Here is a 57,671-nt window from a genome sequence, read left to right as displayed (position 1 = left end):
GCTATAGAGAGCCGCCGCACCATTTCCCTTTCTCGCTTTATTTATGCGCTGGGTATCCGCCGGATTGGCGCCAGCAATGCCCGCCTGCTGGCACGCCATTACGGCACGTATGAAAACTGGTTCAGCCAAATGCAGGCTGCCGCCATTATCGGGTCTGATGCTCGGCTGGAACTGGGCTCCATTACCGGCATAGGCACAGCCACGGCGGAAGATCTGGTGGCCTTTGTGGCAGAAGAACATAACCTGCAAACGTTAGCAGATTTGCGCGCCAACTTAACCATAACAGAAGAAACTGTGGCATCCGAAGGCGCATTGGCTGGCAAAACCATTGTGTTTACCGGCACCCTGCACACCATGACACGACCAGAAGCCAAAGCAACGGCAGAACGGATGGGTGCCAAGGTTTCGGATTCTGTATCCAAAAAGACAGATCTGGTTGTTCTGGGGGAAAAAGCTGGCTCAAAGGCTAAAAAGGCTGCGGAACTTGGCCTCCAGACCATGGATGAGGCTGAATGGAACGCTTTTTGCTCTGAGCAGGAATAACGGGGCGTTGCACACGTTTTTTTGTATTCTGATACAAAAGAGAGATTGCCCACCCAGCAAAACTGCGCCATGCTACCTTCCAACGAAGGGATGGATTACCAAAGTCGTCCAAAACCAAGAATAAAAATAGCACGCAGGCCAGCCTATCGCCCCGTTATCTCCTTTTCCTCCCCTCGGTCGGGGCTTTTGGCTTTACTGTATGCAGGAATGAAGTGAACGGCACATGACCAAGTGGATCTACAGTTTCGGCGCAGGCCAGAGCGAAGGCAACGCCGGGATGCGCAATCTCCTCGGCGGTAAGGGAGCCAATCTGGCAGAAATGGCCAATATCGGCCTGCCCGTCCCCCCCGGATTTACCATTACCACTGAAGTCTGCACGGCGTTCTACGAAAACGGACGGAAATACCCGGCTGAGCTGGAATCCCAGCTTGAAGAAGCCATGGGTCTGGTTGAAAAAGCCATGGGCCTGCGCTTTGGCGATGCCAATGCCCCCCTGCTTGTTTCTGTCCGTTCTGGCGCACGTGTTTCCATGCCCGGCATGATGGATACAGTTCTCAATCTGGGGCTGAATGACAGCACCGTTGAAGGGCTTGTAAAATCATCCGGTGATGCCCGGTTTGCATGGGATAGCTACCGCCGCTTCATTCAGATGTACGGCTCTGTTGTGCTGGGTGTTGCCCACCACCGCTTTGAAGATCTGCTTGAGCAGATCAAACGTGCCATCGGCAAAGATGACGATACGTCTCTGAGCGCTGAAGAATGGCAGGAAGTCGTTAAAGGCTACAAACAGATTGTTCTGCAGGAAACCGGCACCGCCTTTCCTGAAAGCCCGAAGGAACAGCTTTGGGGCGCCATTGGAGCCGTGTTTGGCTCATGGATGAACCCACGCGCCAACACTTACCGCAAGCTGCATGATATTCCGGCAAGCTGGGGCACGGCTGTTAACGTGCAGTCCATGGTGTTCGGCAACATGGGTGATGATTGTGCCACCGGTGTCTGCTTCACGCGTGACCCTTCCACCGGTGAAAACATTTTCTACGGTGAATACCTGATTAACGCGCAGGGTGAAGACGTTGTGGCCGGTATCCGCACACCGCAGCCCATGGCTGCATCCCGTGCGGCTGAAGGCCAGGTGCCTATGGAAAAGGCCCTGCCCAATGCGTATCAGGAACTGCTGAAAGTGCGCGATCTGCTGGAACGCCACTACCGCGATATGCAGGACATCGAGTTCACGGTGCAGGCCAATAAGCTGTACCTGCTCCAGACTCGTTCGGGCAAACGCACAGCCGCCGCTGCTTTGCGCATTGCCATTGATATGGCCAAGGAAAACCTGATCACGCAGGAAGAAGCCGTTAACCGCGTGCCGCCTGCATCTCTTGATCAACTCCTGCACCCTGTGCTGGACCCCAAGGCAGAACGTCAGCTTCTAACCCGCGGCCTTCCCGCTTCTCCGGGTGCAGCAACGGGCGTGATCGCATTCTCTGCCGAGGACGTGGAAGACCGTGCTGCTAAGGGTGAAGATGTTATTCTGGTACGGGTTGAAACCTCTCCGGAAGACGTGCACGGCATGCACGCTGCCCGCGGTGTGCTGACAACACGCGGCGGCATGACATCTCACGCAGCCGTGGTGGCCCGTGGCATGGGCCGCGTGTGCGTAGCCGGTGCTGGCAGCATTACTGTGGATTACAAAGCCCAGACCATGACAGTGGATGGTCATACGCTCAAAGCAGGTGACTGGCTAACGCTGGATGGTGGCACGGGTGCTGTTTACAAAGGCCGTGTTCCCACCATTCCGCCAACACTCTCAGGTGACTTTGCAACCCTTATGGGGTGGGCAGATTCCATCCGTCGCCTTGGTGTGCGCGCCAATGCTGAAACACCAGAAGATGCGGCAACAGCCCGTCGTTTTGGGGCTGAAGGTATTGGTCTGTGCCGCACAGAGCACATGTTCTTTGGCCCGGATCGGATTGGCCATGTGCGCCAGATGATCATGGCAGATGACAAAGCCACACGCGCCAAGGCCATTAACGCGCTTCTGCCCTTCCAGAGGAGTGATTTTACAGAACTGTTCCGCATTATGGCGGGGCTGCCTGTTACCATTCGTCTGCTTGATCCGCCGCTGCACGAATTCCTGCCGCATGGTGAAGCAGAGCTGGAAGAAATTGCCAAAGCGCTTGGGCAGGATGTTGAAACCCTGCGGGCCCGCCGTTCTGCACTATCTGAAGCCAACCCAATGCTGGGCCACCGTGGCTGCCGTCTGGGTATTACATACCCCGAAATCTACGCCATGCAGGTGCGTGCCATTGCAGAAGCGGCTCTTGATATCGCCAAGGAAACAGGCAAGCCTGTTGCCCCGGAAATCATGATTCCGCTGATTGGCACAAAAGCTGAGCTGGATCTGGTGCGTAAAACCTGTGAAACCGCCATTGCTGACGTTCTTGCTGAACGCAAAGCAGAACTGTCTTACAAGATCGGCACCATGATTGAGCTGCCACGCGCAGCCATTACGGCAGACCAGATTGCACAGAGTGCAGACTTCTTCTCCTTCGGCACAAACGATCTGACACAGACCACCCTTGGCCTTTCCCGCGATGATGCTGGCTCCTTCCTGCCAGAATACGTGGAAAAAGGGTTGCTGCCGCAGGATCCGTTTGTTTCGATCGACCGCGAAGGCGTTGGCGCACTGGTGCGTATGGGTGTTGAAAAAGGCCGCGCCACCAAGCCTGACATCAAACTGGGCATTTGTGGTGAACACGGGGGCGATCCGCTTTCCATCTCCTTCTTTGAGGAAGTTGGACTGGATTACGTTTCCTGCTCCCCCTTCCGGGTGCCCGTTGCCAGATTGGCCGCAGCACAGGCCGCACTGGCTGCCAAAAATAACAAGGCCGTAAAAGCCTGAACGAAAAGGTGGCCGCCTCTCACCGAGGCGGCCATTTTCAAATCCAGATCATGCAAAAAAAAATCACGCTCCACCTTGTCTCCGAAGCAACGGGCCAGACGCTGGATTCTGTTGCCCGCGCCTGTATTGCGCAGTTTCCCAATACAGAGGTGCATCTGCGCCACTGGAACCTTATTCGCACGCAGCTTCAGCTCCGTCGGGTTTTGCGGCATATCGCGCTAGACCGTGGGCCTGTGATGTCTTCATTAACAGACCCGACCTTGCAAGCTGATATGGAAGCTGGCTGTGCAAGCCTACAGGTAAGACTGTTGGACGTGCTGGATAATGCCCTCCACTTTTTAACGGAAGAAACGGGCGAAGAAGCGACACGTCATCCGGGTGGCCAGTACATCATGGATGAAAACTACTACCAGCGTATTGAAGCCATGCATTATGTGCTGGCGCATGATGATGGGCAGGAAACCAAGGGCCTGAACGAAGCAGATGTTATTCTGGTTGGTGTTTCGCGCGTTTCCAAAACACCTACATGCTTCTATCTGGCAAACCGGGGCCTAAAGGCCGCCAATGTGCCCTTGGTTATGGGCATTGAGCCACCGCAGGATCTGTTCACAACAGATAAACCCGTCATTGGCCTTACAATAGACCCGGAGCGTCTGATTGAAATTCGCCGTAATCGGCTTTCTCAGATGGTGCCATCCAAGGCCAAGATCGATCCGGTAGCAGATTACGCCTATATTGATCTGGAAAAGGTGCAGGAAGAACTGCACTGGGCGCGCCGCTTATGTCGCCGCCATAACTGGCCGGTTATTGATGTCACCCGCCGGTCTATTGAGGAAACATCCGCTGCTATTCTGGATCTGATTTCCGCTGGGTAAAAATACCTTCTTCTTTCTGATATGACCCAGAAAGAAGAAGGAAAACCCTTTTATTCAGCCATTTCTGCTGGGGTCAGGTGTTGGATGCGTATCGCCTGCCCTTGTGCATTATAATAAATAATGCTGCTTCCACGCCGCTGCGCATAACCATCTGGCTTGCCATCCTGTGTCCAGAATAACAGCCGATTGGCATCGGGCTGTTCCTGAACTTTATCGCCTTCTGGTTTGTAGCGATATTTGCTGAAATCCTTGTGGGCACGTGGCAATGGCGGTTTGGTTGCCAACTTGTGCATATCTGCAGGGCGATGCGTTTCTGCATCGTCATCATCGCCCATTCCTTCTTCTGCCATGGCAGAAGGCATATTCAGAACAGGCAGAGCAACTGCGCAAATACCTGCCACAACTAACCACTTCTTACGCAACACAGGCATCATGCTGCTGCTTTCCTTTTTCTGCTTCACTGCCAACAGATATATGGTCTGGCAGCAGTGAAAGGCCATTGTTCCCATATATTGGAACAAAACGATCCTACACCCAACAGAGCAAGCCTGTTTTTCACCATCCTGTCATGCCCTTTTACCAAAGAAACATCCTTAATAAGGCCATAACAGCGATATTCTGCGTATATATCCGCCAGAATACATGTTTGCGGGGCTTTAGGCAGGCTGTATCATCAAGCGTATGACCGAAACGCTTCTCAGCCCCTTTACTCTGGAACGGGATATTAAAAAAAGCCGCTTTCTCGCCAGCGCTACGCCCATAAACAGCATAGAAGAGGCCGAAGCTTTTATCAGCCGTATTGCTGCGGCGGGGCCAGATGCCACACATCATTGCTGGGCATGGCAGTTTGGCCCGCACCGCCGCTGCCATGATGCCGGAGAACCATCGGGCACTGCCGGGCGACCCATTTTACAAGTTGTTGTTGCACAAAAGCTTGATCGGGTTGCCATTGTGGTGTCGCGCTGGTTTGGCGGCATCAAGCTTGGGGCTGGCGGCCTTGTGCGCGCTTATGCGGGCACTGCAGCAGAATGTTTGCGGGAAGCCCCCAAAGAACCGCTGATAGACCGTATCAAGCTGAGCTTTCATTGCCCGTTTTCACTTATTGGGCTGCTGCAGTCTCGTCTACCAGAATGGGGTGTTGATGCTGACACGCCAGAATTTGATGCTCTGGGGGCCCAGTTCGTTCTTACGCTGCCAGCAGAATGGCAGGAAGGTATCACCCAACGCATCACAGACCTGACAAATGGTCAGGCCCAGATACGCGTGGTGGAAGAAAATTAGCGCGGGATAACCCACCCGTTGCCGGTAGAATCCCCAACCTGCCCAGAACCAAACGGCCCGCTGCTCTGATAGGCAGAACCGTATTTGGAAATATCGGAACCGGTTACCGAGTCACGATGCACCTTGGCCAGATGATCTGGATCTGCGCCGTGCTGGAAATCCATGGATGGTGCATCCTGGTACCCCGGCGGCAGGTTACGATGCCCATGAACAGTCTTCTTTTCAGAAGACTGGCTCTGCTGGCCATTGGAATCGAGGCTGCCAGAACCTTCAGCAAAGGAAACATTATCATCTGGCATCAAGGCCGGATCTGCATAAGCTGCAGAAATACCAGCCATAAGGCCAAAACCAACACATATGCCCGAAAGCACCGTTACAAACGGTTTACGCAGCTGCGCCATTGCGCGTTACCCCGCGAAAAAATGAAAATTTACCCTGCCCGAAAAACCGTTCCAGCCGGGCTGTGCTGGTGCTATATTGCACCAACGTGGCAAAATGCCAAACCAAACGGTCATATGCCCGCCATACATTAAAGGCAGGCGCGCGCATTTGGTATAAAGATCAGATTTGCCTATTGCCGCTGTTTTAGACATAAAGGCTTCCCCTTGGCATCCGTACACGGGTGCAAGGTGCTTTATGTCTCTTTATTCAACCTTTGACCTGACCACCCTTAAACTGACAGGAACCGCGTTATGAGTGCAACGCTCACCCAGCCCAACCCGACGTCTGCGACCTGGATGCCGGATAGCTGGCGTTCGTTTCCCGTAAAGCAGATTCCCAGTTATCCGGATCAGGCCGCACTTAAAACGGTTGAAGACCGGCTGAGTTCCTATCCGCCGCTGGTGTTTGCCGGGGAAGTGCGCACCCTGCGCAACCATCTGGCTCAGGCCGCTGCCGGGCAGGCCTTTGTGCTGCAAGGCGGCGCATGCGCTGAAAGCTTTGGTGAATTTAAAGCCAATATCGTGCGCGATACCTTCCGCGTGCTGTTGCAGATGGCCGTGGTGCTGACATTTGGCGCCAAGGTGCCGGTTGTTAAAATTGGCCGTATGGCTGGCCAGTTCGCTAAGCCGCGCTCTTCCGATACGGAAACCGTAAATGGCGTCACCCTGCCATCTTACCGGGGTGACATTATTAACGGTTCAGACTTCACGCCTGAATCCCGCATCCCTGATCCTGCACGGATGGAAACCGGCTATTTTCAGTCCACCGGTATCCAGAACCTGCTGCGTGCGTTCTCGCACGGTGGATATGCCAACCTGCATCAGGTGCACCGCTGGAATCTGGGCTTTGTGGAGCGCTCTCCCCTTTCCAACCGTTACCGCGTAATGGCGGAACGCATTGGGGAAACGCTGGCATTCATGCAGGCCTGTGGGCTGAACGCCGCATCTGCCCCGCAGATTGATGAAACAGAGTTCTACACCTCTCACGAAGCACTGCTGCTGCCTTATGAGCAGGCTCTGACACGCATCGACTCGACATCTGGTGAATGGTATGACTGCTCCGCCCACTTTGTGTGGATTGGGGATCGCACCCGCCAGCCCGATGGCGCGCATGTGGAGTTCCTGCGTGGTGTGCGTAACCCTATCGGCATTAAGGTTGGCCCCACCACCAGCGTGGAAGACATTAAAAAGCTGACAGAAATTCTGAACCCGAAAAACGAAGCCGGGCGTATTACGCTTATCTCTCGGATGGGTGCAGATAAGATTACAGAAAAACTGCCCCCGCTTATGCGGGCCGTAAAAGCGACCGGGCAGACTGTAACGTGGCTGACGGACCCGATGCACGGCAACACCACATCCACGCAGCAGAAAATCAAAACCCGCTCCTTCGATTCCATCGTGAAGGAAGTAAAAGGGTTCTTTGCTGTCTGTGCGGCAGAAAACGTACCTGCTGGTGGCGTGCATCTGGAAATGACAGGCCAGAACGTAACGGAATGCGTAGGTGGTGCGCATTGCCTGACAGAAGAAGATCTGGGCAATCGTTACGAAACCTTCTGTGACCCGCGCCTGAATGCCGAACAATCCTTGGAACTGGCATTCCTGATTGCGGAAGAACTCAAAAGCGAACGCTAAGGCAAACACGCTTTTATGAACTCAGCCTGAACATTCAGGCTGATCACAGAACCGGGGGGTGGGGTTTACCTTGCCCCCTGTTGTTCCCATCATCCCTGCAGCCCCAATGGCAGAAAGAGCAGATCAGGATGACGCATTCCTTCTCCAAACCTTCAGCTGGCGTCTGTTCCGCCCGCACAGCAGCACCGCTTTCCGATGCGGAAATTCGTGCGCGCATAGATTCCTACTTTAATCGTACCCGCCAGATTGTAAGCCGGTTTGGAGATTGTGAGGTTACATACGCCTTCTTCATCCGTCGTCCGGTTATTTCTGCTCCGGGGCTGATGCTGGAATGGCTGAAAAACGTTATGGCCCAGCGCCAAGCCCCCTACACAGTAGATGTGGTGCACCCAGAAGGTGAATGGGTGGGTGCTGGTGAGCCGCTGGTTTACGTAACAGGCTCCTTTACCCATCTGGCGGATTTAGAAACACTGCTGTTGCAAAAACTCGGTAGCCCATGTGTTGCAGCACACCGCGCTTACCAGATGGCGCTTTCCCTACCTCATACCCGCTTTTTGGCCATGGATGCCCGCCATTGTGCTGGGTATGAAATGCAGGAGCTTATGGCATATGCGGCTTCTGTTGGGGGGCGTGAGGCGCAGGAAAACGGGGCTATAGGGTTTGTAGGCACAGCCAATGATGCCGTAGCACCCTTTTTTGGGGGCACACATGGCGCAGGCACCATGCCTCATGCCTTAATTGGCTATGCGGGCTCTACCGTGCGTGCGGCTGAAATGTTCCATGCAGAATTCCCGCATACTGACCTTGTGGTGCTGGTAGATTACTTTGGGCAGGAAATTACGGACGCACTGGCCGTTTGCAATCGCTTCCCCAAACTGGCGGCAGAAGGCAAGCTGGCTGTCAGGCTAGATACACATGGTGGCCGCTTTATGCAGGGGTTAAACCCGCAGGAATCCTATGCGGTGGTCAACCGTCATGCGCCAGAGGCACTGCGCCGTTATCGGTCTGATAAAGAACTGCGTTACCTGATTGGCACAGGTGTTTCTGCCGCAGCCATTTGGAAAATGCGTGAAGAGCTGGACCACGCAGGCTTTCCGCACGTTAAAATTATTGCCTCATCTGGCTTCGGCGTAACCAAATGCGCCTGTATGGCGGATGCACACGCCCCTATTGATGTTGTTGGCACAGGCTCCTTTATTCCTGAACTGTGGAACGAAACCTATGCCACAGCCGATATTGTCTCCTACAACGGCGTTGAACGGGTAAAAATCGGGCGGGAATTCCTTCTTCCCTCCTTCCGCAAAACCACCAAAGGCGAACAGGCATGACCGAAAAAACCGATACCGAAGACAAAACATGGAAAGTTCGCATTCTGGATCTTTCTGGCGGTGCGGAAGATAACATTGTGGAAGATGTTGGCGTTTTTCATGATCTGGCCCACGCCAACGCATTTGCCCGCGCCTATGTGCGCGACAGTGTAGAACGCTGCCGCACCCCCGGCGCCAGCGCCAAAGATGTGCTGACAACGTGGTTCAGCTTTGGTGAAGATGCCGTTGTGCTGGATGCAGGTGAAGATGGCTGGCATTCCGCCAATGAGCTGGATGATTTTACGGCCCACCGCGCAACGCCGATGGAACGAGACTGGCGCGCGCTGGACCCGCGCCGGCTGGTTGAAGATAACGAAGACCTGACAGACCTTTACGGCACGACAGACGATGCCGATAATGGCGGCCACCAGCACTAACACAGCATAACGCTGTGGCTGGTCTTTCCTGTTCATTCGCGCCATAAGCTTCTGTCATGAAACTCCGTTTTGCTCCCAGCCCTACCGGCCTCCTGCATGTTGGCAATGCCCGTCAGGCACTTGCCAATGCCCTTTACGCCCGCCGCCACGGTGGCCAATTCCAACTCCGTATTGATGATACGGACATCGGCCGCTCCCGCGAGGAGCTGGTAGAAGCTATCCAGAAAGATCTGCACTGGATGGGCATTCAGTGGGATGAAACCTTCCGGCAGACAGAACGGCTGGACCGCTACGCTGCAGCTATTGAGAAGCTGAAAGCTTCTGGCCACCTTTACCCCTGCTTTGAAAGCGAGCAGGAACTGGCCGCCAAGCGCGAAACACAGATCCGCCAGCGCCGCGCCCCGGTTTATGACCGCGCCATGCTGAAAATGACCCCCCAGCAGCGCGCGCAGGCAGAAGCAAATGGTAAAGTGCCCTACTGGCGCTTCAAGCTGTCCAACACCACCGTGCGCTGGCGCGATATGGTGATGGGCGATTGCCAGGTTAAGCTTCCTTCTGTTTCAGACCCCGTTCTGGTGCGCACAGATGGCACGGTGCTGTACACACTGGCCTCTGTTGTGGATGATCTGGAAACAGGCATTACCCACATTATCCGTGGGGAAGACCATGTAACCAACACGGGCGTGCAGATTGATATTGCCCAAGCCCTTGGCGCACATCCTGACCATTTCCGTTTTGCACATCTGCCGCTGCTGCTTGATGAAAACGGTGGCAAACTTTCCAAACGCTTTGATGCGTGTTCACTGCGCACATTCCGTCAGGACGGCATAGAAGCAACAGCGCTGATCTCCTACCTTGCCCGCCTTGGCTCTTCGGATGATCCGGTGCTGCTCCCGTTTGATGAGCAGGCCAAGATATACGATATTTCCCATATCTCCCGCTCTGCAGCACGGTTTGATACCCGCCAGCTTCTGGCCATGAACCATAAGCTGCTGGCCCAGACAGCCTATGCAGATGTGGCAGACAGATTGCCTAAAGGCGCGACCGAAGCCTTCTGGCTGGCTATTCGTGGGAATATCGAACTGCTTTCAGAAGCACGCCTGTGGCATAATGTAACGGATGGAGACATCATCCCTCCTGTGCAGGAAGGTGAAGATGACTTCCTGAAAGAAGCCGCCAGCCTGTTGCCGCCTGAACCGTGGGATGAAACCACATGGAAGGCATGGACAACCGCTGTGCGTGAAAAAACGGGCCGTTCTGGCAAAGCCCTGTTTCACCCCCTCCGTTTGGCACTAACAGGGGAAGAACAAGGGCCGGAACTGCGGGATCTTCTGCCGTTAATTGGCCGCTCCCGCGCCTTGGCCCGGCTGCTTCCTTCTGCATAAAGAGTAACACACATGCCTCTGCAATCAGCGCCTTCCCTTCCCGCCTTTATACCGGGCAAAACGGATGCGCTGATTGTGGTAGATGTGCAGAACGATTTTCTGCCAGATGGCACCCTGCCTGTGCCCCAAGGCCATATCATTGTGCCTGTTATTAACAGATTGGCACATTTACCTTTTGGGTTGATCGTAACCTCGCAGGACTGGCACCCATCCGATCATGTTTCTTTCAAAACCACTCATCAGAACGGTCTTTGGCCTCCACATTGTGTAGCCAATACACACGGAGCGGCCTTTCCCCAAGATTTACACCTGCCTGAACGCACCCTGCACCTGTTTAAAGGCGCACAATCCGAGCAGGATAGTTACTCTGCTTTTGGGGCTCAAACACAGTCGGGCCAGTTGCTTGATGCTGTTTTAAAACAGCATGGCATCACACGTGTTTTTGTATGTGGCTTGGCATTGGAATACTGCGTGCAGGCCACAGCACTAGATGCACAAAAAGCCGGATATACAACCGTGCTTCTTACAGATGCCACCCAAGGCCTAGAGCCTGACCCTACCCCCGCTTTAATGGCCTGTCAGGCAAAAGGTATTTTGCTGTATTCTGGTTTACAATTACACACACCTTACTTAACGCGCTGATTCATACCCTACGCAAACCAGCCAGAGGTTTTTATGCGTAACAGTCTTTCTCGCCGTCGTTTTGGTCTTTGCTGTGCTGGTATGGGCATTTCTGCTCTGGCTGGGCCACCCATTGTTGCACGTGCAACATCCATTCCCGAACTGATGGAACGCGAACCGCCCATGCTGGAAACCCTTAAATGGGCACCGCATGTGCATAAGGCCATTCAGAACGTTATCAACGCCAACGGGCAATATTCCTCCACCTACAACCCGCAGCGTCGGCCCTACGTGGTGGTGGACTGGAACAACACAGCCATTGTGGGCGATGCGCAGGAAACGCTGTTCCTCTACATGCTGGAACACTTCAGTTTTCTGATGCGTGCAGATGAATTCCGGCATCTCATCCACGTACATGCATTTGCGCACCCCTTGCCTGACCCATTTGTTAATATGGCCGGGCAACCCGTTTCCTTCCCGGTGCTGGTGGATGATCTGATAGAGGATTACCGTGCACTGGCAGCCCGTTATGGGCACATGCCACACCCGCTCCCGCGGGATGTGTTGGCAAAAGATGTCACTCTTCAAGCTTTTCGGGCCAGAATGGCCTTTTGCCAACAGGCTGTTGCCACACTACATGGGCCAGAAGCCGCACAACGCTGGATGATACGACTGGTAGCAGGGCAGACAGCAGCAGACGTTATTGCCCTTAGCCGTGCAGCAAATGAATGGTGCCTTGGGGCTTCCATAACCACACAAACATGGGAATGCCCGGCAGAACGCCCCGGCAAGGCAGGCCCGGTATCTGCCAAAGTTGTGCAAGCCCTGCGCCTTACGCCGGAAATGGCCAACCTGTTCCAGATCTTGCAAGAACACGGGATAGACCCGGTTATCTGCACCTCCGGCATGGAGGATATTACGGCGCTTTTTGCCACATCGGCAGAATATGGATACAACCTGCCGCGTGAACATGTTTTTGGCGCACGTTTGGCTGAGCGTAAAAAAATCCTGCTTTCTACCGAAGTCGCACATTACCCCTTCCCGGCAGATGCGGGAAAAACCGCCATTATTCACAAATACTTTGTCGCAAAACGGCAAATGTCGCCACTCATGATTTTTGCGGGAGAAGATTGCTCAGCGCATATGCTGGAAGCTTTTCCTGACAGCAAGCTGAACTGTCTGATAAACCGCAAACAATCCGCCCCCATGCAGAAATTTTTGCAAAAGGCCGCACAATCTGCCTCAGACACCGCGCCCCGGCAGTTTTACCTGCAAGGGCGTGATGAAAACACAGGGGAATGGCTGCCAGAAGAAGGTAGTATTCTATTGGGGGAAACCAATCCTTCCCTCCCCACCTGATATGATCAGGATTTGGGCTTCCACCAGTTTAGCAATAGGGAATTGCTGACAACAGAAACAGAACTCATTGCCATGGCAGCCCCTGCCAAAACCGGGTCCAGCTTACCAAGGGCTGCCAAAGGCAAACCGAGAATATTGTAAATAAAAGCAAAAAACAGGTTCTGCCATATTTTGGAAACCGTGGCGCGTGAGAGAGAAAGCGCATCCACCAAGGCCATCAGGTTGCTGCGCATTAGCACAACATCTGCCGTTTCCAAGGCAATATCTGCCCCAGCACCTATGGCAAAACCAACATCGGCAGAAGCTAGAGCTGGGGCATCATTAATACCATCGCCCACCATGCCCACGCACTTGCCCTGCTCTTTCAGTTTACGAATTTCAGCCTCTTTGCCATCTGGCAGCACGCCAGCAATAACTGTTTTTATGCCCACCTGCTGGGCCACGGCCTGCGCAACACGGGCGTTGTCCCCCGTAAGCATCACCACATCCAAACCCTGCTGCTGCAAGGCTGCTACTGCTTCTTGCGCTTCTGGGCGGATCTGATCTGCCAGCGCAAACCATGCCAGAACCGTTTGTCCCTGCGCCACACCCACAACCGTGCGCCCCTGCTGTTGCCAGCTTTGGGTAAGATCATGATCGATCGTGCAACCAATGGTAGCCAGATATGCAGGAGAACCCAACGCAATAGGGTGGCCCTGATATTCTGCTCTAACACCCTGCCCTGGCACAGCCTGAAAGCCAGATATTTCTGCCGCAGTAACATCCTGCGCACGTGCATAGTTCACAACCGCACGCGCTAACGGATGTTCGGATTGGCTTTCCAGCGCATATGCCAAGGCAAACGCATCATGTGCAGAAATATGCTCTGCCACCTGAACATCCACAACTGCGGGCTGCCCTTGGGTTAAGGTGCCTGTTTTATCCACCACAAGCGTTGTGAGCTTACGTGTCTGTTCCAGCGCATCTGCATTACGGAACAAAATACCCGCACGTGCGCCCAACCCCGTGCCCACCATAATGGCGGTAGGAGTAGCCAACCCCAAAGAGCACGGGCAGGCAATGACCAGCACGGAAATAGCGTTAACAAGGCTTTGGTCCCATACACCTGTTAGCAACCAGCCTGTGGCAAATGTCAGCACAGCCAGCGCCAGCACCACCGGCACAAAAACAGACGCCACCTTATCTGCCAGCCGCTGCACACTGGCTTTGCTGCCTTGTGCCTGCTCTACCATATGCACAATGCCTGCCAGCACTGTCTGGCTGCCAATACCGGTTACTTTGGCGCGCAGGGCTCCTGTCTGGTTTAATGTGCCTGCAAACACGTTGGCACCCGTTTGCTTGGCAACAGGCACGCTCTCACCCGTCAGCATGGCCTCATTCACATCCGATGCGCCAGAAAGCACCACACCATCTACCGGAATACTCTCACCGGGGCGCACCAGAAACACATTGCCCACTTGTAGCTGCTCTACGGGTTCATCGGTTATCTGACCGGCGCGTTCAACATGTGCTGTTCTGGGCTGAAGCCGCAGCAGGCTTTCCATACCAGCACCTGCGCGCGCCTTGGCGCGGGCCTCCAACAAACGGCCTAGCAATACTAGCGTAATCACCAGTGCGCTGGCCTCAAAATAAACAGGCTGATCTAACCCAAACAGCACCACAACCGCGCTGAAGCCATAGGCAATGCTGGTGCCCAAAACCACCAGCACATCCATGGTGGCGGCACCACTGCGCAATGCGTGCCATGCACCCGCATAAAAGGAGCGGCCACACCAAAACTGCACCACAGTGGCCAAAACAAGCTGCACCCATAGCGGCAACATAACCGCATGGTGTGCGCCTACCATCATACCCACCATTTCCAGCAGAAATGGCAGGCTTAAAACCGCAGCCAGCACAAAACCTGTTAGTGCGGTGCGCCATTCCTTCTGCCGCTGATGCTTGGCTTCTTCCGCTGTTTTCTGTTGGAAGACACTTGCGCCATATCCGGCTTTTTCTACCGCAGCTATCAGCGCCTGCGCGGTAACTATGCCGGGAACAAAAGTAACGTGTGCACGCTCGGTAGCGAGATTAACGTTTGCATGCACAGATGGCAGGGCGTTCAGCACTTTTTCCACCCGTCCGGCACAGCCCGCACAAGAAAGCCCTGTCAGAGCCAGATCCACGCTGGATGTCTGCGCCCCAAACCCGGCTTTGGTAACGGCGTCCAATATATCCGTTACGTTGCTTGCACCGGCACCCAGATCAACCTGTGCCTTGGCCGTTGCAAAATTGACAGAGGCCTGCACACCCTCCAGCCGGTTCAGCACTTTTTCCAGCCGGGCAGCGCATGCGGCGCAGGACATCCCTTCTACCGGGAAACTGATTGTCTGGCTCATTCACCCTACTCCGCCTGTAACTGCCACGCCTGCGCACCGCATCAGAAAACCACTATGATACGACTTCCTGCTTTGCAGGACATTTTCTTGCTCTCATATACACATTGCAGATATGGTGGCGAGATGATGGATCGCATCCTGCCTTTCAGAAAAATTCTGAGCGGCCTGCTTTTTGTAGCAGTGCTGATAGGCTTGCATGCGCTTTTGCCGGGCAAGATATTTGCATCTGCTCATGCCATGACACACTGGCACTCAGGCGTACAATCTGCCGAGTGCCATTCTCATGCTTCCATGAACATGCCGATGGAACATCATGCTGCACCGGCACATGCTGCCCATTGTGCATTGCAAACCCATACACACCATCATCAACAGCATTGTTGCCAGCCAGATTGCTTTACAGCCGGCCTTTCTGCGCTTCTGCCTTATACGCCTGCGCATGATGCTGCATGGCAAATGCCTGCGCATCGGTTACGCAGGAATGTTCTATTCCTGCCAGATTACACAGCGGATCCCCTGCTCAGACCACCCAAACTGCATAACGCCTGATTTTTCATACGTTTTAATCAGTCGGTCTGCGCGTTCCTATATGCGTGCAGCATGATGCAGAATGGACAATACCCATGCATATTCCCCCTGTTTTGAAAGGGAGAAATGTGTCTCGTCGGCAGTTTATAACTGGCGGCAGCGCATTGGCAGCCCTGTATGCCCTTAAGCCACCCAAACAAGCGTTTGCTTCTGCCCTTACATCCGGGATTGTACCCCCAAACGCCAGCAACACGTTTGATCTGACCATCGGCTGGGCGAACGTAAATATTTTAGACAAACCGCAGCGCGTGCCCACCATGAATGGTGGTGTGCCCGGCCCTATCCTGCGGTGGCGTGAAGGCGATGATTTACGCCTGAACATCCATAATACATTGGACGAAACAACCTCCATCCACTGGCATGGCATCCGGTGCCCGGCACATATGGATGGCGTGCCGGGGTTAAGCTTTGTCGGAATTGAACCCGGTGCACGCTTTACCTATCGCTTTCCTGTAAAACAGAGTGGCACATACTGGTATCACAGCCACTCCAACATGCAGGAAGCCATGGGGCTGTATGGGGCCATTGTGATTGACCCCAAGGAGCCAGACCCCAATAGTTATGACCGGGATTACGTTATCCTGCTTTCAGATTGGTCTGATGTGGCGCCCCATACCATCATCAACAAGCTGAAGTTTCAGGATGACTACTATAATTTCCGGCAACGTACGGCTGTCTCGTTTTTTCATGATGTCAAGAAATCCGGCGTTTGGCCGACACTAAAAGACCGCATGCAGTGGGCTGGCATGAACATGTCCGCTACGGATATTTCAGACGTAAGCGGCATTATCTACACCTATCTGATGAACGGCTGCGCTCCTGCTGCCAACTGGACCGGTATTTTTAAACCCGGTGAACGCATCAGACTGCGGTTCATCAACGCTGCCGCCATGACCTTTTACGATATCCGTATTCCCGGTTTACAGATGGATATCATTCAGGCGGATGGAAATAATGTTGAACCCGTGCGGGTAGATGAATTCCGCATTGGTGTGGCTGAAACGTATGATTGCATTGTGCAACCTCAAGGCAACCAAGCCTACACCATTTTTGCCCAAAGTGAGGATAAAACGGGTTATGCCCGCGGCACGCTTGCCCCTCATTCCGGCATGAGCGCACCTGTTCCCCCCATGGATGAACGGCCCGTACGCACCATGGTGGATATGGGTATGGCCATGCACGGAGGGCACGATATGGGCAGCATGAATATGCACGACATGCCCATGCACCAAGCCACAAAAACGCATGCGCCGCCTTTGAATGTAGAAAACCAGAACCGCGCCGCCATGCCGATCAACCGCCTGGCAGACCCCGGTGATGGTTTACAAAACAACGGCCGACGGGTTCTGACATACGCAGACCTGCGCGCCACCCACCCAGCTACAGATCAACGCCCGCCATCGCGCGAGATCACGTTGTATCTTACCGGCAACATGGAGCGTTATATCTGGGGGTTTGATGGCAAAAAGTTCTCGGAAGCCGAGCCTATTCCACTGCGTTTGGGTGAACGGGTGCGCTTTACCCTGATAAATGACACCATGATGGAACACCCCATCCATCTGCATGGTTTGTGGAGCGAACTGGAAAACGGGAACGGCCTGTATAACCCGGTAAAACACACCATTATTGCGCAACCGGGCGGAAAGCTGAGCTATCTGGTTTCTGCCGATACACCGGGCTTATGGGCTTTTCACTGCCACCTGCTTTACCACATGGATTTAGGCATGTTTCGCACGGTGGTGGTGTCATGAAAACATGTTTGAACCGCCAATACATTTCCCGTTTTTTGCTGTGGGGTATGTCCGCTCTGCTTATGGCTCCTGCAATTATGCCCCATGCCAAGGCAGCTTCCATGAACCATGCAGGTATGGAAGGCATGGATGATATGAATATGGGCGACATGGACATGCCTGCCCCAAAACCTAAACCCCAGCAAAGCTCAAACCCGGCCCAGCATTCTGGGCACACCATTGCACCCAACAAAAGCACTAAGGTGGGCACTTCTGCCTACCCACCCGTAACGCCCAGTGCCCAGTGGCCTGCAACGCCGCCACCTGTGCCTAAAGTGCATTACGTACAGCACATCCATCCGGTTATGGACCACAACACATATTTCCATGCTCTCTTGGAGCAGTTTGAAGGCCGATATACACCGGGCAACAGCTTGTTTAGGTATTCTGGCCAAGCGTGGTTTGGCACGGATTACAACAAGCTCTGGGTAAAGTCTGAAGGCGTTCTAGATGGCCACCGTCGTTTTTCAGATGGTGATCATGAGTTTTTCTATGACCGAGCCATTTCCACCTATTTTGATGTACAGGCTGGTATTCGGCTGGATGTAGATAGCGGCCCCACCCGCGCATGGGGTGCGGTGGGCGTACAAGGGCTGGCACTTTACTTTTTTGATGTCTCTGCCACGGCGTATTTCAACAACTCAGGTGTAGCTGGCAAACTGGAAGGCTCTTACGACTTCCTGATTACCAACCGCCTGATTTTACAGCCACAGGCCGAGTTGAACTTCTATTCTCATGCAGACCCGGAACGCGGTGTAAGCCGAGGTTTTTCTGACATAGATGCAGGTTTGCGCCTACGCTATGAGTTCAAACGCCAGATTGCCCCTTATATTGCTGTTACCTATGCCGGGCATTATGGCAGCACCGCCAGCATAGCCAGAAACAACACCCGCATGGCAGAAAATGGGCCAGAGGATTTACGTTTTACCTTTGGCATTCGCTCGTGGTTTTAACATTGCGATAACCCTTAAATAGAAAAAGCCCTGCCACACATTTGGTGGCAGGGCTTTTTGCTACGGCTAACGCCAGAACTGAATTAGTTCTTGGTTTTGTCAACCAGACGGGATTTTGCAATCCACGGCATCATGCCACGCAGTTTTTCACCAACAGCTTCAATCTGGTGGGCATCGTTACGTGCACGTGTGGCCTTGAAGAACACGTTGCCGGACTGGTTTTCCAGCACGAAGTTACGCACGAACGTACCGTTCTGGATGTCCGTCAGGATACCCTTCATGGCTTTCTTGGTTTCCGGCGTAATCACGCGCGGGCCAGATACGTATTCACCATACTCAGCTGTGTTAGAGATGGAGTAGTTCATGTTGGCAATGCCGCCTTCGTAGATCAGATCCACGATCAGCTTCATTTCGTGCAGGCATTCAAAATATGCCATTTCCGGTGCGTAACCACCTTCAACCAGCGTTTCAAAGCCAGCGCGGATCAGTTCAACCAGACCGCCGCACAGAACTGCCTGTTCACCAAACAGATCGGTTTCAACTTCTTCCTTGAAGGAAGTTTCGATCGTGCCAGCACGGCCACCACCAATGGCAGAAGCATAGGACAGAGCAATGTCCAGAGCCTTGCCAGACTTATCCTGCGCAATAGCAACCAGGCAGGGCACGCCGCCGCCACGCTGATATTCGGAACGCACGGTGTGGCCAGGGCCTTTTGGTGCAATCAGGAACACGTCCAGATCAGGACGCGCTTCAATCAGGCGGAAGTGGATGGACAGACCATGAGCAAATGCCAGAGCAGCACCCTGCTTCAGGTTCTTTTCCAGAGATTCTTTGTACAGTGCGCCCTGGCCTTCATCCGGCGTCAGCACCATAACCACGTCTGCCCATGCAGCAGCCTGGTCTGGGGTCATCACGGTGAAGCCAGCAGCCTTGGCTTTTTCAACTGCTGAGGAGCTTTCGCGCAGGCCGATCACGACCTCTTTCACGCCGCTGTCCTTCAGGTTGTTAGCGTGGGCATGGCCCTGGCTACCATAACCAATAATGGCAACCTTTTTGGATTTAATCAGATTCACATCGGCGTCACGGTCGTAATACACGCGCATTGCCATGGTTTTTGCTCCTTTTAACAAGCCGGAATAGCTTTTCCGGCTTTTCTCATACTTCAGATGCTCTGAATTGTCTGCGGCCCGCGGCAAATGGAGGCCACGCCTGTGCGCGACACCTCAGCCAGCCCAAGCGGACGCATCAGCTCGATAAAACTGTCCAGCTTTTCTGTAGAGCCAGTCAGTTCAAACACAAAAGAACTCGCCGTGGTGTCCACCGCCCGTGCACGGAATGCCTGCGCAATCCGCAGGGCCTCCGTGCGTGGTTCGCCAGAGGAAACCACTTTCACCAACGCCATTTCCCGCGCCACATATGGGCCTTCTGCCGTAAGGTCCACAACGCGGGATACGGGCACTACACGCGCAATCTGGGCGCGTATCTGGCGAATGGCGGAAGGTGTGCCGGTTGTCACCACATTCACGCGGGATGTGGTCTGGTTTTCATCAACCGGGGCCACTGTCAGGCTCTGGATATTGTATCCACGGCCAGAAAACAGCTCCACAATACGGGCCAGGGCGCCGCTTTCATTATCCACCAAAAGAGAGATAACGGCAGAACCGGAATTTTCCTGCTGCATTGTCAGTATATCCTGAAATCAGACTGGAAGAAGAAAGAAACCTCTTGGGGAAAGCCCCAACCGGCCTCAGACCAGCATCTGCCCTTCTTTGGTAATCTTGGCTCCGCTTTCTTCCTGATCTGGTCCCAAAATCATTTCATTATGGGCAGCACCAGAAGGAATCATGGGGAAGCAGTTTTCACCTTCCGCCACGCAGATATCCACAATTACCGGCCCATCATGCGCCAGTGCCTGCCGGATAGTATCATCCAACTGGCTCAACTGCGTAACCCGCAGGCCTGTGCCGTGAAAGCTTTCTGCCAGCTTTACAAAATCTGGCAGCGCATCGCTGTAGCTTTCAGAATACCGAGAGCCATGCAGCAGCTCCTGCCACTGGCGCACCATGCCCATATAGTGGTTGTTGATGATGAAGATTTTTACCGGCAGGCGATACTGCGCAATGGTGCCCAGTTCCTGAATGTTCATCAGGGTGGAAGCTTCACCGGCAATATCCATCACCAGTGCATCGGGGTGTGCAATCTGCGCACCAACGGCTGCTGGCAAGCCATAGCCCATGGTGCCCAGACCACCAGATGTGAGCCAGCGGTTGGGATGATCAAACCGGAAGAACTGCGCAGCCCACATCTGATGCTGCCCAACTTCGGTTGAAACATAGGTATCCCGCCCGGTTTCACGCGCCAGTTCGTAAATACGGCGAATAGCCTGCTGGGGCTTGATAACCGCATCTGGCGCCTGATCCTGCGTAAAGCGCAGGCAATCCAGCGCACGCCATGCATCAATCCGGCTCCACCATTCCGCCAGTTCTTTCTGATGGGTGTAGGCGGGTTCTTTTTCCCATTCCTCAATCATCATGGCGATGGTTTCACCCACATCACCAATAATGGCTTCATCTACATGGATGATCTTGTTGATCTGGGCCGGATCAATATCCGCATGGATTTTGAAGGATGTAGGAGAAAACGCATCCACACGCCCGGTCACACGGTCATCAAACCGGCTACCCAGCGCAATCAGCACATCGCAATCATGCGTGGCCAGATTGGCTTCGTAGGTGCCGTGCATCCCCAACATGCCCAAAAACTGGGAATCGGTGCCCGGATAAGCCCCAAGCCCCATCAGCGTAGAGGTGATGGGAAAACCCGTCATCTTCACCAGTTTGCGCAAGGCTTCACTGGCCTGCGGGCCAGAATTGATAATGCCACCACCCGTATAAAACAGCGGGCGCTTGGCATTTTTCATGGCCTTTACGGCGCGGGCCACAGCATCTTTATCCGGCTTGGCCTGTGTTCTTTCCGTACGCGGAGCAATGTCCTGAGCGCCCATGTATGGCGCATCACCCACGGTGATGTTTTTAGGCAGATCGATCAGCACCGGACCGGGGCGGCCAGAACGTGCAATGGCAAAGGCCTCATGCACTGTTGGCGCCAGATCTTCGGGCTTGCGCACCAGATAATTGTATTTGGTAACAGGCCGCGTAATGCCGGTGGTATCTGCTTCCTGAAACGCATCATAGCCAATCAGGCTTGTAGGCACCTGCCCGGACAGACACACCAGCGGGATGGAATCCATCATGGCATCCAGCAAGCCGGTTACGGCGTTTGTAGCGCCCGGACCACTGGTGACCAGCACAACCCCTACCTTGCCGGTAGAACGCGCATAAGCCTCTGCTGCATGAACAGCCGCCTGCTCGTGCCTTACCAGCACGTGGCGAATCTGGTTTTGCTTAAACAGGGCATCATAAATGGGCAGGACCGCCCCGCCCGGGTATCCGAAAATAACCTCCACACCCTGCTCAGCCAGCGCGCGCATAAGGACTTCCGCACCAGAAAGAGCTGGTGTGTTCCGTGCGTCTGATGGTGCCGAAGCAGCTTTGAGTGTCATGTCATCCTCTCTTCCCGGAAATGGGACAGGCCGCATCTTTAGGCCTCGAATCAGGCAGCGTCAATCCCAGAGAGAACGAAAGATACAATTTCTTCGTATTTTCTTTCCGAAAATTGCGCAAAATCAGAAAAAGATGCATCAACTGTGCATTCCAAGCCCTTTTTTGCCAAACTATGGTGCGCAAACCACGTTGCCTGCCGCTTGGTATAACGCCCTGTGGCCCGCACAGCCCGTTGCGTGGCTTCTTGCTCGATTATCTCTCCACGCAGCATGGCAGAAAGCTCTGGCACACCATGTGCGCGCATGGCTGGCAGGGTGGTATCCAGTTTTCGGGCCAGTAAAGCCTGCACCTCTGCCACAGCACCATTGCGCAGCATGGTCTCAAACCTTGCGGCAATGCGTGCCCGCAGTTCCGCGCGTTCAGGATTTAGGCGCACAGCTACAAACCGGCAAGCAGCGGGCGGCAAGCCGGGCTGCTTATGCCACCATGTCAGCCCATGCCCTGTGCCACGCCAGACTTCCCACGCGCGTGAAACACGTTGGGAATCCACAGGCCTCAGGCGGCTGGCTGTTTCAGGGTCCACTTCCATCAGTCGGGCGTGCAAAGCAGGTGCGCCGTACTGTGCCACACTCTGGCGGGCCTCCTGCCGGGCCTCCTCCCCAGTATCCGGGATAATGACCAAGCCATTTGTAAGGGCGTGCAAGTACATGCCTGTGCCGCCACATAAAATGGGCAAACGGTTTTGCGCCCATGCCTGCTGCATGCAGGCCAAAGCCTGCTCTCGCCACCATGCCACACTGCCTTTTTCTTCTGCTGGCAGCACACCATACAGCCGGTGTGTCACAAGCTGTTCGTCCTCCGCACTGGGGCGAGCCGTTAAAATATGGAGGTCCTTATAAACCTGCATGGAATCGGCATTAATAATCTCGCCATTCAATCTGCGGGCCAATGCCAGCGCCAGAGCGGATTTGCCGGAACAGGTTGGCCCGGCCACAATAAGTGCTGCGGGCAGGTTGGCGGAAGCATCCGCAAGTCTGCCCATATGGTGTTCTGCTTGCCTCATGCCTGCATTCCTGCCACACACCCCTTTGCCATGACGAGCCTTGTTCTGACCCTTGTTGCCCAGCGTGAGGCAACCACCCTTGATAGCGCCACCATTGCACTGGTGCGCGACATTCTTGCCACCAATGCAGAAGCCATTGTGCTTTCTGCCGGGGAAGCTGTTGATATTCCTTGCCCGGAAAATGCAGCCACCAAACTGCCAGCCGTGCGGGAAGCGCTGAACACCCTGCCCGTAGATACGGTGCTGACACATACAGCCATGCGCCGCAAAAGACTGCTGGTTTCTGATATGGACAGCACCATTGTTGCCAATGAAACATTGGATGATGTGGCAACCCATGCCGGTATTGGTGAAAAAATAGCCGCTATTACCGCACGCTCCATGAATGGTGAGTTGGATTTTGCAACATCCCTACGTGAACGTGTGGCCCTGTTGGAGGGGCTCCCTGCTTCCTTGCTGGAAAAAGCGTGGAAGGACGTCAAACTGAACTCTGGCGCGCGCGAACTGGTGCAGACCATGCATGCCCACGGCGCTTACACGGCGCTGGTTTCTGGTGGTTTTACCTTTTTTACCTCCAAGGTTGCGGCGCTGTGCGGATTTGATGAAAACCACGCCAACACGCTCCTTTTTGATGCAGAAGATTGCCTGACAGGCGCAACCGGCCAGCCTATTCTGGGCCCAGATGCAAAGCTGAGCCTGCTGGAAAAGCTGACAGCTACGCACAGCCTGCCCACAGAAGCCACGCTGGCTATTGGTGATGGCGCCAATGATCTACCCATGCTGCGTAAGGCCGGGCTAGGTATGGCTTTTTATGCCAAACCGGTTGTGCGCAAGGAAATTGCGGCCCAGATCAACCATACATCCCTCCGCACGGCTCTGTTTGCACAAGGGTATCCCGCTTCTGCATTTATCAGGGACTAAACATTAGATTTGGCATGACGGCGTAAGGAAAAGATTATGCAGTTTGATCCGCGTGATATTTCAACTTACCCCATCGTCCGTACAATCTGCGTGATTGTTGGGTGTGGGCTGGTAGCTTACTGCTTTGTCTTTTACCTCAACCTGCCACCAGATACGCCAGAGCACGTTATGCGCCATGTTGCCGCACTTATTGTGGGCACGCTTATCCTGCTTGGATCTATCTGGATTTAAAATGTGCGGCACAAACGGCGTGGTTAAAAACCAAGCCGTTTGTGCAGTTCCGCAATAATATAGGGCGTATCATCTAACGGTAACGCCAACCACGGGGCCGGAAGGCGCGTTTCTGTATCTTCCAGCACATGCACGCGCCCAGCCAGTTCCAACTCTTCTATAAAATCACTAATCCGGCGTGAACGCCCCGGCAGCGGATAGATGGTAACTGGCGCACACCCGGCAACCGCTTCTGATATCATCGAAACACTGTCAATCGTGACAATCAGATTATCTGCACAGGCAATCAGTCCTTCGTAGGGGTTTTCCCCTTCCCCATTCCAAACATGGCCACCTGCTTTTTCTACAATATCTGTCAGCACCTTCATGGCTGCCGGGCTTGTACGACGAGAGGGGGTGACAACCAAGCTGCCCCCTTCTGCCTTGAGTGTTTCCACCAAAACCTGCCCAAGACGATGGGCTTCTGCCTCCCCAAAATGAAAACGCCCGTTAGAGCCTCCAACCAAAGCGGCAATAAGAGGGCGTGGCAGTTCTGCAAATTGCGGTTTCCATTGCGCGCGCGCCTGTTCCAAGGCTTCGGGCGTAAGCCCGTGCAATGCTGTGCGACCAAGCAACACGTTTGGGCCAGCAATATCATCGTGCCGACAGGCAACAATCAGATCAAACCGCGAGAGATTTTTACGAGGGTTCTGAATTTGCACCACAGGCCGGTGTGAACCGCGCAAACCAGCACCAACTTCTCCACCCTTACCACCAACACTCACCACAACGGAGGAGTGTGCAAAAGCCGGACATTCTTCCAGATCTACCCCGTCGCTCCCGCGTAAAAAGGGCTTACCAATCCAACGCGGCCCACGCAGCATAATACGGGCCAGTTTACTGGGGCATATGGGGTGAAAAGTGCCATTCCACCCTGCACGTGCTACAAGCCCCAGAGCTTGAGACCGCATACCAGCAAAATCTTCCCCCACAACAAAGGCAGCAACGCCCGCCTGCGTTCCGCAAGACGACATATTTGAACCCTCTGGGGTTCCGGCGTAATCTGCACGCGCCATGATGCGTTATTCCTCTGTTGCGCAAGGGAGAGTGCTGAAAAGCACCCCCGTGTCTTTCTCTCCTTGCCGCTGGAACGGAAAGCGTGCAAGGCGTGTTTGCGCATTCCAGATAAGGAGAAAGGCAACACGATGTCCGGCAGTTTCCATGATCTGGGCCTAGATCCAGCATTATGCGCATATGCGCAGCAGGCGGGCATGGCTGCCCCTACTCCAGTGCAAGAGGCTACTATTCCGGCCATTCTGGATGGCAGAGATGTATTGGTGCGTGCACCCACGGGCACCGGCAAAACGGCTGCCTACGCCTTGCCGCTTAGCCAGAAGCTGCTGAAATCTCGCAAGCCACGTTTTGTGCTGGTTCTTGTGCCCACGCGTGAACTGGTTTTGCAGGTGGAAAAGGTTTTTCGCGCCTGTTTAGGCGAAAGCAAAAAAGGCCAGAAGCAAACACCTGTTACCCTCGTGCCGCTGTTTGGCGGCTCTGACCGCGCAGAGCAGGAGCATTTTCTTGCGCAAGCCACGGGCCGACGCATTCTGATTGCAACACCCGGACGCCTGCTGGACTTTGTTTCCAACCGGATTTGCGATCTTTCAGAATGCGGATATCTGGTTCTGGATGAAGGGGACCGTCTGTTTTCTCCCGAATTTCAGGAAGATACAGAAACACTGCTCTCCTATCTGCCGTCCATGCGGCAAACACTGGTGCTTTCTGCTACCCAGCCCGAAAGTCTTAAAAGCACGCTCCTGAACCTGCTGCATAAGCCGGTTGAAATCAGCATTGAACAAGCCCCCCAAAAGCGCGGCCCCATCCGCCAAGCGGCGTTGTTTTTAGATCCCTCTCAGAAGCCAAGCTTTATTAAGGAATTTTTCAGCCGCGCGCCTAAAATGCGCAGCATTGTGTTTGTGCGCACAAAAGCAGAGGCAGATCAGCTTGCCGCTCTGCTTAAAAAAGCCCGGCTTGCCGCCGCCCCTTTGCATGGAGATATTGCGCAGGATAAGCGCACCAGCACGGTTGCCAGTTTTGAATCCGGGCGGCTCTTTATTCTTGTTGCTACAGATGTTGCGGCACGCGGCTTGGATGTGCCTTCTGTAAAGCAGGTTATCAATTACGATGTGCCAGATCAGCCAGAAACCTATTTGCACCGTATCGGGCGCACGGGCCGTGGCGGAGAAAAAGGATCTGCCCTTACACTATGCACAATGGATGACCGTAAAAGCCTCCGGCAAATTGAGGTTGGCGCTCACGTAAAACTGCGGATTATCAACGCCGAGCAGGCTCTTCCCGCACCTAGCCAGCCTCAAACTGCCTCACGCCGTTCAAAATCTGTTCGGCCATAATCTGCCATGCCTGCTCAGCCTCCCGCTTACCTTGCGTATTCGGTGTGGCAGCAGGCTTATCTTTTACAAATGCTGTAAGTGTTGCTGCAATGCTTTGGGCTTCTGGCTTGCAGAACAACACATTGGGTTGCCCGGCAAACTGTTCAGCCAGACCACTCACATCTGTTGAAATCACCCAACGCCCGGCGGCAAGGGCGGCTGCCCCTACACCACTTTGCGTGGCCTCTCTGTAAGGCAGCACCAGCGCATCCGCCCATGCCAGAAGCTGGCTGACTTTTGTTTCTGGCACCCATGTGTTTTCAATCTGCACATTGGGTAAGCCTGCAAGATGTTCCAGTTCTGCGCTATGGGGCCCTTTACCTGCAATCTGGCAGATATAATCGCCTTGCTTCCCTATAGCTGTAAGAGCTTGCGCCAGCAGATCCAGACCTTTGTAAGATAGTAATCTGCCAAAAAACAGCAGCCGAACCGGCCCTTTATGCGCAAAGGGGGCCGTTTGCTGCCCTTCTGGCGCAACAAACGCAAAAGGTGGATGAAAAGCCACCAGCGCACGCCGCCCACGCATACACCATTGTTTTTCAAGCTGAGCAGCCACATGACGGCTTAATGTAACCGGAATATCAGCAAACCAGACCAGCAGGCGCTGCAAAAACATCTGCCCAACAAAACCATCACCAGGATGAGTTGCAGCATCATGCACCAGCACCACAACAGGCACACCAGCTTTACGCAAAGCTGCCACCATAATCAGATCAAGCGGCCCTGGCATGGCGCATATGGCAACATCAGGCCGAACAGCACGTAACATGCGGCCAAGTGCGTGCACCATACGCGGAGCCTGCAACAAGCGCATAAAAAAGCTGGAAAGGCTTTTGTATGTACGTACCGGTACATCATTATGAAGGTCAGGCTCGGCCTGTAGCACCTCCGCCCCAGAGGAGAGGGAAAGAACAGCAGACGTGTCTGGCAATGCGTTCAGGGCTTTGGCAAGTTCTGCAGCAATACGCGGGCCGGCCCCTTTGCGCCCCCACTGCCAGACAAATACCCGCATGCCGCTCAAACCACTTTTCCTAATCTACTTCTGCAATGCAGCTACTGCATTCAGTAAAGGAGTTGGCCCAAAGGCCCGCAATGCCGCCTTACCAGCAGCCTGCCCAAGCTGGCGGCGCTTGTTGGCATCATCTGCAAGAGTTTGCAATGCTTCTACTGCGCACCAAATATCTGCCTCTGCCCACACAGCTTGAGGTACCTGATACACACCCCGCGCATCTGTAGCTGTTACAAGTTTGTAAGAAATTGGCCAACCACATTCTGATGTTAAGAATTCTGACGTAGCAGACCAATCCGTGGCGATAACAGGGCGTTCCAGAAGCATGGCCTCTGCAGGTACCAGCCCAAACCCTTCACTCCGGTGTAGGGAAAGCACAATATCAGCCTGCTGTGTCATGGCGTACACATCGGGCATTGGCAGCATACGGTTTTCAAAACGGATGTTCTGTGCGCCACCTGCCGCATCCTTCAGGCGCTGCATATCTGCCGCATAATGGTCTGAGCCAGATATTTTCATTACCAACAGGCGGTCTTTCCTGTCTCCAAATGCCTGCCGAAACGCTGCTATAGCCGCCAAAGGGTTTTTGCGCTCAAAACTAGATGCAAGACTAAAGGAAACCAACACCACCACAGCATCCTCAGGCCATCCAAAAGCCTGACGATCCAATTTGGAGGGCTGCGGAGGCACACACGCCAACGGATAGGGCACAATCTTGACCCGGCCAGGCATAAGAGGTTCCAGCGCGCGCGCACTGAAATGCGAAGGTGTCCAGATTTCATGCACGCATGGCACGCCAGCATGCCATTCTGGCGAGATAACCGGTAGCTCCCACACCCAATAGCCCACAATACGGCGCCCAAGCACATGCTTCCGGCCCAGGCGCAAAAGGGCTGCTGGCGTTTGTGGTGCATTTACATGCAGCACCAAAGCCGCTTTTGGATCTGCAAAAACAGAATCCAGCCCGTCTTTCCCCTGCGATTGTAAAAGACCAGCCTCTACCCCTTTTGCACTTACGCCTTGAGAAAGCAGACCTCGCAAAAGCAATCTGGCCCCCTCACCCAAGCCGGAACCCCGGGCTAGCTCTCCTCCAATAATCACATTTGCATCAGCAATCGGCGTGGGATGAACCGCTTTAGGGGCAAGCAAAGCCGTAGCCTTGGCCAATAAACGCCGCCTTTGAGCTACAGGAAACAGACGCCACAAGTGATGGAGAGGATGAAGGGAAGATGTCACTCGTGCTATCCGTCACCTGAAAATAAGAAGAAAGTTGAGACAAAGCAGGGATTGCAGGCCCGCACAACCCACCGCATACTTTTGCCCATGCGGTGCTGTTCCTTCCTTCATTCCCTCATACACGCCGAGATACCCTTGCCAGCATGGCGTCTGGAGAGGGGATTATGAGTTGCGCATCCAAACGGCATGTGCGGCCTGAAAGCGCTTTTCGGTTTCGGGCTGTTTCTGCCTTACTCCCGCCTTCTCCCCCAGCCTTGCCTGCCGTGCGCATTGAATACCCGCCACCAGATATTAGCCCATGGATTGCAGGAAACTGTGGCATTCAAGGTGTGCATCATTTTGAAAGCCGCCGCCCAGGCCCGCATGTGGCTGTTACAGCCCTTATGCATGGCAACGAATATGCCGGAGCCTACGCTCTGCAACAGCTTCTTATGCAGCCATTGCGCCCGTTACATGGAAGGTTGAGCCTGATTTTTCTTAATCTGGCCGCTTACAAAACCTTTAACCCTGCCCGCCCCACATTATCCCGCTTTATAGATGAAGATATGAACCGATTGTGGCGGCCTGAGTTAATTTCCTCTGCTCACACATCGGTTGAAATGCATCGCGTGCGTGAAGTGCTGCCTGTGCTGGAAACGGTAGATATTCTTTTGGATATCCACACCATGCTGTGGCCCGCGCAACCTCTTTTCCTATGCAGCATGGCCGAAAACAGCCGAGATCTTGCTTGCTGTGTATCCGGCGCACAAACCAACCCTCCTGCTGTTGTTCAGGATGGTGGGCATGAGGATGGATTAAGGCTTATTGATTATACACGCTTTAATACACCACATTCATATACACGCGCCTGCCTGCTGGAAGCAGGGCAACACTGGCAAAAAAATGCCGCACAGCAGGCCTTGCTCAGCACCCGCTTATTTCTAGCACAAACCGGCACCCTGCCCTCCGCCCCAACATCAGCAACACCTTCAGATCCTGTAAGGCAAGCTGTTGTGACAGACTGCGTGCAAGCACTGACATCTCGCTTCGTTTTTGTGCAGCCGTTTGCGAGTGGCAGTGTTATCCGCAAAGCAGGCACTGTTATTGCTTTTGATGGGCAGGATGAAATTCGCACGCCCTACAATAACTGTATCTTGGTCATGCCCAATTTGCGCCCCCGCCGTGGGCATACAGCCGTAAGGCTTGCAAAGCGCCTTAACAGCAAAACGGGCATGCAAGCCTAAGCCTACATGCCCGTTCTGAGAGCCTAAAAAGGCTTAAATATTATGCACGGCTATAGATAGGAAACTTAGCGCACAGAGCCTTAACGCGTTCATGCACAGCGTTTTCAACTTCGCTGTTACCCTCACCGCCAGAAGCGGCCAGAGCTGTCAGAACTTCGTCAATCATTTCACCAACCTGGCGGAACTCTTCCTCACGGAAGCCGCGTGCCGTTGCAGCCGGGCTACCCAGACGCACACCAGAAGTGATGGCTGGCTTTTCCGGGTCAAACGGAATGGCGTTTTTGTTGGCTGTAATACCGGCGCGTTCCAGAGCCTGTTCTGCGGCTTTGCCTGTTACCTTTTTGGGGCGCAGATCAACCAAAATCAGGTGTGAATCCGTACCGCCGGTAACAATATCAAACCCACGTTCCACCAGAACTTCGGCCAGAACGGCTGCGTTTTTCTGCACAGCTTTCTGGTATTCCTTAAACTCTGGACGGAGAGCTTCACCAAACGCCACAGCCTTACCGGCAATAACGTGCATGAGCGGGCCACCCTGCAAACCAGGGAACACAGCGGAGTTGATCTTTTTGGCCAATGCTTCGTCATTGGTCAGGATCAGGCCGCCACGTGGGCCACGCAGGGTTTTATGCGTGGTGGAGGTGACAATATGCGCGTGTTCCAGCGGGTTCGGATACAAACCAGCAGCCACAAGGCCTGCAAAATGCGCCATATCCACCATCAGGAAGGCACCAACTTCATCCGCAATGCGGCGGAAGCGGGCAAAATCAATGATACGCGGATAAGCAGAGCCACCAGCCACAATAATGGAAGGTTTGTGCTCACGCGCCAGCCGTTCCATTTCCTCATAGTCCAGCATGCCGTCTTGCTGACGCACACCGTACTGCACGGAATCAAACCATTTGCCGGAATAGTTAGGGGCTGCACCGTGGGTAAGGTGACCACCGGCAGCAAGGCTCATGCCCAGCACCGTATCACCCGGCTTGCCCATAGCCATAAACGCGGCCTGGTTGGCGTTGGCGCCAGAATGCGGCTGCACGTTGGCAAATGCGGCACCAAACAGGGTTTTCACGCGGTCGATGGCAAGGTTTTCAACCTTGTCCACTTCCACACAGCCACCGTAATAGCGGCGGCCGGGGTAACCTTCGGCGTATTTGTTGGTTAGCACGCTGCCCTGAGCCTGAAGCACGGCTTCAGACGCCATGTTCTCACTGGCTATCAGTTCAATGCCTTCCTGCTGACGCTTCAGCTCGCCTTCAATGGCGGCTGCAACATCCGGATCAGTCTGGGCTAGAGACGCATGGAAAAAGCGATCCAGATCCGTGTGGCTCATTCAGGTGTTCCCTCAAAATCAGACAATATGTTCACCAGCATATTTGCCGGGCGGCTGGCGGTGTTCATTCGTTACGTTTGAAACACATCTTGCCAGGATGTGCTGCTGGCCTGTTTATAGAAAAAAAGACCGTTGGAGGCTTCTTACCGCTTTCCGTGCGGCCCGGACAGGAGAAAAATATATGGAGCAGAAGTCTGCCCCCTCTGTAACATCGGCATTTATGCGATGTTTGCCGCTGGACAAGCTACAGGCAGCACCTGGGCTTAAGCGTGTTCTGGGGCCGGGAAGCCTTGTGGCATTGGGCGTTGGCGCCACAATCGGGGCAGGCCTGTTTTCTCTTACCGGCATTGCTGCTTCTGAAAATGCCGGTCCTGCTGTGGTTCTTTCCTTTTTTATTGCAGCCATTGCCTGTGGCTTTGCTGGGCTGTGCTATAGTGAACTGGCCAGCATGATCCCTATTGCGGGCAGCGCCTATACCTATGCGTATGTCACACTCGGGGAAATGATGGCATGGATTATTGGCTGGGATCTGGTACTGGAATACGCCGTGGGTGCGGCCACTGTTGCGGTCAGTTGGTCCCGATATGTGGTATCATTATTGGATTCGTGGGGCATAGTGCTGCCCCCGAGGCTTACGGCTTCACCCTTTGAAACCGTACAGATGCCCGATGGCGGCATGGTCTCCGGGTTAATGAACCTGCCCGCAGTTTTTATTACCTGTCTGGTTTCGTGGATCCTGATCCGCGGGATCTCGCAATCCGCTATGGTGAACGCCGTTGTGGTGGTTATCAAACTGCTGGTGATTGCAGCATTTATCGGCTTTGGCATCCACTACATTAATCCGGCCAATTATCACCCCTTTATTCCACAAAACACGGGCACATTTGGGCAGTATGGCTGGTCTGGCATTATGCGCGCTGCGGGCACCATCTTTTTTGCCTATATCGGTTTTGATGCCGTTTCCACCACCGCGCAGGAAACCAAAAATCCGGCGCGTGATATGCCCATTGGCATTCTGGGTAGCCTGCTGATTTGTGCTCTGGCTTATGTCTGCTTCTCTTTTGTAATGACCGGTCTTGTCAATTACAAAGACATGTTGGGTGATGCCGCGCCAGTGGCTACAGCCATTAACCGCACGCCCTATCCATGGCTACAACTGGCCATTAAAATTGGCATTATCTGCGGGTTTACATCCGTGCTCATGGGCATGCTTTTGGGCCAGAGCCGCGTATTTTTTGCCATGTCCCGCGATGGCCTTCTGCCCCCCATGTTCAGCGCCACACACCCAAAATATCAGACACCGTGGATGTCAAACGTCTTTTTCATGGTCATTATCTGTCTGCTCAGCGCGTTTTTGCCCATTTCTGAGTTAGGGCACATGACATCCATCGGCACGCTTCTGGCCTTTATTCTGGTATGTGCTGGCGTGATGATCCTGCGCCGCAAAGCGCCTGATCACCCACGCGCTTTTCGGGTTCCCGGCGGAGACATCATTCCCGTTCTGGGTATTCTCACTTGCGGCACTGTCATGGTCTCACTTGATGAGCTGACATGGATCCGGCTGATTGTGTGGCTGGCTATAGGAATGGTGATTTACCTAACCTATGGCCGTTACCACAGCGCATTAGCGCGACCCAGCATTCCGCCAGACAGGGTTGCATAAAGCGCACAGGCGCGCATACTTCTGGGCAGCATTCACCCGCCTGTCCCGCCCGCCGTGGTTGGGGTGCTTTTTAGTGCCCCACTACGCCCGCAGGCAGCAGCAAGGAGATCCTGCCCATGATGGCTGGCCGTTTTCCTCTGGCTCGCCCCCGGCGCAACCGGATTGATGATTTCACGCGCCGTTTGGTTGCTGAAAATACGTTGGGCATCAACAATCTGATCTGGCCTATCTTTTTTATGGAAGGCACCAACACGGTTACCGAGGTGTCCTCCATGCCTGGCGTACACCGTGTAACGCTAGACAAGCTGGCCGCACATGTTGAGCCCGCCGCAAAGCTGGGTATTCCGGCTTTGGCTCTTTTTCCCATCACGCCCACAGAAGCGCGGGATGAAAACGGCACGGAAGCCACAAACCCGGATAACCTGATGTGCCGGGCTGCCCGCCTGCTTAAAAAGGAATTTCCGGAAGTTGGGCTGATTGGTGACGTGGCGCTAGACCCCTACACTAGCCACGGCCACGATGGCCTGATTGAAAATGGCTACGTGGTGAATGATCCATCCGTAACCATTCTTTCTCAACAGGCTGTTAATCAGGCTGCTGCCGGTGTGGACATTATTGCCCCGTCAGACATGATGGATGGCCGTATTGAAGCTATTCGGCGTGATCTGGATGGCAACGGGCTAATCAACACCCGTATCATGTCCTACGCGGCCAAATACGCCAGCGCCTTTTATGGCCCATTCCGTGATGCTCTGGGCTCTGGCGGTATGCTGAAAGGTGATAAAAAAACCTATCAGATGGACCCCGCCAACAGCGATGAAGCCCTGCGCGAAGTGGAAATGGACATTGCTGAAGGTGCAGACATGGTGATGGTCAAGCCCGGCCTGCCGTATCTGGATATCATCCGCCGTGTGAAAGATGAATTCCACGTCCCCACCTTTGCCTATCAGGTATCTGGTGAATATGCGATGCTGATGGCCGCCATCCGCAATGGCTGGCTAGACCATGAACGCGCCGTTATGGAAAGCCTTCTGGCCTTCCGCCGTGCCGGAGCCAATGGCATTTTAACTTACTTTGCTATTGAAGCCGCAGAACGTATCCGGGCATCTTTTGGCCAATAAGTTTTTGGTCAATATCACGGCATATGGGCCAGAGTTTTCTGGCCCATAATTTTGTTGCGGGATAACTTCTCCCCATGACGTCATCGCAAGACAGGCCACACTTCTTCTATACCGCTCCCCCCGGTGCCTGTCCGTATCTGACCAACCGTATTGAACGTAAAATACTGGTGGACTTGGCAACTCCAGAGGCCAATTTCCTACATAGCCGCCTTTCACATGCAGGTTTCAGGCGTAGCCATACCTTGGCTTATGCGCCCATTTGCGATGGCTGCTCTGCCTGTATTCCCATTCGCTTGCCAGTCAGGCGCCTTACACCTAATCGAACACAAAAGCGCGCTGTACGGCGCAACGCAGACCTTACGCGCAGCCTCCTGCCCCCCACTGCAACAGATGAGCAATACGCGCTTTTCCGAAGGTATCTGGACAGCCGCCATTCAGATGGTGAAATGGCAGGCATGTCCATGCATGATTACCGAATTATGGTGGAAGAAACGCCTGTAGATACACGGCTTATAGAGTTTCGAGCGCCAGATTCCACGTTAATGGCTGCTAGCCTGATTGATGTTCTGGAAGATGGGCTTTCTGCCGTTTACAGCTTTTATGAACCAGACTGCCCACAGCGTTCGCTTGGCAGTTTTGCCATTCTTTCCTTGGCTGAATTGGCAGTGCAAATGGAGCTGCCATACCTGTATCTGGGATATTGGGTACCAGGCAGCCCCAAAATGGCTTATAAAGAACGCTTCCAGCCCGCAGAAATTCTGCGCCACGGCACATGGCAAAAATTGGATCTCAACCAGCCCCCTCAAACAGAAAGGGCCCATCCGTTTCCGGAAGGCCCTCTGTTTTAAACGGCTGCACTTAAGCTTTTTTAGCAGCCCAAGGCGGCGCAACCTTGCCAACTGCGGCACGACGGCTGACCCAATCCTGCAAATCAGCAAACTGACGCACACGCGCAGTACCCGGCCAGAGCAATCCATCCGCCGCAGTAAACACCACAGCCTGACGTAATCCTCCATCTGAGTATTTTTGCAGAGCAACACCCAAGCCTCGTGTCATAACGGGCAACTGCTCCAATGGGAAAATCAGGAACCGCCGGTTATCCCCTACAACAGCAACGTGGTCTCCCTCTGCTGGCACACATACACGGGCAAACTCACCTTCCTTCAGGTTCAGAACCTGTCGGCCAGAGCGTTTTTCCGCCACCAAAGTTTCATCATCCACAAGCATGCCGCGCCCAGCGCTTGAGGCCACCAAGCGGCGTTTTCCATCTTCTATGGGGAAAACGGCCAGAAGATCCTCATCATTGGAAAGATCAATCAACAGGCGAATAGGCTGCCCATCTCCACGGCCTCGTGGCAGGTCCGCCCCTTTTACGGTATAGGCGCGCCCATCTGTTGCAAAGAAACACAACCGATCTGTAGTCTGGCAAGGAATGGCCAGCTTAAGGGCATCTCCTTCCTTAAACTTTTGGTTTTCCAGATCAACATTGTGGCCCTTAACCGCACGCACCCAACCTTTTTGAGAAAGGATCATGGTGAGCGGTTCACGCTCCACTTCTTCCACCACGGAAATATCAACTGGCTTGGGCGCAGAAAGAATGGTGCTTCTACGCTCACCCAAACGGCCTTTTCCGAAGGCCTTGATCATACCGGTGAGTTCGCGCTCGATTGTTTTCCAGCGCTGTTTTTCGCTATCAAGCAACGCCATCAATGCTGCTTTCTCAGCAGAAAGTGCGTCATGCTCCTTGCGAATTTCCATTTCCTCAAGGCGACGCAAACTCCGCAACCGCATGTTGAGCACGGATTCTGCCTGCAAATCTGTCAGCTTGAACGTGGCTATCAAGCTGGCCTTGGCATCATCCTCTTCACGGATAATGCGGATGACCTCATCCAGATTCAGGTAGACAGCCAGAAAACCCGAAAGAATTTCCAGCCGCCGCTCTACAGCTGTCAGTCTATGGCGGCTGCGGCGTTCCAGCACCTCATGCCGATGGTCCAGCCATGCCTGAATAACCTGTTTAAGCCCCATGACACCGGGTGAGCGATCCGCCCCCAGCACATTCATGTTCAGGCCAAAGCGACTTTCCAGCGGTGTGGCACGGAACAGCGTTTCCATCAGCACTTCTGGTTCTATGCCACGTGTTTTGGGCTCCAGAATCAGGCGGATTTCATCCGTACTTTCATCACGGATATCCCCCAGCAGAGGCAGTTTTTTCTGGTCCAGCAAATCCGCAATCTGCTCAATCAGGCGCGATTTCTGCACCTGATATGGAATTTGCGTCACCACAATATGCCATGTGCCAAAACGGCCTTGCTCAACCTCCCACCGCGCACGCATCCTAAAGCTACCGCGCCCGGTTTCGTAGGCCTGCAAAATGGCATCCGAATCTTCAACAATCAGGCCACCGGTTGGAAAATCCGGCCCCGGCATAAGCTCTAGCAGCTCCTGCGTGGTAGCCGAGGGCTTGCGCACCAGCAGGGCAGCAGCAGCGCATACTTCTGCGGCATTATGGGGCGGAATGCTGGTTGCCATACCCACAGCAATACCTGCCGCACCATTGGCAAGCAGATTGGGGAAGGCCGATGGCAGAACAACGGGTTCCTGCTCCTCACCATCATAGGTGGGGCGGAAATCTACGGCATCATCTTCAATGCCATCCAACAGGGCCACGGCAACTTCTGTCAGACGGGCTTCCGTGTACCGCATGGCGGCCGGGTTATCACCATCAACAGAACCGAAGTTCCCCTGCCCTTCTACCAGCGGGTACCGTGCTGCAAAATCCTGCGCCAACCGCACCAGTGCTTCGTACACCGAGGCATCACCATGCGGGTGAAACTTACCGATAACATCACCCACTACGCGGGCACATTTTTTGAAGCCGGAAGCCGGATCTAGCCGGAGCTGATGCATGGCATAAACCAAGCGCCTGTGCACCGGCTTAAGCCCATCCCGCACATCCGGCAAAGAGCGGGACATGATGGTGGAAAGCGCATAGGCCAGATAACGCTCACTCAGCGCCTCCGCCAGTTTTGTTTCCTCAATATGTCCTGCGGTTTCGCTCATCTGCCATCCCTGGAAAGCTGTGCATGATCCATTAGAAACAAGACATACAGCCCTCGTATCGGTTGTGCCAGTCTTGCGCTACTCGGTTATTGGTGTTTGGTCTGCCAGAACACGCATTTCCAGCCTATCATACAGCCGTTGGCGTGCTGCAGGTAACGGTAAATGGCGTTGGCCAAAGGCATCCCGCGCCAGAAAGTGGCCTGTTAAGCGCAAACCTTCTAGCCAATCTGCCGCATTACCGGTTTGTTCTGTATCCCGCAAAAAAGATGGAAGCGGCAAGAGCCGATCTTTCCATTCTCCCGCACCTTCTTCGCTAACTGCGCGACCTGTGCGTGGTGAAACATAATGCAAATTTTCTGTGCTACCGGTAACGGCACAAGCTGATAGATCCAGCCCAAAGCCTAACGTTGCCAGTAATGCCATTTCCCACCGCACAACGTGAGGCATACCTTCACGTTCTGCAACAACAGGATCATACCCCAAAAAGGTAAGCAAACGCACTGTTTCTGCAAAAAGGAAGGGGCAAGGATCAGCTTCCGGTAGGGTTACATCTGTCAATACGCACACGGATTGCACCATGCCTAACGCTAACGGAGCATCCAGCAGCCGCGCGGCACAGGCGTAAAGTAATTCACCTGAAATTTGTAATGATGCAGCAGCACTGCGTTTATGCAGGCTTGTTTTAACAACATTGCCCGGCTGCCACAGGGCGCGGCCTGCTTTACTGGCTCCGCCATAGGCAATGCCCCTTAGGGGACCGTAATCTTCTGTAAGAACATGCACGCGTGCACTGGTTTCACCCTGCACACCCGCAAAAAGCACAAGGGCGGGAGCCTCCTTTTGATAGGAAGTCCCGCCCTTGTCCGTCATTCGGAAAGCCTGACCTTAGACGCCAGCAACCTTTGCAACTTCAGCTGCAAAGTCATCAGCTTCTTTTTCAATGCCTTCACCCAGCTGGAAGCGGTCAAAGCCAACCAGCTTAACGCCAGCTTTCTTCAGCACGTCTTTCACGCGGGTTTCGCCATCATGCACCCATACCTGTTCCAGAAGCACAACTTCTTCGTAGAACTTACGGATACGGCCTTCGACCATCTTTTCGATGATAGCTTCTGGCTTGCCGGAAGCGCGGGACTGTTCGATCAGCACTGCGCGTTCACGTTCAACTTCTGCCGGATCAAGGCTGGAAACATCCAGAGCGGAAGGACGTGTGGCAGCAACATGCATACCAACCTGACGGCCAAGCTGTTCGATAGCTTCATCAGCTGTCGGAGCTTCAACGGCAGCCAGAACACCAATCTTACCCAGACCGGGGCGCAGCGCACCATGCACATAGGTTGCCACAACGCCAGACGGCACAGTGAACACACGAGCCCGGCGCAGGGTCATGTTTTCACCAATGGTTGCAACCAGATGCGTCAGCTCATCAGCAACTGTGCGGCCGGTTTCAAGCGTGGCAGCCTTAATGGCTTCCAGATCTTCACCAACCTTCAGCGCAACTTTAGCAACGGATTCCACAAAGTTCTGGAAGGATTCGTTACGAGCCACAAAGTCGGTTTCGGCATTCACTTCAACCATCGCAGCCACTTTGTCTGCAGAAGCAACGCCTACCAGACCTTCAGCAGCAACACGGCCAGATTTTTTTGCCGCAGCAGCAAGGCCCTTGGTGCGCAGCCAATCAATAGCGGCTTCAATATCACCGTTGGCTTCGTTCAGTGCTTTTTTGCAGTCCATCATGCCTGCGCCGGTTTTTTCGCGCAGATCCTTGACCAGTGCAGCTGTAATTGCCGCCATAATTCCATACTCCTTGAAAAACCCGAACGCGCCCACTCAGGGGCGCGAACCGGAATATTCCATGGCCTGCCAATGCAGGCGTTCATGCAGGAAAAAACAGCCCGGCATGATAACCGGGCTGTTTGTGTATTCCGTTAGCTTGCAGCCGGTGCTGGAGCTTCTGCTGCAGGGGCAGCAGCTGCCGGAGCAGCTTCAAGAGCAGGCTCAACAGGCAGTTCTTCAGCAGCGCCGATATCCTGACCGGAAGCACCCAGTTCTGCGGAAATACCGTCCAGAACTGCGGAAGAAACCAGATCACAATACAGGCCGATAGCGCGGATGGCATCATCGTTACCCGGAATCGGGAAGGTTACGCCACGCGGATCGGAGTTGCTGTCCAGAATAGCCACAACCGGGATACCCAGCTTGTTGGCTTCTTCAATAGCCAGCTTTTCCTTGTTGGTGTCGATCACGAACAGGATGTCCGGCAGGCCACCCATTTCCTTGATCCCGCCCAAAGAGCGTTCCAGCTTGTCGCGCTGGCGGGTCATGTCCAGAATTTCTTTCTTGGTCAGACCTGCTGTTGCGCCGTCCAGCGTTTCTTCAATGCCACGCAGGCGCTTGATGGAGCCCTGAATGGTCTTCCAGTTTGTCAGCATACCGCCGAGCCAGCGGTGGTTGACGTAATACTGACCGCAGCGACGTGCAGCTTCTGCGATCGGATCCTGCGCAGCACGCTTGGTGCCAACAAACAGAACGCGGCCACCACCGGCAACAGTGTTGCGGATAGCCTGCAGAGCGCGATCAAGCAGGCCAACGGTCTGCTGCAGATCAATGATATGAACCTGGTTGCGCACACCGAACAGGTACGGCGCCATGCGCGGGTTCCAGCGACGGGTATGGTGACCAAAGTGAACACCAGCTTCCAGAAGCTGACGAAGGGTAAAATCAGGCATCGCCATAAGCGTATTCCTACCTTTCTGGTTATTCCTCCGCGAGGGGTTACCCTGCCAGACAGACAGAGCACCAGATGGTGTTTTCCTCGCGTGCGTTATGCTCCCGGCCTTGACCGAGCGCGGCTCTTATGGCCGTTTTTTTGCGCCCGGACAAGACAAAAAACACTCTTTATTAAGCTGCGTCTTCTGACTGGGAGGCTGTTTCCACCGGATGCGCGTATTTGTTAGGCACGCCGCTACGTGCCAGCAGAGCACGAAGTGACTTTACAACAGGGAACACTTCAACGTTGTGGTCCCCACCCAGTTCGCGCCATGCGTTCTGTTCCATTTCCACAATTTCACGATCTTCTTCAAAGATGCGGTGTGTGAAAATACCCAGTGCAGGCCATGCCAGATTGAGCAGGAAGTTCCATTTGGGTTTTTTAACGGAAAGCAGACCAAATGCCTGTGTAACCTGCTGCGTTTCGCCCAGCGGCACATAGGATGTCCACAGATCCATAATCAGATCACCATCCTTATCGTGGATCTGCAGAGTCTGATACGGATAGGTCGTGCGGATGGACACAACTTCTTCAACCGGCTGTTCGCGGCCTTCAAAATCATGGTGTTTGCCAAAAATCAGGGCTTCCGCAAGCGGCTGATTGCCACCTTTACGGGCAAAGCTGTAGCGTGCTTCCAGGAAGTCATCACCCTTGTCCTGCCCCAAAAAACGGGCCGTGATGGAACCCATCTGCCGCCGGTGCAGGAACTGATGGTTCATGTCCATCAGGTTTTCATGCATGAAGGTATAGTGGCATTTCAGGCGTGGGCTGAACATGCGGGTTTTGTATTCCGGGTTACCCACTTGCGCCACATCAGGCACGGGAACCTTATCTGCCAAAGCCGGATCACCGGGGAAGATAAAGATCAAGCCGCTTTTTTCACGGCAAGGGTAGGATTTAACCGGACGCCCCACCCCTTCTTTATTCAAATAAGGTACGGTCACGCACTTGCCAGCGCGATCAAATGCCCAACCGTGGTAGCAGCATTTTACGCAACCCTTATCATCCACCACCCCTTTGCTCAGCGGCACCTGCCGATGTGCGCAACGGTCTTCCAGCGCATACACAGGCCCATATTCAGGGCGAATAAGTGCAATGGGGTGCCCTGCATAGCGTGCGGCAAATGCTTTGCCGGGGCGCACTTTATGCGACCACGCCACAGGGTACCAGAAATTAGGATCACAATCGATCTGCCGAAGATCATAATGCGGCGTATTCGAACCGTCCGCCTGTTTGCCCTTGGCCTCTTCCACCAGCATGACGTCACCCTTTCAGAATCCAACAAGGCCGATGCAGCAGGAACAACATCACCTTTAAAACATGCCTATGCCCACGTGCTCCCCAGCGCCGAATTACGGAACCATCAGAGCAAACATGGGCGGGGATGACGCCTTCAAGATATTGAAGCTGCTTTTTGCTCAGCCCTGCCGCGCCATCACATGGGTGGGAAGGCTAGCCGATTTTACACGCTGCGCCCAGATGCAAACAGCCAACCAAGCTGTGCACTGGCCGCAACGGTCCTATCCTGCCAAGCTACATGCCCAACAGGATATCTGGTCTTCATTGCATTATTGTGGTGCGTGATTTTCCTGCAAATGCGTAGAAGACGGCTGATTGTTACCGGGGATTGTTTCACTTGGGCTTTCCATAACCCCATTTTTCTTGTCGTGCTGGCTATGGTGCGGATGGTATTCTTTAACCGGGTGGGCTGGGTGTTTTCCATCGTTCGAAGGCGGTTGCGTGCCTGGTTGCTCATCTACTGTGCGCGGATTGCTCCACAGCTTTTTAGATGGATCAACATGCTCACCATTTGGCCCTACCGCTGCCTTTGATGGAGGCTGCCCCTGTTGGGAGGCTGCACCCTGTGCTGTAGGTGGCGTGCCACTATTATCTTGAGCCATAGCCAATGCCGGCATCACGCTTAAAGACGCACCAAGCAGCATGGAAGTGAAAATTTTCTGCATGGGACACTCCTTTGGAATAAAATGATGTATCCCGTTTTCCAACGCCAACAATTTGGAAGAGTTGCAAAATTTTATTTTTCCAGAATATCCCTTATTTTTCGGTAAGATTCTGGATGATATGCAATTTGCTTTCCATCCAAATGCGTCACAACACGCAAGGAAAGGCTGTTGGTTAAATAAACACCCTGCGCTTTTACAATATCTGTGTAAGTGACCACGCGCTCCTGCACCACTCCTGCATCCAGCAACAGCCTGCGCGCAATCCCCGGCAAAACACCTTCTGCAACAGGAGGCGTTATGAGCCCTTCTTGTGTTTGCACAACAACATTACTGATTGTACTTTCTGCTATATGCCCCTGCATATTCAGCAAAAAAGCATCATCACACCCTTTACGGTCGGCTTCCTGCCTTGCCACAACTCCAGGCAAATAACTTAACGACTTAATGCGAGAAAGTGGCGAGCGCTCATCCCGTCGCACCAGAGTGCTCACACACATACGCACAGACTGCTCTCTAAAATTGCCCGCAGTTCCTGTTATAAAAACCGTTGGTTTGCAGTGTTCTGGCGGCAACAAACCGCGTGGCGCTACCCCTCGTGTGACAGTCAACCGAATAGAACCATTCTCAAACCCTGCTTGTGCCAAAAACTCTTGCACAGCCTGCAAAGCATCGTCTTGTGTAGGCACAGGCATATCCAAAACCCGCGCACCATCACAAAGACGCTGATAATGCCATATAAAATGCAAAACCGTTTTGTTTTTAACCCGCAGAGTTTCGAATAACCCGTCTCCTAATGTTACGCCCCGATCCAGAGGGCTGATAGTGGCTTGTTCAGCGGGGTATATTTTTCCGTTTAACCAAACAACACTCATTCCTGCCCCCAGAACTTCTGAAACGGCGCAAATTTCAGACGCATTTCTTCATATTCTTTTTCTGGATCAGACAGAATGGTTACACCACCGCCAACACCAATGCTCAGGCAATTTTTAAAGCGTTCCAAACTACGGATAATCACAGAGCTATCCATACTGCCATCTGCCCCAATACAAAACACCGTGCCACAATATGCACCACGAGTTGAGGCTTCCAACTCATCTATAATCTGCATCGCCCGATATTTTGGGGCCCCCGTTACAGACCCCGGCGGCAGGGTTACTTTTAAAAGATCAAAAACATCTTTGTTAGGCAGCAACTTTCCGCGAACCTCTGATACCAGATGATGCACGTGCGGAAACTGCTCCACCTCCAACAGGTCTGGCACACACACGCTGCCTATTTGCGCCATGCGGCCAATATCATGCCGCATAAGATCAACTATCATCAGGTTTTCGGCGCGTTCTTTTTCATCATGTAGAAGCGTTTTACGCCAAAAAGCATCTTCTTCCGGCGTTTGCCCACGTGGTGCCGTGCCCTTGATAGGCCGCGATGATACACAACCATTCGCGTCCACTTTCAAAAACCTTTCTGGAGAGGCAGAAAGTAACGCAAAATCTGGCCCGCATGACAAATACGCAGCAAAAGGTGCGGCTATTTGTTGCCGCAATGCACGATACACCTCAACACTTGGCAGAGATTCATCTATTTCCGTTGTATGCCGACACGTTATATTCGCCTGAAAAATATCTCCTGCTGCAATATAGTCCCGCGTTTGTGCAATGCTCTGACAATAAGCATGATGGCTTTGATCTGCCACAAACTGCGTGGTTGTACGTATCTTACATAGCGCAGCATGCTCAGGAAGCTTATTCCACTCACTTATCGACTGCGCTACATGTGCAGAATCTGCAAAGAATTTTGACGTTCCTGCAAGAAACACGCATTTTTCAAAGCGATCCCAAATAAAAGCATGATCGTACACACCCGCTGCCAATAAGGGCGTATTTTGATCTTTATGCCGAGATAAAACGCCCTCTAGCATCATTCCCGTTTGATAACTGGCAAAGCCAACAAGACCACCCCAGAATGGAATATCTTGTAGGCGCGCTCCATTCACTTCTTCTTTTAATTCATTATGAAAAACACGTAGGGTTTCAAAAACATGACCAGCTGAAACAAAAGGTTGTTTTGTACCGTCCACTTCTATTTCATAAGGCCAAGCCACCACTGTATGGCATGGCCTATGGCAAAAAATCTGCCATCGGCTCCGATTGTCTATCTTTCCGCCACTATCCAGAAAAGCACACCACGGCTGATTGCCCCATACCGATAAAACGGCATCAGGGTTCTTCCATTGCAATTCCCTTATCTGAACCAATGTCAGACCTGTTCCACCCGTGAAACACCAGAAAGCGTGCGCAGCCTTTGCCCCAACACGGGCGTAACCTTATAGCGTCCGCGCAACCGCACTTCTACATCACAACTATCTGCAACACCTGGCAGCAGAACAATCCGTCCTGCTCCGCCCTTTTGTGGTTCTAGAATAGCTTGTAAATCTGGCAAGGCATCTGGCTTTTCCAACCAAACACGCATTTCGCTTTGCCCTTGCGCCGCAGCTGCTTCCAAATCCACAATATCTGTCGCGGTAAGGCGCAGGGCTTCCCCTTCCAGCTTTAAATCAGCTGTTACGAGAATAGCCGTGCCCGCCACCAGAATATCGCGCACACGCGTCAGCACTTCCGAAAAAACGGTTACTTCGCAGCCGCCTGATGCATCGGAAAGGCGCACCCATGCCATTTTGTTACCCGTGCGTGTGGGACGCTCCTTTTTATCCACTACACAGCCAGCAATTTTAACACGCCCGCCGCCAAGCTCCGCCGCAGTTAACAACTGCGATGTACGTGTAACCCCCAGACGACGCAGTACCGAACCATATGCATCCAGCGGGTGGGCTGTCATATGGAAGCCAATAGCTTCGGCTTCCATCGCCAGACGCTCAAACTCTGGCCAATCATGGCCTTCCACTAAACGCAAAGGCTCAACTTCACCCGGCCCGCCAAACAACCCAATTTGGCCAGAAGCAGCCTCCTGCGCCTGGCTATGCGCCCGCCGCAAGATAACATCTGCGGACCTGAAAACGCGTGCCCGGTTTTTATCAATACATTCAAACGCACCAGCTTTTGCCAGATTTTCCAACTGCATCCGGTTGATGTGCTTCGGGTCAATACGGATTGCAAAATCCGCCAGATTTTTAAAGGGTTTTTCTCCCCTTGCATCTACCAGCGCTTCCATTGCGCCATAGCCAACCTTTTTAATGGCAGCCAGCGCATAACGGATGGCATATGTGCCATCTGGTTGTTTTTCTACCGAGAAATCAGCTTCTGATTTATTGATATTCGGCGGTAGAACAGCAATGTGCATGCGCTCTGCTTCCTGCCGCAAAGCAGCAAGTTTTTCTGTACGCTCCCGCGCCAGAGACATACAGGCTGCCAAAAAGGCTACCGGGTGGTTAGCCTTCATCCATGCTGTTTGGTAGGAGACAAAAGCGTAAGCTGCAGCATGGGATTTATTAAAACCATAATCTGCAAACTTGGCCATGAGGTCAAACACCTCAACGGCTTTATCACGGTCAATCCCGCGTTTGGTTGCGCCTTCTGTAAAGATTTCGCGCTGGTGATCCATTTCTGAACGGATCTTTTTACCCATGGCTCGGCGTAGCAAATCTGCGCCACCCAGACTGTAGCCAGCCATTTTCTGGGCAATCTGCATCACCTGTTCCTGATAGACCATGATGCCATAGGTCTCTTCAAGAATATCACGGATTTCCTCGTGCGGGGGCTCCCAAGCCTCACCGTGTTTTCTGCGGCAGTAATCGGGAATGTTGGCCATTGGGCCGGGGCGATACAGCGCCACAGCAGCAATAAGATCTTCTATTCGGGTGGGCCGCATCTGTTTGAGAACATCGCGCATGCCCGCGCCTTCAAACTGGAACACGCCGGCGGTATCACCCCGCCCCAGCATTTCATACGTTTTGGGGTCATCCAACGGTATGTGGCTGATATCCACATCCTTCCCCATTCGGCGGATAAAATCGACACCCCGTTTGAGAATGGTAAGTGTTGTTAAGCCAAGAAAGTCGAACTTAACGAGGCCCGCCTGCTCAACAAACTTCATGTTATACTGGGTAACCAGCGTATCACTTTTGGGGTCTCGGTACAGCGGCACAAGCTGCACAAGCGGCCTATCCCCAATAACCACACCCGCCGCATGCGTACTGGCATGACGGAAAAGCCCTTCTAGCTGCTGGGCAATTTCCAGCAACCTGCGCAGGGCCTCATCATTATCACGCATTTCCTGCAGCTTAGGCTCGCCTGCAATAGCTTCCTTCAGAGTAACCGGCTTAGCGGGGTTGTTGGGAATAAGCTCTGCCACACGGTTAACCATACCGTATGGCAGGCCCAGCACGCGCCCAACATCGCGCACAGCAGCACGCGCTTGCAGCTTACCGAAGGTAATAATCTGCGCAACGCGATCTGCCCCATATTCACGCCGCACATAGGCAATTACTTCGTCTCGCCGATCCTGACAGAAATCGATATCAAAGTCAGGCATGGAAACGCGTTCTGGGTTTAGAAAACGTTCGAACAGCAGATTGAACGGAATAGGGTCAATATCCGTAATGGTAAGCGCCCACGCGGCCAAGGACCCCGCACCAGAACCACGGCCCGGCCCAACCGGAATGCCATGCGCCTTCGCCCACTGAATAAAGTCCGCCACGATCATGAAGTAACCGGGGAACCCCATCTTGGAGATAATATCCAGCTCGAAACGCAAACGTTCCTTGTATTTTTCTACGGTTTCGGCATCCAGCTTCATACTGGACATGCGGCGTTCCAACCCTTCCCACGCCATGGCGCGCAGGGTTTCATCTTCTGTCGCGCCTTCTCTTACCTTGGGGCAAACAGGCAGAAGTGGTTTGCGGGTTTCCACTTTAATGGCGCACCGGCGCGCAATTTCCAATGTGTTGTCACACGCATCTGGCAGATCGGCAAAAAGTGCGCGCATCATTTCCGGCGGCTTGAACCAATGTTCCGGCGTAACGCGGAAGCGATCTTTTTCTGCCATGGTGCGCCCTTGGGCAATGCACAACAGAGCATCCTGCGCTTCGTACATTTCTGGCGTAGGAAAAAAGCATTCATTGGTGGCCACCAAAGGCAGCCCGAACCGATCTGCCAATGTCAGCACGCCCGGTTCCACGGCTTTTTCAATAGCCAGACCATGCCGGTGCAGTTCTACAATCAGCCTGTCACCAAATGCCTCATGCACACGGGACAGCCATTTTTCAGCGTCTTCCGTTTGCCCTTCCGCCAGCATCTGGAACAGTGGCCCACGTGTGCCACCGGTTAGCAGCAGCAGCCCCTCTGCTTTTTCACACAGCAGGTCTAGCGAGACAAAAGGATCTGCCGGATCTGAATTCTGAAACCCGGCTGAAGAAAGAAACTGGAGATTGGCCAACCCTGCCTCGTTCTGCGCCAGAAGCACGACAGGTTCAGCTGGGGATCCGGGTTTGTCATTACGCGCAGGCAGGCCAATCTGGCTGCCAATAATGGGCTGGATACCGCTTTTTGTACAATACTGAGAAAATTCCAACGCCCCGAACAAATTACCTGAATCAGCAATGCCCACGGCAGGCATATGCATTTCCTTCGCCAGCCCCACAATATCGGGCACACGAATGGCCCCTTGGCTGAGCGAATAGGCAGAATGAACACGAAGGTGGACGAAATCAGCGTAAGACATGCGCCTTTATAGCACAGACTTTGGTCTTTTCACTCTGCCTAAAAGCTCTGTTTTGGCGTGCCTGGATATGCATAAAAGAGACCCTCCCCAGAAGGCTTTCTGGTCAGTTCTGGCAGTAAGACAGTTTCAACGATACATTGCAGCCCAACAAAGCTTGGCGCTGTGTTCCGGCTTGCAAAATTACTGACCGTTCAGGACTTCCATTATGCAGATTATAAAAACCAAAGCAGAACTGGCAGCTTTAAGTTCCAGTTGGCAGAAAGAGGGTCAAACTATTGGATTTGTGCCAACTATGGGTGCACTTCATGCTGGCCATCTTTCACTCATCAACGCGCTGGATGGCAAGGCCGCTCGTCGGATTGTATCCATTTTTGTAAACCCCATTCAATTCAATAACACCAGTGATTTCCAGCATTACCCACGTGGGCTGGAAGACGATGCCTCCTTGTTACGCAAGACTGGCAAAGTGGATGTGCTTTATGCGCCGGATGAAAGCCAGATGTACCCACCCGGCTTTGCAACCCGCATAAGTGTTTCCGGGCTGGACAACATGCTGTGTGGAGGAGACAGACCCGGCCATTTTGATGGCGTTGCCACAGTGGTCACCAAGCTGTTTTTACAAACACGCGCCAATATCGCGGCTTTTGGTGAAAAAGACTACCAGCAGCTCTGCCTCATCAAACGCATGGTGCAAGATCTGGATTTACCAGTGGATATACTGCCCGTGCCGACCTTGCGGGAAACAGACGGGCTGGCGCTTTCATCCCGCAACCGCAGGCTTACTCCAGAACAACGCCAACAGGCCGCTCTTCTACCCCAAGCCCTGGCAGCATGCCTTGCAGCCATGAAGAATGGTACAAGCGTAGAAAGCAGCTTAGACACATGCCGTGAGACATTGAAGAAAGCAGGCTTTTACGTCCATTATCTAGAACTCCGCCATGCGGAAAATCTGGCACCCGCCCCTATTGCAGGCAAAGATACGCGCCTGTTTGTGGCTGCCAGCCTAGGGAGCATTCGGCTTATTGATAATATGCCGTTTGCCTAACACTTTCCGCAAGACTCTATTCACAACAGCAAAGAGCCCAAAATCATGAGCATTAAACGTCTTGCCCCCGAAGAACGTCTGACAGGCGCCGTTGTTCATAATGGCCTTGTTTATCTAGCCGGCCAGATTGCCGACGATTCCTCGTTGGATGCTGAAGGCCAAATGGCTGATATTCTACGGCAAGTAGATGCCTTATTGGCTGAAGCAGGCACAGATAAAGGCCATCTTATTTCTGTTCAGATCTTTTTGGCTGACATGAATGATATGGCTGGCATGAACCGTGCATGGGATGCGTGGCTAGACAGAAACAACAAACCAGCCCGCGCAACGGTAGAAGCCAAACTGGCTGACCCCACATGGAAGGTGGAATTAACCGGTATTGCCGCATTGCCTCAGCCGTAATTGTGTTTAGGTGGGCAGTTGTTTTAACAGCTGCTCACGACACAAGCTTACACGCAAAACAAATGCTCTAAGGCATTGCTGCATTTTATAAATTTTAGAAGGAAATAAGGCTGGCTCCCGAAGTAGGACTCGAACCTACGACCCAGCGATTAACAGTCGCTTGCTCTACCAACTGAGCTATTCGGGACCAGCGAGGGAGCATATAGCTAACCTAAATCGCGCCGTAAACCCCCTTTTTTATTTTTTTTCATATTCCCTCCATCACTCATCAAGCGACAGACACAGCAAGACATAGTAAACCTACAGAAATGAGCGCCCAAGGTCCTTCCCAAACACGTCGTAACCTCCTGCTTGCTGGCATGGGTGGTATTGCCGCCATTGGTGGAGGAACCTTTCTGGCAAGGCGTGGCAAACATCATCCACACAAACAGCCAGATGGCACTTATCGGCAGATCAAAATAGGTTGGCCCAATTCTGGATCGGCACCTGTATTGGCTGTCGCCGCGCAAAAAGGTTTTTTTGCGCATTATAGCCTGGATGTAGATTTACCCTTTGCCACCATTAATGGAGAAGACACCATTAATGCACTGGCCAGAGGTGACATTCCCTACGCCGTAGCCCCTGCCCTTACGTGGCTCAGGCACCTTTATGCAGGGCTTAATGCGCAATTGCTGATTGGTGTGCAGCCCGGCAACTTCCGCCTGCTCGTGCGCCGCAGTAGCCATATTACACGGCTGGACCAGCTTATGGGCCACACTGTAGCCGTTATGGACCAGAACGCGGCAGATAAGCTGTTTTTTGCCATCATGATGCGTCGGAAGGGATTGGACGCCATGAACCGCATCAACTGGCTGGACTTGCCGCTCCCGCAAATTGATGATGCCGCGCGCAACCAAAGAATTGATGCTGTTGTCGCGCATGATTATCAGGCTTGGTGGCTGCTCCAATCATTCCCTGATCTGTTTATTGAACTGGCCGGCAGCAACACAGGCCATTATGCCGAGCGCACAAGCATGGTGCTTGGTGCCTCCAGCTCTGTGCTACAGGATGACCCGGATGCAGCCATTGCCCTTGTGCTGGCCCTGCGTGATGCCGCCCGATGGACAGACATCCACCGCGATGATGCCGCAACCCTGATTGCCCCGGATGTTTCGGATCTTTCTGCTGCCAGCATACGCGCAATGCTGCACAGCGAACCAGCTATCCGGCCTGTTATTGGCAAATCATTACGCGATCAACTGGCGCAGTATTGTGATGAACTGCAACTGGTAGGGCTGCTACCGGAAACGGAAGACAGCACGGCACTTGCTCACCATTATGCCCGCAACGTTTTAAAAGAATAATAAAAACGCAGGACTTATTCTCAAATAAGCCTGCGTTTTTACTTAAAAGCCTTACTGCAAGCCTTCTACAAACTGAGCAATACGCTGGCAGGCCTCTTGCAGTGTTTCATCTGCCGTTGCGCAAGACAGGCGCAAATAAGGTGAATGCCCAAAGGCGCTTCCCGGCACGGTGGCTACAAAAGCCTCTTCCAGCAAGGCCAGTGCAAAGTCATGGTCTGTTTCCAGCCGTTTGCCTGCTGCTGTCGTGCGGCCAAGGCACCCAGCAACACCCGGATACGCATAAAACGCACCATCTGGCATAGCACAGGTAAAGCCCGGAATAGCGCGCAAGGCTTCCACCACCATCCGGCGGCGGCGGCCATATGTTGCCACCATTTCCTGCACCAGATCTGCCGGGCCATCCAAGGCAGCTGCAGCTGCTGCCTGCGCTATGGAACATACGCCAGACGTGGCATTGCCCTGAACACCCCGCATGGTGGCAATAAGATCTGCCGGACCACCTGCAAAACCAACGCGCCAGCCTGTCATGGCATACGCTTTGGAAACACCGTTGAGGGTAATGGTGCGGTCTTTTAGATCAGGCGCAACCGCCGCGATGGATGCTGATTTTGCACCATCAAACACCAGGTGTTCGTAAATCTCATCTGAAAGTATCCAGATATCTGGATACTGCCGTAGCACTTCCGCAATAGCGCGCAGATCATCCGCTGAGCACACACCACCTGTTGGGTTATTGGGGAAGTTCAGCACCACCCAACGCGTGCGGGGTGTTAGCACTTTTGCCAGTTCATCTGCCTTCAGGCGAAAGCCGTCTTCCTCCCGGCAGGAAACATAAACAGGTGTGCCACCAAACATACGGGCAATAAGCGGATAGCTCACCCAGTAAGGTGTGGGCACCACCACTTCATCACCCGCATTCAGCGTGGCCATGAACGCATTAAAAATAACCTGCTTGCCACCGTTGGAGACCATAATCTCCTCCGGCTTGTAATCCAGCCCGTTTTCACGCGTGAACTTGCGGGCAATGGCCGCCTTAAGTGCAGGCGTGCCATCTACGGGTGGATATTTGGTCTGCCCGGCCAAGGCTGCCTGATGGGCAGCCTCCACCACGGCAGGCGGCGTGGCAAAATCCGGCTCCCCCAACGCAAGGGAGATAACGGGCTTGCCCTCCGCCTTAAGAGCGCGTGCACGGCGTGCCATTTCAATAGTGGCAGGCGCAGGCAAACCTTTTAGTCTGTTCGCAAAAGACCGCGCCATATTTTACAGCAGCCCTTTGCAAAAACGTTGAATACGCGTGCAGGCTTCGCGCAGGCTATCTGTATCCGTTGCATAGGAAATACGGATATGGCCGGGGAACATGAAGGCCGAACCATGCACGGCAGCAACGCCTTCTTCTTCCAGAAGGGCTGTTACAAAATCTTCATCCGTTTCCAGCTTTTTGCCGCCCGGAGATGTTTTGCCCAAACATTTTTCCACCGACGGGAACACATAGAATGCACCTTGTGGCATATCGCATTCCATCCCTTCGGCTTCATTCAGCATGGAAACAACCATGTCACGCCGCCCCTGATAGGTGGCAACCATTTCCTGAATAAAGTCCTGCGGGCCGGTAAGTGCTTCCACAGCCGCAGCCTGCGCGATGGAGCAGGTGTTGGAAGTGGACTGTCCCTGCAGTTTGTTCATGGCTTTTGTCAGTTCCACCGGAGCGCCGGAAAAACCAATACGCCAGCCTGTCATGGCATACGCCTTGGAAACGCCATTCATGGTAACGGTGCGGCTACGCAGCAGCGGCTCCACTTCCACAAAGGTGGCGGGGCGGAAGCCATCGTAAACCAGCTTGGCGTAGATATCGTCTGTAAAGATCCACACATGCGGGTGGCGGAGCAGAACATCACACAGCGGGCGCAGATCTTCGGCTGAATAGGCAACACCTGTTGGGTTACAGGGGGAGTTCAGGAAAAACCATTTTGTGCGTGGTGTAATAGCGGCTTCCAGCTGTTCTGCCGTAATCCGAAAACCATTTTCACGTTTGCAGGGCACAATAACAGGTGTGCCTTCTGCCAGCGTGACAATATCGGGGTAAGAAACCCAGCAAGGTGCCGGAATAATGGCCTCATCACCCGGGTTAAGGGTGGACATCATGGCATTGTAGATAATCTGCTTGCCGCCAGTGGAAACAATAACTTCCTCTGGCGTGTAATCCAGACCACTATCAAGCTTAAAGCGCTCTGCTACAGCCTTACGCAGTTCTGGCATGCCAGCAACATCAGTATAACGGGTCTGGCCGTTTTCAATTGCCTTGGCCGCTGCGCGGGAGATGTTTTCGGGCGTGCGAAAATCTGGCTCACCGGCAGAAAGGCTGATGATATTCCGGCCTTCGGCTTTGAGTGCGCGGGCCCGTGTCGAAATGACAATCGTCTGGCTCGGGCTGATCCTGTTCATGCGGTCAGCAACAATGCTCATGGTTCTCTTACTTTCCGACACTATGTTTTTCATGCCAATAACCAGGACATCACCCATGCCCCAGAAACAGACATTTGGTTCTGGGGCGGCACAGTAATCCTGTTCGGCCTCTGGCGGAACCGGAGATTTCTCATACGCCGCGTTTTTTGTACGCAATTCAGGGTTTATCTCTCAAAAATATGAGGGAAACCTGCTTTGCACCGCACATCTTCCGCCGAAAGGCCAGCTTCACGCATAGCGCGCACAGCTAATGCTCCATCCCGCTTGGCCAATCTGCGCCCTTCTGCGTTACACAATAGAGGGTGAAAACTATATGCCGGCACGTTCCACCCCATAAGTGTTTGCAATACTCGATGCATATCTGTTGCTGGCCGTAAATCTTCCCCTCGCGTTACCAGCGTAACACCTTGGGCAGCATCATCATGCGTCACGCAGAGATGGTAGGATGCGGGAATATCCTTGCGCGCAAGAACCACATCACCAAACAATTCAGGATAACACACAACTGTTCCGCGCTCTTGATCCTGATACGTTAATGGTGCGCCTTGTGTGTGCTGATGCACCCATTGCAAGGCTTTACCCATATCCAGCCGCAGCACGTGGGGCAGCCCTTGGCTGATACGCTTCTGCCGTTCCTGATCTGAAAGGTGGCGGCACGTTCCGGGGTAACACAAACTACCATCTGGAGCCGTATGAGGTGCCGAGAATATGGCAGCACTTTCACGCATGATATCAGACCGCGTGCAAAAACAGGGATACAACATTCCCATTGCATTCAATGTTGCCAACGTAGCCTGATACGCTGGCATATTGGCTGATTGCCTTAAAACGGCCCGCCCAGAGTGCAACCCCAACCATTCCAGATCTTCCAGAATGGCGGGAATAAATGCAGGTTTGCAGCGCTGGATATCAATGTCCTCCAGCCGCACAAACCATTCTCCATCCGGCTGCGCCTTTTGCCAGCCATACAAAGCCGAGGCCACATGCCCCAGATGCAGAAAGCCCGTGGGGCTAGGTGCAAAGCGTGTGACCCATCCTGCAGGGTTTGTTTGACTATTATGTAATAAATTGTTCATGTTTTTCGTGAAACTATTACTAAAATCTAAAAAGAGGCACCAAACAGACAGCCGTTTTGTTGCCTCCCTCCAGAACCTCTGCAATACTGCATGCAGTAATTACCTCGACGACGCACCTTTTGCAGGCAATCGGCTCCGAGTTTTACGATCGCAGAAAGATGCGCCCTCGAAGATAAGCCGAGGAGACAAGTCTTGCCTGACGGTAGTACCCTCAACTTTCCTGCGTTGGTTCTCAATGCAGATTTCCGGCCTCTCTCCTACTACCCTCTTTCCCTATGGGCATGGCAGGATGCCATTAAAGCTGTGTGGCTGGATCGGGTTTCTGTGCTGAGTGAATACGATACCGAAGTTCATTCTCCGCACCATACTATCCGCCTCCCCAGTGTGATTGCCTTAAAAGATTATATTCCAGCAGCACGTAAGCCAGCCTTCACCCGCTTTAATGTTTTTCTGCGTGATAACTTTTCCTGCCAGTATTGTGGTGAACGCCACCCTACGCAGGAACTCACGTTTGATCACGTTATCCCACGTTGCAAAGGTGGCAAAACAAGCTGGGAAAATATTGTAACCGCATGCGGTTGCTGCAATCTGCGCAAAGGTTCGCACCTTCCGCATGTTATTGGCATGTTGCCGCGGCATCGGCCAGAACGCCCCTCATCCTGGCAGTTGCAGGAAAACGGGCGTGCCTTTCCGCCTAACTACCTGCATGAGAGCTGGCGCGATTATCTGTATTGGGACACTGAACTGGAAAACTGATCAGGCAGCCGCTTTTCAGCGCGTATAGCTGTAGCCGTATTCATCTGCCAGTTTCTGAAGATCCGGGGCATCTTTCAGGTTCAGCGGAATCGGCTTTGCGTTTTTCTCACCAAACATAAAGCCGTGGTTGGTCATACGCTGGCATGTATTGGCAGCAAGCGGAAAGCTAAGATACATCGGCCCGGCCATTTGCTTGCGCAGGCAGGTAATATCCGTATCAACCAATGGCAGACGCCCAACCTCGGAAGAGCAGCCACCCAGCAGGGCTAGGCCTACCGCTACAAACCCAAGGCGTAATGTATTTTTCATCTGCATAACGGATCAGCCACCTTGCTTCAGCATATCTTGCAGCGGCTGCTGGCCGCGCTGATGTGTCATTCGGAAATATGCATACTGCCAGTTTCTACCTACCTCAGCTAGACAGGGAACATCACGCCCCCTGTCTGCCAGCCGCATGGCAGAACCGGCTTTAATACCAAGATCCGCTTTTAGCTTACTTCGTAGCCTGCGCCACGGATTGCGTTCTGCAGGGAAGAAACGCCAGCCCGAGTTGGATCATACGTTACTTTCACTTCACGCGTTGCCAGATTAACATCTGTGGCTTCTACACCATCAATAGCAGCAAGGGCGCGCTTGATAGCAGACACACAGCCATCGCACGACATACCATCCACCATAAAGCTTGCTGTGGTTTGGGTCATTTATCTGTACCTTTCTTAAATAACATATTTACGCCGCATCATACGTTGCGCGCCTTATAGCGCAGCTCTGGCCCAGACGGAATAAGCATATAGGCAGTCTGCCATCCTGCATTCTCATGCTATATTGCGTGCATGAGCAGCCTTTCCGCACCTTCTGGCCCCAGCAAAATGCACAACACCTCAACTCAGTGGCGGGATACGCCGCTCCACCGCCTGATGCTGGCAACACTTATAGAAAAACTGGAAAACAGACTGCTTGCCAACCCCAGCGCCACACGTGTGCTGGAACAGTGGATAAATACTTACAATCTGGCGCCGGATAACAACTTACATGCCCACCGCCAAACAGAAGGCAGTACGCCCTGCCCGCCATTCCTGCTGAAAACGCTATTGGGCGCTTCTGATACGCAAACAGAGGATGTGCATTACAGGAAAGTACAGCTTACCGCACATGGGAAGGTTTTTTCAGAAGCCGAAAACTGGTACGTTCCGGCAAGATTATCCCCGGAAATGGCTACACAGCTGAACACAACAGATAAGCCCTTTGGGCTTGTTGTGGCGGCCCTTAACTTTTCCCGCCAACTCATCAAACGGGAAAGCTTGTGGTTCCCTCTTCCTGAACACTGGGAGCGGAATGGAATACCTGCAGGTTCTGACCGACCTATTGACCTGCCGCCCTATCTCTTCCGCCATATGGCGGTGTTGCGCACGCAAACAGGGCAAGCCTTTTGTGTGGTGATTGAAACCTACACCACAGAAACCCTAAGGTTTCCGCCGCCAGCCTTGCCAGCATAGACGGAAACCTTAGTTTATTTTTTACGCTTCGGCGTCAGCCTCTGCGCATTCACCCATACGGGTTGTATCTACAAATTTTTCAGTCGCATCATCCAGCGCGCGGGTTTTACGCCCACCGGGACCATGCACATACAGGTCTTTCTTGTTCAGCTTGGTCACGGCATCAGGCTGCACAGGCATCAGATACCGTGCAGGACGCTGATGATCGGCCAGCTGAAGTTTGGGGTTGAAGACCGAATTGAACTTCCAGAGCATTTTTACAAAGTTGGTCTGGCCATTGCGTAGCAGACGCGCCGCAATACCTGCGGTGTCTTTCAGCGCTTCCCAACCCATGTGCTTGGTGTTGAGCACCTGCTGGGTTTTTACCAGCTCTTCGTAAAACTCTGGCAGCGGCAACGTGGTGGGCAGCACGGCGTGCTGAATATCGAACAGACGATAATCCCGCGTTGTCAGGCGGCGTGCTTCCTTGTGCCAGATTTCTGTGCCCGGATACGGCGTGGTGACAGAAATGTTCACGATATCCGGGATTTCCAGACACCACTGGCGCACCGTTTCAAAGCGCTTCCGATCCCATGAAGGATCAGCAATGATGTTAATGGCAACAATCAGACCCAGAGAACGTGCATATTCCAGCGCTTCAAAGTTTTTATCCAGAGAAACACGTTTACGGAACTGCTTCAGGCCTTCTTCATCCACAGCTTCCATGCCGATGAAGATATAGGAAAGCCCAATTTCACTCCAGACCTTAAACACTTCCTTGTTGCGCAGCAGCACGTCTGCACGCGTTTCAAGGTAGTATTCCTTTTTAATGCCGCGCTTCTTGATTTCGTTGGCAATGGCCATGCCGTGCTCTTCATGCACGAAGGCCACGTCATCCACGATAAAGATGCCGGGTTCCTTAATTTCCTCCAGCTCATCCGCAATCACCTGCGGGCTGGCTGTGCGGTAGGAACGGCCATAGAATGTCCAAGCAGAACAGAATGTACAATCCCACGGGCAGCCACGTGCAAATTCGATAGAGGCTGCCGGGTCCAGCGTGCCAATAAAGTATTTGTTGCGGTGGCGCAGAAGATCACGCGCCGGGCGCACCTGATCCAGAGATTCTACAAAAATAGGTGGCGGACCTTCACCATCCTTGGTGATAACGCCGGGCACTTCCAAGATATCTTTGCCATTCTGCACGGCATCCAGCAGCAGCCCAACCGTGGCGTCGCCTTCACCTTTCAGAATGCAGTTGATGGTACCTTCAGAAAGTTCCAGCACATCCTTTGCAATAAAGGATACGGAATGCCCGCCTACAAACTGGAAGATATTGGGGTTGCGGTAGCGGGTTTCGCGGCACA

51 protein-coding genes and 1 tRNA gene (2 of these 52 running past the window's edge) are annotated in these 57,671 nt (G+C 53.4%); 25 read left to right on the top strand and 27 right to left on the bottom strand.

The window, feature by feature from the left end; all coding sequences use genetic code 11:
- From ligA to ABNV41_RS01740, 3 genes are all read left to right on the top strand, one after another.
- Positions 1-543: the end of an NAD-dependent DNA ligase LigA gene (gene ligA, locus ABNV41_RS01750; protein ID WP_050818306.1), read on the top strand. The gene continues 1,545 nt to the left of window position 1, outside the view; 543 of the gene's 2,088 nt are visible here — the last part of the coding sequence; its start codon lies beyond the left edge, outside the window; it ends in the stop codon at positions 541-543.
- Between the two features lie 223 nt (positions 544-766).
- Positions 767-3,442, top strand: a complete 2,676-nt coding sequence (ppdK, locus tag ABNV41_RS01745; RefSeq protein WP_050818307.1) for a pyruvate, phosphate dikinase — start codon at positions 767-769, stop codon at positions 3,440-3,442.
- Positions 3,443-3,492: 50 nt separating this feature from the next.
- Entirely contained in the window at positions 3,493-4,317 is an 825-nt protein-coding gene (locus tag ABNV41_RS01740; RefSeq protein WP_050818308.1) for a pyruvate, water dikinase regulatory protein, read from the top strand.
- 50 nt (positions 4,318-4,367) lie between these two features.
- On the opposite strand, the gene ABNV41_RS01735 is transcribed toward ABNV41_RS01740, so the two are convergent.
- The gene (locus ABNV41_RS01735; protein ID WP_087651874.1) at positions 4,368-4,826 is read right to left on the bottom strand and encodes a hypothetical protein; all 459 of its coding nucleotides are present in this window, start codon (positions 4,824-4,826) and stop codon (positions 4,368-4,370) included.
- 172 nt (positions 4,827-4,998) lie between these two features.
- On the opposite strand from ABNV41_RS01735, the gene ABNV41_RS01730 reads away from it, so the two are divergent.
- On the top strand, positions 4,999-5,598 hold the full coding sequence (locus ABNV41_RS01730; protein WP_349934879.1) for a YigZ family protein: 600 nt from the start codon (positions 4,999-5,001) through the stop codon (positions 5,596-5,598).
- On the opposite strand, the gene ABNV41_RS01725 is transcribed toward ABNV41_RS01730, so the two are convergent.
- A complete protein-coding gene (locus ABNV41_RS01725; protein ID WP_003623098.1) occupies positions 5,595-5,999 on the bottom strand; it encodes a hypothetical protein in 405 nt (134 codons plus the stop codon). The two genes, ABNV41_RS01730 and ABNV41_RS01725, sit on opposite strands and share 4 nt — an antisense overlap.
- Positions 6,000-6,290: 291 nt before the next feature.
- Here ABNV41_RS01725 and ABNV41_RS01720 point away from each other — a divergent pair, with 291 nt between their 5' ends.
- The 6 genes from ABNV41_RS01720 (at position 6,291) to ABNV41_RS01695 (ending at position 12,779) form a co-directional block, all read left to right on the top strand.
- Complete coding sequence (locus tag ABNV41_RS01720; RefSeq protein ID WP_050818311.1) at positions 6,291-7,670, top strand: class II 3-deoxy-7-phosphoheptulonate synthase; 1,380 nt, start codon at positions 6,291-6,293, stop codon at positions 7,668-7,670.
- A gap of 80 nt (positions 7,671-7,750) precedes the next feature.
- Entirely contained in the window at positions 7,751-8,998 is a 1,248-nt protein-coding gene (locus tag ABNV41_RS01715) for a nicotinate phosphoribosyltransferase (protein ID WP_349934878.1), read from the top strand.
- Entirely contained in the window at positions 8,995-9,414 is a 420-nt protein-coding gene (locus tag ABNV41_RS01710) for a hypothetical protein (protein WP_042787758.1), read from the top strand. Before ABNV41_RS01715 ends, ABNV41_RS01710 begins: the two co-directional genes overlap by 4 nt.
- Before the next feature lie 56 nt (positions 9,415-9,470).
- On the top strand, positions 9,471-10,799 hold the full coding sequence (gltX, locus tag ABNV41_RS01705; protein WP_050818313.1) for a glutamate--tRNA ligase: 1,329 nt from the start codon (positions 9,471-9,473) through the stop codon (positions 10,797-10,799).
- Positions 10,800-10,811: 12 nt separating this feature from the next.
- Positions 10,812-11,441, top strand: a complete 630-nt coding sequence (locus ABNV41_RS01700; RefSeq protein ID WP_050818314.1) for a nicotinamidase — start codon at positions 10,812-10,814, stop codon at positions 11,439-11,441.
- Between the two features lie 33 nt (positions 11,442-11,474).
- Positions 11,475-12,779, top strand: a complete 1,305-nt coding sequence (locus ABNV41_RS01695; protein WP_050818315.1) for a hypothetical protein — start codon at positions 11,475-11,477, stop codon at positions 12,777-12,779.
- A gap of 5 nt (positions 12,780-12,784) precedes the next feature.
- Here ABNV41_RS01695 and ABNV41_RS01690 read toward each other — a convergent pair whose 3' ends face one another.
- Entirely contained in the window at positions 12,785-15,157 is a 2,373-nt protein-coding gene (locus ABNV41_RS01690; protein ID WP_087651870.1) for a heavy metal translocating P-type ATPase, read from the bottom strand.
- Between the two features lie 123 nt (positions 15,158-15,280).
- On the opposite strand from ABNV41_RS01690, the gene ABNV41_RS01685 reads away from it, so the two are divergent.
- From ABNV41_RS01685 to ABNV41_RS01675, 3 genes are read left to right on the top strand one after another with little or no spacing between them, the layout of a single operon-like run.
- On the top strand, positions 15,281-15,706 hold the full coding sequence (locus ABNV41_RS01685; RefSeq protein ID WP_050818317.1) for a hypothetical protein: 426 nt from the start codon (positions 15,281-15,283) through the stop codon (positions 15,704-15,706).
- Between the two features lie 44 nt (positions 15,707-15,750).
- Entirely contained in the window at positions 15,751-17,496 is a 1,746-nt protein-coding gene (locus tag ABNV41_RS01680; protein ID WP_349934877.1) for a copper resistance system multicopper oxidase, read from the top strand.
- Complete coding sequence (locus tag ABNV41_RS01675; protein WP_050818319.1) at positions 17,493-18,488, top strand: copper resistance protein B; 996 nt, start codon at positions 17,493-17,495, stop codon at positions 18,486-18,488. The genes ABNV41_RS01680 and ABNV41_RS01675 overlap by 4 nt, the downstream gene beginning before the upstream one ends.
- 83 nt (positions 18,489-18,571) lie before the next feature.
- Here the strand turns inward: ABNV41_RS01675 and ilvC are convergent, their stop codons facing one another.
- The 4 genes from ilvC to miaA all read right to left on the bottom strand — a co-directional run bounded on the left by ilvC (position 18,572) and on the right by miaA (position 23,114).
- The gene (gene ilvC, locus ABNV41_RS01670) at positions 18,572-19,591 is read right to left on the bottom strand and encodes a ketol-acid reductoisomerase (protein ID WP_035362122.1); all 1,020 of its coding nucleotides are present in this window, start codon (positions 19,589-19,591) and stop codon (positions 18,572-18,574) included.
- Positions 19,592-19,650: 59 nt separating this feature from the next.
- Complete coding sequence (ilvN, locus tag ABNV41_RS01665) at positions 19,651-20,169, bottom strand: acetolactate synthase small subunit (RefSeq protein WP_003623117.1); 519 nt, start codon at positions 20,167-20,169, stop codon at positions 19,651-19,653.
- Between the two features lie 66 nt (positions 20,170-20,235).
- On the bottom strand, positions 20,236-22,086 hold the full coding sequence (gene ilvB, locus ABNV41_RS01660; RefSeq protein ID WP_196332571.1) for a biosynthetic-type acetolactate synthase large subunit: 1,851 nt from the start codon (positions 22,084-22,086) through the stop codon (positions 20,236-20,238).
- A 14-nt stretch (positions 22,087-22,100) separates the two neighbouring features.
- Entirely contained in the window at positions 22,101-23,114 is a 1,014-nt protein-coding gene (gene miaA, locus ABNV41_RS01655) for a tRNA (adenosine(37)-N6)-dimethylallyltransferase MiaA (protein WP_408871370.1), read from the bottom strand.
- 30 nt (positions 23,115-23,144) lie between these two features.
- Between miaA and serB the strand changes: the two genes are divergently transcribed.
- The gene (gene serB, locus ABNV41_RS01650) at positions 23,145-24,035 is read left to right on the top strand and encodes a phosphoserine phosphatase SerB (protein WP_050818322.1); all 891 of its coding nucleotides are present in this window, start codon (positions 23,145-23,147) and stop codon (positions 24,033-24,035) included.
- A 36-nt stretch (positions 24,036-24,071) separates the two neighbouring features.
- On the top strand, positions 24,072-24,266 hold the full coding sequence (locus tag ABNV41_RS01645) for a hypothetical protein (RefSeq protein WP_003623125.1): 195 nt from the start codon (positions 24,072-24,074) through the stop codon (positions 24,264-24,266).
- 23 nt (positions 24,267-24,289) lie between these two features.
- Here the strand turns inward: ABNV41_RS01645 and ABNV41_RS01640 are convergent, their stop codons facing one another.
- Entirely contained in the window at positions 24,290-25,321 is a 1,032-nt protein-coding gene (locus ABNV41_RS01640) for a mitochondrial fission ELM1 family protein (protein WP_050818323.1), read from the bottom strand.
- Positions 25,322-25,450: 129 nt separating this feature from the next.
- Between ABNV41_RS01640 and ABNV41_RS01635 the strand changes: the two genes are divergently transcribed.
- Positions 25,451-26,653, top strand: coding sequence for a DEAD/DEAH box helicase (locus ABNV41_RS01635; protein ID WP_050818324.1), 1,203 nt, complete (start codon positions 25,451-25,453; stop codon positions 26,651-26,653).
- On the opposite strand, the gene ABNV41_RS01630 is transcribed toward ABNV41_RS01635, so the two are convergent.
- Complete coding sequence (locus tag ABNV41_RS01630; protein WP_087651867.1) at positions 26,604-27,713, bottom strand: glycosyltransferase; 1,110 nt, start codon at positions 27,711-27,713, stop codon at positions 26,604-26,606. The genes ABNV41_RS01635 and ABNV41_RS01630 overlap by 50 nt on opposite strands.
- A 15-nt stretch (positions 27,714-27,728) precedes the next feature.
- Entirely contained in the window at positions 27,729-28,937 is a 1,209-nt protein-coding gene (locus ABNV41_RS01625; protein WP_050818326.1) for a glycosyltransferase family 4 protein, read from the bottom strand.
- 164 nt (positions 28,938-29,101) lie between these two features.
- On the opposite strand from ABNV41_RS01625, the gene ABNV41_RS01620 reads away from it, so the two are divergent.
- The gene (locus ABNV41_RS01620) at positions 29,102-30,160 is read left to right on the top strand and encodes a succinylglutamate desuccinylase/aspartoacylase family protein (protein WP_230844556.1); all 1,059 of its coding nucleotides are present in this window, start codon (positions 29,102-29,104) and stop codon (positions 30,158-30,160) included.
- A 40-nt stretch (positions 30,161-30,200) separates the two neighbouring features.
- On the opposite strand, the gene glyA is transcribed toward ABNV41_RS01620, so the two are convergent.
- A complete protein-coding gene (glyA, locus tag ABNV41_RS01615; protein ID WP_050818328.1) occupies positions 30,201-31,493 on the bottom strand; it encodes a serine hydroxymethyltransferase in 1,293 nt (430 codons plus the stop codon).
- 181 nt (positions 31,494-31,674) lie between these two features.
- Here glyA and ABNV41_RS01610 point away from each other — a divergent pair, with 181 nt between their 5' ends.
- The 3 genes from ABNV41_RS01610 (at position 31,675) to ABNV41_RS01600 (ending at position 35,125) form a co-directional block, all read left to right on the top strand.
- Positions 31,675-33,156, top strand: a complete 1,482-nt coding sequence (locus ABNV41_RS01610; RefSeq protein ID WP_050818329.1) for an amino acid permease — start codon at positions 31,675-31,677, stop codon at positions 33,154-33,156.
- Positions 33,157-33,272: 116 nt separating this feature from the next.
- Entirely contained in the window at positions 33,273-34,277 is a 1,005-nt protein-coding gene (gene hemB, locus ABNV41_RS01605; protein ID WP_050818330.1) for a porphobilinogen synthase, read from the top strand.
- A 74-nt stretch (positions 34,278-34,351) separates the two neighbouring features.
- Positions 34,352-35,125, top strand: a complete 774-nt coding sequence (locus ABNV41_RS01600; RefSeq protein WP_050818331.1) for an arginyltransferase — start codon at positions 34,352-34,354, stop codon at positions 35,123-35,125.
- A gap of 10 nt (positions 35,126-35,135) precedes the next feature.
- Here ABNV41_RS01600 and parC read toward each other — a convergent pair whose 3' ends face one another.
- The 9 genes from parC to dnaE form a co-directional block, all read right to left on the bottom strand.
- Complete coding sequence (gene parC, locus ABNV41_RS01595; RefSeq protein WP_050818332.1) at positions 35,136-37,340, bottom strand: DNA topoisomerase IV subunit A; 2,205 nt, start codon at positions 37,338-37,340, stop codon at positions 35,136-35,138.
- Between the two features lie 78 nt (positions 37,341-37,418).
- Positions 37,419-38,210 carry a DNA repair protein RecO gene (recO, locus tag ABNV41_RS01590; protein ID WP_349934876.1) on the bottom strand — a complete coding sequence of 264 codons (792 nt, stop codon included), beginning with the start codon at positions 38,208-38,210 and terminating at the stop codon, positions 37,419-37,421.
- 15 nt (positions 38,211-38,225) lie between these two features.
- Complete coding sequence (gene tsf, locus ABNV41_RS01585; protein ID WP_050818334.1) at positions 38,226-39,131, bottom strand: translation elongation factor Ts; 906 nt, start codon at positions 39,129-39,131, stop codon at positions 38,226-38,228.
- Between the two features lie 134 nt (positions 39,132-39,265).
- Positions 39,266-40,072 carry a 30S ribosomal protein S2 gene (rpsB, locus tag ABNV41_RS01580; protein ID WP_050818335.1) on the bottom strand — a complete coding sequence of 269 codons (807 nt, stop codon included), beginning with the start codon at positions 40,070-40,072 and terminating at the stop codon, positions 39,266-39,268.
- 166 nt (positions 40,073-40,238) lie between these two features.
- Complete coding sequence (locus tag ABNV41_RS01575) at positions 40,239-41,366, bottom strand: aromatic ring-hydroxylating dioxygenase subunit alpha (RefSeq protein WP_050818336.1); 1,128 nt, start codon at positions 41,364-41,366, stop codon at positions 40,239-40,241.
- Between the two features lie 309 nt (positions 41,367-41,675).
- Positions 41,676-42,071 (bottom strand): hypothetical protein, encoded by a 396-nt coding sequence (locus ABNV41_RS01570; protein ID WP_050818337.1) that lies wholly within the window; start codon positions 42,069-42,071, stop codon positions 41,676-41,678.
- Between the two features lie 71 nt (positions 42,072-42,142).
- Positions 42,143-42,943, bottom strand: a complete 801-nt coding sequence (locus ABNV41_RS01565) for an aminotransferase class IV (protein ID WP_349934875.1) — start codon at positions 42,941-42,943, stop codon at positions 42,143-42,145.
- Positions 42,940-44,325 carry an anthranilate synthase component I family protein gene (locus ABNV41_RS01560; protein WP_050818339.1) on the bottom strand — a complete coding sequence of 462 codons (1,386 nt, stop codon included), beginning with the start codon at positions 44,323-44,325 and terminating at the stop codon, positions 42,940-42,942. The genes ABNV41_RS01565 and ABNV41_RS01560 overlap by 4 nt, the downstream gene beginning before the upstream one ends.
- Before the next feature lie 2 nt (positions 44,326-44,327).
- Positions 44,328-47,747, bottom strand: coding sequence for a DNA polymerase III subunit alpha (gene dnaE, locus ABNV41_RS01555; RefSeq protein WP_050818340.1), 3,420 nt, complete (start codon positions 47,745-47,747; stop codon positions 44,328-44,330).
- A 205-nt stretch (positions 47,748-47,952) separates the two neighbouring features.
- On the opposite strand from dnaE, the gene panC reads away from it, so the two are divergent.
- Both panC and ABNV41_RS01545 read left to right on the top strand, forming a co-directional pair.
- Positions 47,953-48,792, top strand: coding sequence for a pantoate--beta-alanine ligase (gene panC / locus ABNV41_RS01550; protein WP_050818342.1), 840 nt, complete (start codon positions 47,953-47,955; stop codon positions 48,790-48,792).
- Positions 48,793-48,837: 45 nt separating this feature from the next.
- Positions 48,838-49,194 carry a RidA family protein gene (locus ABNV41_RS01545; RefSeq protein ID WP_050818343.1) on the top strand — a complete coding sequence of 119 codons (357 nt, stop codon included), beginning with the start codon at positions 48,838-48,840 and terminating at the stop codon, positions 49,192-49,194.
- Between the two features lie 111 nt (positions 49,195-49,305).
- Here the strand turns inward: ABNV41_RS01545 and ABNV41_RS01540 are convergent.
- A tRNA-Asn gene (locus tag ABNV41_RS01540) sits at positions 49,306-49,381 on the bottom strand.
- Positions 49,382-49,502: 121 nt separating this feature from the next.
- Between ABNV41_RS01540 and ABNV41_RS01535 the strand changes: the two genes are divergently transcribed.
- Complete coding sequence (locus tag ABNV41_RS01535; RefSeq protein ID WP_050818344.1) at positions 49,503-50,537, top strand: ABC transporter substrate-binding protein; 1,035 nt, start codon at positions 49,503-49,505, stop codon at positions 50,535-50,537.
- Positions 50,538-50,588: 51 nt separating this feature from the next.
- On the opposite strand, the gene ABNV41_RS01530 is transcribed toward ABNV41_RS01535, so the two are convergent.
- From ABNV41_RS01530 to gluQRS, 3 genes are read right to left on the bottom strand one after another with little or no spacing between them, the layout of a single operon-like run.
- Positions 50,589-51,794, bottom strand: coding sequence for a pyridoxal phosphate-dependent aminotransferase (locus ABNV41_RS01530; RefSeq protein ID WP_050818345.1), 1,206 nt, complete (start codon positions 51,792-51,794; stop codon positions 50,589-50,591).
- Between the two features lie 3 nt (positions 51,795-51,797).
- The gene (locus tag ABNV41_RS01525; protein WP_196332572.1) at positions 51,798-53,156 is read right to left on the bottom strand and encodes a pyridoxal phosphate-dependent aminotransferase; all 1,359 of its coding nucleotides are present in this window, start codon (positions 53,154-53,156) and stop codon (positions 51,798-51,800) included.
- Between the two features lie 8 nt (positions 53,157-53,164).
- Positions 53,165-54,076, bottom strand: a complete 912-nt coding sequence (gene gluQRS, locus ABNV41_RS01520) for a tRNA glutamyl-Q(34) synthetase GluQRS (protein ID WP_050818346.1) — start codon at positions 54,074-54,076, stop codon at positions 53,165-53,167.
- Positions 54,077-54,268: 192 nt separating this feature from the next.
- On the opposite strand from gluQRS, the gene ABNV41_RS01515 reads away from it, so the two are divergent.
- Positions 54,269-54,832, top strand: a complete 564-nt coding sequence (locus ABNV41_RS01515) for an HNH endonuclease (RefSeq protein ID WP_050818347.1) — start codon at positions 54,269-54,271, stop codon at positions 54,830-54,832.
- Positions 54,833-54,847: 15 nt separating this feature from the next.
- Here ABNV41_RS01515 and ABNV41_RS01510 read toward each other — a convergent pair whose 3' ends face one another.
- Together ABNV41_RS01510 and ABNV41_RS01505 are read right to left on the bottom strand one after the other, a co-directional pair.
- A complete protein-coding gene (locus ABNV41_RS01510; RefSeq protein ID WP_003623170.1) occupies positions 54,848-55,147 on the bottom strand; it encodes a hypothetical protein in 300 nt (99 codons plus the stop codon).
- A 173-nt stretch (positions 55,148-55,320) separates the two neighbouring features.
- Positions 55,321-55,533 carry a heavy-metal-associated domain-containing protein gene (locus ABNV41_RS01505; protein WP_003623174.1) on the bottom strand — a complete coding sequence of 71 codons (213 nt, stop codon included), beginning with the start codon at positions 55,531-55,533 and terminating at the stop codon, positions 55,321-55,323.
- A gap of 132 nt (positions 55,534-55,665) precedes the next feature.
- Between ABNV41_RS01505 and ABNV41_RS01500 the strand changes: the two genes are divergently transcribed.
- Entirely contained in the window at positions 55,666-56,328 is a 663-nt protein-coding gene (locus ABNV41_RS01500) for a hypothetical protein (protein ID WP_050818348.1), read from the top strand.
- A 21-nt stretch (positions 56,329-56,349) separates the two neighbouring features.
- Here the strand turns inward: ABNV41_RS01500 and hpnR are convergent, their stop codons facing one another.
- On the bottom strand, positions 56,350-57,671 hold the 3' portion of the coding sequence (gene hpnR, locus ABNV41_RS01495; RefSeq protein WP_050818349.1) for a hopanoid C-3 methylase HpnR. Its footprint extends 238 nt past the window's final position; the window shows 1,322 of its 1,560 coding nt (coding positions 239-1,560); its start codon lies off the right edge, out of view; its stop codon occupies positions 56,350-56,352.

The sequence above is a fragment of the Acetobacter sp. A11-2 genome (assembly GCF_040208445.1).
GTDB lineage: Bacteria > Pseudomonadota > Alphaproteobacteria > Acetobacterales > Acetobacteraceae > Acetobacter > Acetobacter oryzoeni.
The sequence above is the reverse complement of the archived record's forward strand: the minus strand, read 5'-3'. Positions and strand labels throughout refer to the sequence as shown.

What these genes read in the sequence shown, in the direction of transcription:
- ABNV41_RS01700 (WP_050818314.1), top strand. Translation starts at nt 10,812, where the DNA reads ATGCCTCTGCAATCAGCGCCTTCCCTTCCCGCCTTTATACCGGGCAAA.
- ilvC (WP_035362122.1), bottom strand. Translation starts at nt 19,591, where the DNA reads ATGCGCGTGTATTACGACCGTGACGCCGATGTGAATCTGATTAAATCC.
- ABNV41_RS01675 (WP_050818319.1), top strand. Translation starts at nt 17,493, where the DNA reads ATGAAAACATGTTTGAACCGCCAATACATTTCCCGTTTTTTGCTGTGG.
- ABNV41_RS01565 (WP_349934875.1), bottom strand. Translation starts at nt 42,943, where the DNA reads ATGAGTGTTGTTTGGTTAAACGGAAAAATATACCCCGCTGAACAAGCC.
- serB (WP_050818322.1), top strand. Translation starts at nt 23,145, where the DNA reads ATGACGAGCCTTGTTCTGACCCTTGTTGCCCAGCGTGAGGCAACCACC.
- ABNV41_RS01740 (WP_050818308.1), top strand. Translation starts at nt 3,493, where the DNA reads ATGCAAAAAAAAATCACGCTCCACCTTGTCTCCGAAGCAACGGGCCAG.
- ABNV41_RS01620 (WP_230844556.1), top strand. Translation starts at nt 29,102, where the DNA reads ATGAGTTGCGCATCCAAACGGCATGTGCGGCCTGAAAGCGCTTTTCGG.
- ABNV41_RS01640 (WP_050818323.1), bottom strand. Translation starts at nt 25,321, where the DNA reads ATGGCGCGTGCAGATTACGCCGGAACCCCAGAGGGTTCAAATATGTCG.
- ilvB (WP_196332571.1), bottom strand. Translation starts at nt 22,086, where the DNA reads ATGCGGCCTGTCCCATTTCCGGGAAGAGAGGATGACATGACACTCAAA.
- ABNV41_RS01535 (WP_050818344.1), top strand. Translation starts at nt 49,503, where the DNA reads ATGAGCGCCCAAGGTCCTTCCCAAACACGTCGTAACCTCCTGCTTGCT.
- dnaE (WP_050818340.1), bottom strand. Translation starts at nt 47,747, where the DNA reads ATGTCTTACGCTGATTTCGTCCACCTTCGTGTTCATTCTGCCTATTCG.
- ABNV41_RS01685 (WP_050818317.1), top strand. Translation starts at nt 15,281, where the DNA reads ATGATGGATCGCATCCTGCCTTTCAGAAAAATTCTGAGCGGCCTGCTT.
- ppdK (WP_050818307.1), top strand. Translation starts at nt 767, where the DNA reads ATGACCAAGTGGATCTACAGTTTCGGCGCAGGCCAGAGCGAAGGCAAC.
- hemB (WP_050818330.1), top strand. Translation starts at nt 33,273, where the DNA reads ATGATGGCTGGCCGTTTTCCTCTGGCTCGCCCCCGGCGCAACCGGATT.
- miaA (WP_408871370.1), bottom strand. Translation starts at nt 23,114, where the DNA reads ATGAGGCAAGCAGAACACCATATGGGCAGACTTGCGGATGCTTCCGCC.
- ABNV41_RS01635 (WP_050818324.1), top strand. Translation starts at nt 25,451, where the DNA reads ATGTCCGGCAGTTTCCATGATCTGGGCCTAGATCCAGCATTATGCGCA.
- ABNV41_RS01500 (WP_050818348.1), top strand. Translation starts at nt 55,666, where the DNA reads ATGAGCAGCCTTTCCGCACCTTCTGGCCCCAGCAAAATGCACAACACC.
- gltX (WP_050818313.1), top strand. Translation starts at nt 9,471, where the DNA reads ATGAAACTCCGTTTTGCTCCCAGCCCTACCGGCCTCCTGCATGTTGGC.
- ABNV41_RS01735 (WP_087651874.1), bottom strand. Translation starts at nt 4,826, where the DNA reads ATGGGAACAATGGCCTTTCACTGCTGCCAGACCATATATCTGTTGGCA.
- ABNV41_RS01720 (WP_050818311.1), top strand. Translation starts at nt 6,291, where the DNA reads ATGAGTGCAACGCTCACCCAGCCCAACCCGACGTCTGCGACCTGGATG.
- ABNV41_RS01570 (WP_050818337.1), bottom strand. Translation starts at nt 42,071, where the DNA reads ATGCAGAAAATTTTCACTTCCATGCTGCTTGGTGCGTCTTTAAGCGTG.
- ABNV41_RS01545 (WP_050818343.1), top strand. Translation starts at nt 48,838, where the DNA reads ATGAGCATTAAACGTCTTGCCCCCGAAGAACGTCTGACAGGCGCCGTT.
- ABNV41_RS01600 (WP_050818331.1), top strand. Translation starts at nt 34,352, where the DNA reads ATGACGTCATCGCAAGACAGGCCACACTTCTTCTATACCGCTCCCCCC.
- ABNV41_RS01530 (WP_050818345.1), bottom strand. Translation starts at nt 51,794, where the DNA reads ATGGCGCGGTCTTTTGCGAACAGACTAAAAGGTTTGCCTGCGCCTGCC.
- ABNV41_RS01730 (WP_349934879.1), top strand. Translation starts at nt 4,999, where the DNA reads ATGACCGAAACGCTTCTCAGCCCCTTTACTCTGGAACGGGATATTAAA.
- ABNV41_RS01645 (WP_003623125.1), top strand. Translation starts at nt 24,072, where the DNA reads ATGCAGTTTGATCCGCGTGATATTTCAACTTACCCCATCGTCCGTACA.
- ABNV41_RS01610 (WP_050818329.1), top strand. Translation starts at nt 31,675, where the DNA reads ATGGAGCAGAAGTCTGCCCCCTCTGTAACATCGGCATTTATGCGATGT.
- glyA (WP_050818328.1), bottom strand. Translation starts at nt 31,493, where the DNA reads ATGAGCCACACGGATCTGGATCGCTTTTTCCATGCGTCTCTAGCCCAG.
- ilvN (WP_003623117.1), bottom strand. Translation starts at nt 20,169, where the DNA reads ATGCAGCAGGAAAATTCCGGTTCTGCCGTTATCTCTCTTTTGGTGGAT.
- ABNV41_RS01725 (WP_003623098.1), bottom strand. Translation starts at nt 5,999, where the DNA reads ATGGCGCAGCTGCGTAAACCGTTTGTAACGGTGCTTTCGGGCATATGT.
- ABNV41_RS01575 (WP_050818336.1), bottom strand. Translation starts at nt 41,366, where the DNA reads ATGCTGGTGGAAGAGGCCAAGGGCAAACAGGCGGACGGTTCGAATACG.
- parC (WP_050818332.1), bottom strand. Translation starts at nt 37,340, where the DNA reads ATGAGCGAAACCGCAGGACATATTGAGGAAACAAAACTGGCGGAGGCG.
- gluQRS (WP_050818346.1), bottom strand. Translation starts at nt 54,076, where the DNA reads ATGAACAATTTATTACATAATAGTCAAACAAACCCTGCAGGATGGGTC.
- ABNV41_RS01505 (WP_003623174.1), bottom strand. Translation starts at nt 55,533, where the DNA reads ATGACCCAAACCACAGCAAGCTTTATGGTGGATGGTATGTCGTGCGAT.
- ABNV41_RS01710 (WP_042787758.1), top strand. Translation starts at nt 8,995, where the DNA reads ATGACCGAAAAAACCGATACCGAAGACAAAACATGGAAAGTTCGCATT.
- rpsB (WP_050818335.1), bottom strand. Translation starts at nt 40,072, where the DNA reads ATGGCGATGCCTGATTTTACCCTTCGTCAGCTTCTGGAAGCTGGTGTT.
- ABNV41_RS01690 (WP_087651870.1), bottom strand. Translation starts at nt 15,157, where the DNA reads ATGAGCCAGACAATCAGTTTCCCGGTAGAAGGGATGTCCTGCGCCGCA.
- panC (WP_050818342.1), top strand. Translation starts at nt 47,953, where the DNA reads ATGCAGATTATAAAAACCAAAGCAGAACTGGCAGCTTTAAGTTCCAGT.
- tsf (WP_050818334.1), bottom strand. Translation starts at nt 39,131, where the DNA reads ATGGCGGCAATTACAGCTGCACTGGTCAAGGATCTGCGCGAAAAAACC.
- ABNV41_RS01695 (WP_050818315.1), top strand. Translation starts at nt 11,475, where the DNA reads ATGCGTAACAGTCTTTCTCGCCGTCGTTTTGGTCTTTGCTGTGCTGGT.
- recO (WP_349934876.1), bottom strand. Translation starts at nt 38,210, where the DNA reads ATGACGGACAAGGGCGGGACTTCCTATCAAAAGGAGGCTCCCGCCCTT.
- ABNV41_RS01510 (WP_003623170.1), bottom strand. Translation starts at nt 55,147, where the DNA reads ATGCAGATGAAAAATACATTACGCCTTGGGTTTGTAGCGGTAGGCCTA.